Source organism: Pontibacillus sp. HN14 (assembly GCF_021129245.1).
Classification (GTDB): domain Bacteria; phylum Bacillota; class Bacilli; order Bacillales; family BH030062; genus Pontibacillus.
In genome coordinates this window covers 1-57,671 of sequence record NZ_JAJOLR010000006.1, presented here as the reverse complement: position 1 = coordinate 57,671, position 57,671 = coordinate 1, and the positions used below count along the sequence as shown (strand labels likewise).

Here is a 57,671-nt window from a genome sequence, read left to right as displayed (position 1 = left end):
TTGGTGTGTTTTAATTACACCCTCTTTTGTAGTTATCCCAAGAACTGATCTGATAAATTCTATGTATTTCATATTAGTAAAAGGGGAATCCACTAAGTTATTTGCAACACCATTACATTCTTTACAAACTCTAACTGTAGTTATATCAGAACCACAAGAATCTGGTATAGGATGTTCTCCTACTTTTGTTCTATGTTTCTGCTTTAGACAATAAACACACAAAATTTTCTTTTGCATAGCCATCTCCACTTCCCTTTAGCTATAACTCTTTCTGATACACCTAATTTTATACAGATTCGTAACTTTTCACTAACGCTTCTATTTTATGAACGCAGGGAAAGATACACTGTCCTACTTCACCAATAAGTTAAGAGTTCAGTTTAATTTACTTCGGCACTCTAAAGAAACAACTTTCCTCATTTAATGTTTCCTACTCAGGCACATACATCTTCTTCAACGGAAGTATAGCCCTTTTATCTGTCGGCATATTTTCGTACCACTTCACCACCAAGTCTACTAATTCCTCTAAATCTACTAATCTAACTGAGTTATGTTTAGCTACCACTTCAGCTTGTGAGGTAAATCCACCCGTTGATACAAATAAACAATTAGCATCAATAGGGTTAGCGCCTAGTAATTGTTGAATTTCAGGAGCACCTGCTGATGATTTTCTATGTTTTACTTGCACTTTGATAATAGGCTTTTCAAAACCAAAAGCATCTTTATATGCTAATACATCCACTCCTCCATCAGGCCCTTTAGGGCTTACCTGAACATTATAATCCATTGCTTGTAATAAACCACCCACTAACTCTTGCATTTGCCAGGGATCGAACTTATCTACTTTATCCTGAACCATCACTAATGCTTTATTAACCAGGTCTTGTATGATTTCACTTTCTTCTTCCTCATCTTCATTTATATCCTCAGGTTCTAAGAAAGGGGATTCCACTAACCTTTCAATTTCTTTTCCCCATTCATCAACACGAAATACCGTTAGTACTGAGCCTAAACTGTTTTTAGCTGCTTGTGACAAAAGATCCCGTTCTACCGTAACTTCTTCCCAGTCAACGTCTATATGATTAGGATAATTTGAATCTCCAATCGACTTATCAAAATAATGCTCGCCTCTCACTGTTCCTACCATGTACTCTCTAGTTTCTTTGTAGTAGGTTATTACCTTATCCCCTTTTTTGATGTCTCTACTAAAACGCCAAACTTGATTTACCCAACTGCTTCTGGATCTCGGTTTACTTTCTTCATATACTTCATCCGCCATATCAATCATTTCACTCTTTGATTGAAATTGTTTTGGATCTTCTAATTGCGGCCATCCAATAGATGCAATGCCCTGTTCTTCCCACACTGGAACTAATTCATTATTGTCCCCTGCTCGAACCATCCACCAACGCTTCATTTATGTATCCCCCTTTAATAAGTAAACATTAACCCTTGATCCAACTTATGCTCTTTAATTCCATGTGCTCTGACCTCATACACGAAAACCCGTTCTGTTATATCACTATAATCCTCCAACACCAGTTGTTGTTTAAACTGATATAAATCGTCAGTGACGACGATCAACCTATTTTCGCCCTCAACATCCTCACTAATAAAATCTACGAGTCCAAAAGCAGGTTGTAATTGAACATTCAACCTACCACTTTTCAATTCATACTCCTCAATTAGAGAGAGAAAGTCCTGAGGAATAACACGTCCATTTGATACACCATTGGATGAAACTTTAAATTGTGCTATCCGCTTTACTGGTTTTAGTTGGATGGAGCGTTCCCGATCAATTTCATTCAAACGCTCTTTACTGCGGTCTTCTATTTCATCTATCTGTGCATAAGTCTGGTTGATTAATGCACTATTTTTTCTTTCTACGTTTTCTCTCTGGTATTTTTCTAAACGTTGCTGTAATGTTTCAATCTGCTCTTCAAAAGACTTTCTTAAAAAGACTCTTTTTCTATTAGCATAATCCTCTCGCTTACGTTGAATTGTTTTTAAAAGGTTTCTTGCATGCTTAATGACGTACCGTTTAATGTCTTGGTCTTCTTGAACGAACGTACCCTCCACCTCTAATGTTTGGTGAAATAAGAAATAAGGAGAGACTTGGACAAAACCACCATTCTCGCGTTTCCCAGTCATCATTAACTGTTGTTCAAGCTCACGACCATTTCCATCCACAATCGTTACCTGATTCAACTCAATTTTCATATCTTCAGGAACGGAGGCTTGAACTTCATAAAATGGCAAAACAGCCTGCTGCATTTCTTTAGAGGTCAATTGCATTATTATGTTAAACACGGGGCTATCATTTTGTAACATTGAAAGTTGAGTACTTTCTGAATTCGTAGATAATGCAAAGCGAATAGATTCATCAAAATTGAACATTAACTTTCGTCCACGGGCAAAGTCACGGATCCGTTTAGGAAAACGATCAATACGAGCTGCTGATTTATCTCCCGAGACGCTCACACGTGTCCTCGTACTTTCTAAACCTTGTAAAACGAAGTGACCATAGAACCGCCGAGGAATGCTATGGATTGATACTTTATCAAAAGAGCGTTTAGCTCCTGGTAAATCAAAGTTTTCATTCAGCCGCTCATTCTTAGCTAACTCTAGCAAACGTTCATGTTCTTCGGATAAGGTTTTTTCCATACGCTCAATTACATTATCGAGGTTTTCCCTTCCGATAATGGATTGTTCCATAATAGAAGGTAAATCAGCCTGATGATCTTCTAATACTTCACCGATGAAATCATATACCAGTTCCTGACCAAGGTCTTCTCTCATCTGTTCCATCTTTGTAAGAAGACGTGAAAGCACATCCCCTTCACGAGTATTTGTAGCTACTAAATTAAAGACAAACACTTCGTTCTTTTGACCGATACGGTGAATACGCCCCATTCGCTGTTCCAATCGATTCGGATTCCATGGTATGTCGTAATTTACCATCTGATTACAGAACTGAAGGTTAATGGATTCTCCACCAGCATCCGTAGCAAGCATGATTTGCAAATCTTTGCGAAACTTCTCCACCTCTTCTTGACGCCTGTCCATGGAAAAACCACCCACAATTTTAGCAATATCCGGTACATAAGCCTTAAATTTCTTTTCTAAATAATTCAGTGTATCTTTTGATTCTGTGAAAATTAGTATTTTCTCCCCTTGAGCAAGAAGTCCGTCTGCTCCAAATAAGGTGCTTTCCAGTTCAAGAAATTTTCTCTCATTCTCCTGCTGCCGTACCACATTTGCTTTGCGGATCAAATGATCAAGCATTTCTATTTCCACCTGAAGTTCGTCCATATCAAGTTCTTCAAATTCACCTTCTGCATATTGCTCCATCAATTCCTGATCTTCAAAGGAGCTTTCTTCATATTCTTCTGTGTCTATTAATTGCTGCAACCTCTGTCCTGTCTCCAAAACTTTCTGCAGTCGTTCTTTTCTTCGTAATAGAGAGAGGTAGATTGCTTCCACAGAAGAGCTAAGCCTCCGTTGTAAAATCATCATAGCAAAAGCAACATTCGGTTTATCATTCTTTTTCGCACGGTTAAAGTAATGACGTACGTAGTCTGTCACAGCGTCGTATAGCTCTACTTCTGCAGAGCTTAACTCGAAACCAAGTGTCTTTGTCGTTCGTTTTGGAAACAAGGGTGTTCCGTCAAATTTAACCATCTTTTCTTTTAACCGACGGATTACGTATGGATTACTCTTTTCGAAAATAGAGTCACTTCGATTAAGATGAGAAAAAATGTCATGATCGATAAGGCTCATTAAGTACCTAAAGTTTTCTTTGTCTCCTTTATGCGGAGTAGCTGTTAGAAGCATGCAATGTTCTGAATGACGTAACAGGTTCTCCCCAAGTTGAAACATTTTCGTGCGTTTCACTTTTCTTTTTTTCTGTCCTACTGTGTAAGCTGCCATCTTATGAGCCTCATCTACAATCACTAAATCAAAGTGAGAATTTAGGATCATATTTTTAATATCCTCTCTAGAAGCCCAATACATGGATGCTATCACTTGCTGGTGCATTTCAAAGGGGTTGATTTCACCCGAAGCTTTCAAGTAATCACGAGTTATAATTAAGAAATCTTCATCGAATTTTTCTTTTAACTCTGCCTGCCACTGTTTTAATACTAGCGGAGGAACTAGAATTAACGTTTTGCGAACCATATTTCGTGCTTTCAATTCCCTGATCAGCATACCGGACATAATCGTTTTACCTGCTCCTGGATCATCAGCCAATAGATAACGTACTTGAGGTGCCTGAAGCATCTTACTATAAACCGCTTCAATTTGGTGAGGCAGAGGTATCATATTCTTATTCCCACGAGCCCGTGCTTGAGAGTATTCTTTTTCCGTTCGCAATACGTGATACTGTAAATAGTGTTGAAAGCGATTCTTCCATTGATCTGAAGTTTCATTCTCAGAATAATGTTCCACTTGTTCTAATTGAAATTCTTCTAAATAATTTTCGAAGAATTGATTGGATTCACGACCGACAGCTTCTACCAAAAACAACTCATCATCAATGCTTTCGACATGCTTAATTTGAACAGGCTCTGGCCAGAAAGATCCCCCAACTATTTCACCTTTCTTAAGCATAAAAACACCTCCATTTCCCTCTCAAGTTTAATACAAGGCTTCATATAGGCGTAAAACAAACTCTTCTTCGAGATATGTTTCCTTACCCTTTTTAGTTACTGTATCAATTCTCAGTTTACATTTTTCACCTATCTTATAATGCTTTTCAATTAAGCTAAACTCTACTTGCCTATTACGCTCTTTATTTTCCCCCTTTAGATCAAACACAAGTTCAACTTCATTGGATATTCGCTCATTGCCCTGGTAAAAAGCTGCTCGCACTTTCCGAGACGTGTATTCATCTGTGATGCTTTGTTCCTGATAAAAAGAAACAGGCACCTGATAGTTCGCAATGACTTTATTAATCATAGCTACCGCAATATCCACTGATTGAGCCTTTTCAATGCGACGGTAATCAATCAAAGGAACAACAGCTTCTTGGGGTAAGGCCCCGCCATGGATAAATTGAAGGCCGCCACCAGTTTTAAAACGGTTGAGGCTCTTCGCAAGAACGACTTCAGAATTTTTTAAAGGGGTTTGGTTCTCAGTTAATTTAATTGCTCCTTCTGGAACTGACAAATCATGTCCAATTGCAAAACGTCGGCTACCATCTAATACATTTCCGTCAACAGCTGGGATTTTTCCGTGCTCCTCAATTTGCTTAAATTGGAACAGAAATCCATGATCCGCTGTTATAAAAATTCGCTTTGCTTGAAGACGGGACAAACGATCAACAGCAAATTGTAAATCTTGAATTGCTTGTTGAACAGCCCCGTAGGTTTCACGCTCTGATTTAGCTGAATCCCCTAATGCATCAATGTGATCGTGGTATAGGTAAATCAACCGCTTTCCTCTTAATAATTGCTCGGCTTCACTTGTTTTCATATCTAGTAGTTGTTTCAACTTAAAAACTTCTGTTTGTGATTCAACCGTTTGCAGGATTTTACGGCGGTTATCCATTCCTTTAGTCGATTGGCCATCTGCTAATACACCGTTTTTTTCATCGACCTCTAGCTGCCTATGGGGTAGTAATGACGCCATTCCTAATTGTGTGTAAGTTGGATAACTTGCTGCCATTGGTTGGATACTAGACCTACCATTTTCACGCTTCGTTAAAAGGTCATGAAGTTCATAACCAGCTTCATAACGCAAAGCATCTGAAATGATAACGAATACTCTTGTTTGTTCTTTATCCAATATTGGTTGAATCTTTTCAGAAAAGAATGTTCGCTGCGGCATTATTTTTGGTGCATACCCATCTTCCAGTTTGAAATTCATTTCTCCTGATAGACGACCTAAATATTCATTTTCATACCAATTTGTCAAGCGATTAGTAACCTCTTCTAACATCTCTTTCGAATCAAGGCGTGTGAAATGATTCATGAAATGACGATAGGCTTGATCAATTTCGTACAAAGATTCCGCATAACTTTCATAAAAATCATTTTCTTGATGAATTCTATGTACAACAGTCTTTAGAGTCTCCATTCGAATAGCTTCGAAAATGGTTTTATACAAAGCTCTTAATTTACCTTTTGAGCCCCAATGGGTCTGCAAGCGTTGCGCAATTAAATATAAGCGTTCCTCCCCCTGAATTGTTTGATGAAGTAGCTCGTCGATGCATTTTTCTATTATCAGAGCATCAACAGCAGGGAAGGTATCTGTTAGAGAAAAATTAGAGATATCCTGTGTACCTAGTTTCTCCCTCACATAAAATGCCTTCTCCCATTCCTTAATGTGTTTTTCAAGAATATCTGCATCACTCTGCTGAAGCCACTCTTCAATGAAAAGCGCACAAACGTTAGGGGAAGAAGAAGTCCAACGATTTTCCCACTCTTCCACAATAAAACTTGCCTTTTGTTTAAAGTGTTGATAAATGAGTATATTTATCAGCTCTTTGAAAGGTTGATTTATATGATTTAAAGAAACACCAAAATAGCGACCAACAATCTCCAATGTGCGATCTAAGGAGAAGTTACGCTTAATCGACTTCACGAACTCATTATCTTCCAACTGTAAATCAGACGAGAGAATTTGACGTGAAATAACTCTGACGTCAGAAACCGAAGTTTTTGTTATAACGGCCATCATACTAATCTCAAACTGAGTTTCACTCGCTTGCTCAGGTAGTACTTTATGAAGTTTTCTTTTACGCTCTTTGCTATTGAAGAATGATGGATACTTTTCCATCATTGGACGTAAAACCTGATCAGATACGTGTAATGTTTCTGATAGCATAGCTGTTTCATCTGCTTTAAATTCTGTGCTGTAAGACAATATATCCAACATCAAATTATCTTTATCGTTGGGTCTTGGTACATCAGAATAGATTAAATAGGAGTCTGTGACTCTTTGAAGTTCAATCTCCACCTTTAGTTTAAAGAAGTTTTGAGCTGTCAAATACCTAACCTCAACACCCATTAATTGTTGGCGTAGTTCATCAATACTCACTTGAGCCTGCGGGTCATACCAAAACACTATTGCTCGACCTTTAGTTTCCTTTTCTTGTTGTATTTTTTCTTGTAGTTTTTCAATTACATTCACGTCTTCCACCTCTATATGTAAACAAAAAGAGGAGAAAATCCCCTCTTTTTGTTACTTAATCTTTGCTAGTACTTTATCAAATTTGGCGTAGTTCACTTTAACACCATCGTCTAAATCAATATCCATTTGTTCATTCGCATAAGTAGCTAAATGCTTATCAAACTCTTGTAGTTCTTCAATCTTTTTCTGAAATGATGTCTTAGATTTTTCTAAGTTGCGACGATCAGTCGTAGTTAAGCTTGGATTAGCCAAACGAGTATCAATCATATCTATTTCATTTTGATATTTCGATTGAATTTCCTGTAAGTGTTCAAAACGAATTGTTGCCATCGTATCTGGCTGATATCGATGCATATAAATAAGTGTTCGTAACCCTTTTTGTTTCCCTGAATCAACTAACCAATAAATTGGACGCTTCTGGTACATCTTACAATGATCCTTAAAGAATTCGTCTAAGAAATAACGTCGTAATCGCTCCTCTGGTGACTCATTATTTTTAATTTTTAGCGATTCAGCTAACCACCTCATATTTTCAACTACATTATCTGTGCTAAATGCTACTGATAAAAACTCTCTTAAACGTACTATAATATCATTGTCAAAATAATGTTCATCAGTGAACTGAATTAATCCATAAGTAGTTGGTTGAAATTTCTTGTATTTTGATACATCAAATTTACCACCTGCAAAAGAAACACCTTCATAATCTAACGAATAACGTCCTACAACACATCCTATAAAATATGATAAAAATGACTTTGCTTCAGCTTCTCTTTCTGCCACTGAGAAAGGCAAATCCTTAGTTTCTACTTCAGGTTGCATTTCACCTTGAAGTTGATACAGGTTAATAAAAATATGATTTAACTTTTCTTCATTTTCTTTTAATTTATAGAGATTTTTATATGTTTTAGCTTTCCAATCATTAAAAGCCTTATCAATGGCACAGCTTTCATCAAAATAGTTTATTAGTGGGTTACGAACGAAATCCCAAGATAACTCACTTCTATCCCAGTCATCTTTCGCAATATTTACATTTTCTCTACTTAATTCATTGATTTTCTGTTTTACATCTTCATTAACTTCTACAATAGGTATTCTTTTCAAATCCCCAACTTGTGTTGATAATGTTGGATTTAGTGTATCTATATATCTAGGTGTTAAAGAAGAATTTAATAATGCTAGTACATAATAAATATCTTCATAAGCAGGAAATCCACTAGACCCTTTCACATCAAACACAAAACCGTAATCACAATACCTAGCCGCAAATTTTCTCCCTGATATATCTGACCAAGTTATACTTTTCCGAAAATAATATTGCCTCGAAGGTAAATGATTACCCTGATTTTCAAGTAGCTTATAATGTTTTTTATCAAACTTTAATACAAACTCATTATTTCCATACCATTTTCTTTGTTTCCCTCCTTTATTGTATGGTACATACTTAGATTCCGTAGAGTGAAATTCACTAATATTCTCTTTTTGGAATCCAATTTCTTCATAATTCACTTCAGCCCAGAACCTAACAAATTTTTCATTATCCCCTGTAGTTATACCGGCTCTAGGATTTCCAATATCTTCAAAGGAACCGTATTCTAAAAAGGTCTTTTTCATGTTTTCACTCATCCAATATGATAACGGAAATCCTTTAACTTTTTTAAAATCTTCATTTACATATCTATTATAATGATTATTATCATTGTGCAAGTTTAATTGCTTTAAATCTCCCTTATAATCCACAAGTCTTACAAATTCCCCTCTATATCGCTTAATGTAAGTTTTTCTTAACACAAACATAGTAGTTTGAACAATTTCCCCATTTATTTCCGGAAAAGATCCCGTACCTAAATGAACTAATGATAGGAAGTGTGTGTTTTCCAACAGTTTTTTCCTCAGTTTTTTATAATCATCAGTAAACATAAAAGAATGTTGAGTTACTAGGGACGACATACCGTTTAACTTAGTGAATGTATTACACCTTTCAATAAAACAAGCGTATAAATCTGATTTTGACTCCGGGTAATACTTATTAACAAACTCTTTTAAATTTTTATTCATTGCCTTTCTACTACCCATATAAGGTGGATTTGTAATTGATACATCATACTTATTACCTACCACACTACATAAAGTAAGAATGTCCTCAAATTCCCTTAGTTGTTCAAATAATATATAATTTTCAAGTGTGACTTCACTTTCATAAGCCTTATTTATTAAATATAAATAATGTTTATAATCAAGATTAGTTGGAACAATTAATGAACCATAATTTTTCGCATCATAGAAGGAATTATAAATGTGACGTAAATCTCTTTCTTCTTGATTATTACATCCTAAGAAGTGAATAATCTCATTAATATCTAATGAGTTAGTTTCAAGTATTTCATATATATTTAATTGAGGATTCTGCTTAAATATGCGCCTTGATTTTTCTCTAGCTTTCATAATTAATGCAAAAGAGGATAATTGTACTGCGCGATAATCAATATCTATACCATATAAGTTATTTTCTAATATTAGTTTAGGGATTTCAGTGCGTAGATAGCCAGACTCTTCATACATTTTATAAAACAGATCAAATGCATATACAAGTAAGTGCCCAGAACCACAACAAGGATCGATTAATGTAATTTCTTCAATATTGATATTAGAATATCTAATTGTATTTAGTACCTTTTGTACATCTTTTTCTTGAGTTGATTGCTCAATATAGTAATTCATGTTTTCTTTTAGTTCAGAATCAGGGTTTGATTCTAACCATAATTGACCAAGTGAATTTTCGACCATATACTGACCAATCCATTTTGGAGTAAAGAGTTGTGTTGCTGCTGGTATTTCATTTTTCCCTATTTTCTTTTTCTTATTTAGATTACTAAAAACTTTATTTTTGGGTTCTGATATATAAAATTGGTAAACCCAACCAATAACCTCTACTTCTTTAAAACTTTCCGCCAATTCTTGGTTCTTCACTAACTCTATAATAATTGATTCACTGTCTAATAAAAATTCCGGTAATAACAATTCAGTGTAGTCATTTATTTCTTCAAATAAAAAAGGGAAGGACAAATGTAATGCATTACATTGTGCTATAAAAAGTTTACGAAAAGCTTGATTATTATACCCTTTTTGTATCCATTCATTTATTTTTTGATGATCTACGTTTAAATTCATAGTTTCATATTGATGTAGAATATCAGGTTCATTTTTCCCGGTACTACTAGATAATACATTGACTCTATCGGGTAAGTAATTATTCACCTCCATATAACGAATTGCAATAATTCGGTTAAACCAAGTATATGCTACTTCTTCAATTAACTGGTTATAACCAACAGCACTTAAGCGCTGTTGTAACAGATGAAAAGCATGTTTCATTTCTGATGGATATGGCTTACCGTTTACAAATATTTGCCCATAATTTTCTTCAAGCTTCAATTCTTGAATATCTTCTTGAATGCCATATTGTCCTGCTTTCAATGAAACTTTATTTATCAAATCACGTCTTGCTTCTACAGCAAATTTTTTCAATTCAACTTTATTCATTTTTTCACCTCTGTATGTAGAGGGGCGGACTATTAAACTGCCCCTTATTTTATGATTTAATAAAATAGTGTGTTTGTAATTCTTTTATTAAATTCCTTTTCAATGATTCAATTGCCCTTTCCAAATCTTCTTCAGAATTAATAGTATCAACTTGGCTAAAGAAAGAATTGTATAATTCCTGCTCGGTAATAACCTTTGGTTCTCTCTTAACAGTGTCTGATTCCTCTCTTAATTCTTTAATCATCTGCCGTACTTTGACTTTTATTGAATCAATGAGCTCGCTTAACTGTTGTTGATTAATACGCGCACTAGAAATACGTTCGCTTTCTTTTATTTTTTCATAAAGATAACTAGCTTGGTTAGTTCTTGATCGAAGGTATTCCGTAATAGGTTCATATTCGGAGTATTGCTCATGTAAGACTGCTAGTTCATTCAGAGATTTATCAGATTGTACAAGAACTGCCCGCTTTTGTTTATTCGTTTCTTCTTTAATAAGGTTCTTCAAATTAGCCTTTAACTTTGGTAATTGAATGATATCTTTAGTTGGTTCTTCTTGTAACAAAATTTGTTTCATCTGTTGTACGATTTCATCAAGCTTATCATTATGAATGACTTCTATTTCCTGATCATGTTCCATTAAAGTTTTAACTGCTTCATCAAACTTGACGATAGGATTCCCTTCATAAAAACCTTGAAGCTTCTCTAAAATGTCATACCACTCTTCAATATCATCTTCGTACTGTATAAACGTGCGACAAAATTGCTCTGGATCTCGGTTAGCTAATAACTTTTGTGTTCCATTAACGACTGTTCTTATATCACTTTCGCCAGGATACGGGTATTCACTAAAAGCACTTTGCTGGTGTCTTCTTTCCCGAACCTTTTCAATAGGTTGAACAAATTCTTCTTCAACTTTCTCTCTTATTATTTCGTTATAAGTATCATACGTGTCATATGATTGAGTAATTGAGAAGAAATCACGAACCAATGCAATTAATTCTTGTTTCACTTGCTTATCCATTTCTACAATCGGCATAACCACAATTCGATCACGTTCAGATACTTTCTCTAGTCGGTCATAGAACTGATTAGAGTTCGGTGTAAAAGGTTCTCCAGCATAAGTGAATCGTACTTTCCCAGCATTAATTAACCCCATCAAAACACCAATGGTATCCTGTTCTTCCCAGCCATAAGGAATTGTTTTATATTTTTGCACAACCTGCTTTAGGGTCCTTTGGTCATGGGATCGTTCAAGTTCTTCAACAAAATGTTTTATCTCATCCATAGCATTCTTATTTAAATCGCTGAATAAACGTTGCTGGCCTAAATCTTCAGCTACTTTCTCCCATTCTTTCTTGCTGTTTTTAAAAGAAATGGGCTCTTCTATATAATGGAACTTTGTAAATGTGTTACGGATCAACATATCCATAGCTTGATTTACTTTACTTTCGAATTTCCCACTGAGATCACGACGTTGTCCCTGAATATAAAATCCAGCATTTTCACATGCTTTACCTAACAATTCTTCAGCTTTTTGTGCGAATTCATCCACTTCAGCAAGCTTAGATTCATAAATACGCCTTTGTTGCTGAGAAGTTGTACTTGACTGCTTACGGCGTACATAGCTATCGACTTGTTGAATGTATGCAAGAGATCCCTCTGCTTCCGCAACGAGGTCTTTGTCTAAAAGAATAATTAAATGTCCAGAGTTTGCCTGTAAAGCCGCTTCTGAATCGGTCATTCCCTCAGAAAATACTTGCATGGTCAATTCGTGATTCATCTGTCCTTTTAAATAGTTGTCAAACCGCTTATTAAAATCAAAATGCTTAGTATGTTTGTTATACTTGTATTCATACTTCGGTTGACGATACATGACATTAAAAAAGAGATTACCTAATCGTTCTTTTACAGCAGAACCATTATAGTCTTCAACGCGTATTTCACGATTAATTTCTTGTTCTTCGTCTGACAAGAATGAGTATGAACCATCTGCATGCTGCTCAATGAACATGACATTTTGTAGTCGATTTAGTGATTCCTTTATTTTGTATTCTAATGGTTGGCGTTCATCGTACACCGTTTCTATCATAAGTGTGGCAATATTGCTTGGTGTAGATTTAATTTCATCGATCCCTTTGATTAGGTAGAGAACTTCCAACACTTTTACGTCGTATTCTTCTAACCCTTCGTGGTTTCGGGCACGGTCATGCGCTCTTGCAATTGTACCCGTGATCGATGATTCCAAATAATCACGAATAGAAGGATAAAATTCTGCCATGGTAACCATATTATCTACATTTTCTTCAGCATTTAACTGAGCCGCTTCCTGGAAAGCTTTAAGTAAGGAACGTTCACCGCGGGAGGTGTGCTGTCCACCTTCACCCAGGTTACGGATTTTGGTGAAGACTAGCTGGAGTAACTCAATTTGATAAGGAACAAATGGATAAAAGGAAACGAATTCTTCGATATTCCGGTACCCGGAACGCAATTGAGTATTATTTGTATCAAAAGCCAGACGATTATGAATCAGTTTTCCTTCTTGGTCATGAATAGTCTTTAGTGTATCTGCACCAACTGGTTCTTTCTCCAGAAGACGCTTTTTGATTACTTCATCTGTATTCGCACTGGACAAGTTAATTTTTGTCTCAAAGCGTCCTTGGATTTTAGAAAAGTCTTTCGTACTATCGAGATCAGAAACCGTGGATTCTAGTTTTTCCTGTGATGTCACAATTACCCATGCCTGCCCTTGGCATAAATCACCTAGTTTTTCTGTAATTGTTTGTAGATTAAGCATTAAGCTTGTGTTGTTTCCGATATACTGCCCGATTTCATCCGCAAGGAAAACAATACGATAATCTGGCCCCTGACTCTTACAATAATCTGCAACGAGCTCAGCAACTCGTTGAGCATCAATAGCAAACCATTCTCTATTCATATCAAAGAATGTTTCCGCCGTATCTTGGTCATAACCTACTGTTTCAAGAGCTTTTATAACTTTTCTTTTACGTAATAAAATCTTCAAACGGAGTTCTTCCCAAGACTTATCGTTTTGATCATAGATTGTTTGTTTGAATTCTTCGTATTTCCCATCACTATCTAGTTGGCGTTCCATCTCAGCAACCCATAAGGTATCTGAATATCCTAAATGATTATTAAACACTCTCAAAAACACTTCAATAATACGCTCTTTTTCTGAATCCTTAGAAGAAGATGTAGAACGTGAATCAATATTAAATAATAATGCATCCGACTTTTTCTCAGATACTTGCTGCATCATGTTTAAAAGATTCTGGTTTTCGGTCTTATTTTCAAAATAATCAGCAGGTGTTTTACCTGCAATTGTCTGATTATGTAATAAGTAAGATAGTATCTTTAAGAAATGTGATTTACCAGATCCAAAGAAACCTGAAATCCATACCCCCACTTTTGTTGATGGTTGATTATAGACAGCTAAATAATTCTTATAAAATCTCTCAAGATAATGCTCACTTTCTTCGGTCAGGACGTATTCATCCAATTCCGTTTCCACTACATCCTCTTCTACTTGTTCAGCCTGAACGACGTTATTAATTGGACGAAATATATCTTTTTCAAATATATCTTTAATCTGCATCATTTTCCCCTCCTCATGAAATTCGAGATAGTTGATAGTCATCTTCATAATCCAGAATACTGAATAACTTCAACCTTAATCCTGTAAATTCCCCTGGATAAAAAAGTACGATAGGCTTTTTGTACCCTTTACTTGAAATAGCTTTTAATAATTGGCTCGATCGAAGAAAAGGATGTGCTGTACCAACGCCAGTAATGAAAATCAACTCTGCTTTTTCTGTCATATCTTTGAATTGCTGAATCATTGTATTACCCTCGTTAAGAATTGGCTCGATTACATCATTTAACCCAGCTAGACCTTCCTCTTCAGCCACTTCATACAATTCTTCCATTTCATCCTCTTCAAAAAAGGAGAGTAAAAATTCAAATAAGTTCACTTCTTTAATATTCACTTTGGTACGTTTCAACATGTTTTTTAAATAGACACGTACTTGCAACTCATCTTGCGGGGGGTAATCCAGCACAAAATGAGGAATATCACTTCCAATGCCTTTAGGATTGGTAAAACCTTCCTGGTTGACCCTTTTTTCCATCTGCTCTAAACGTTCATAAGTCGATTTCATGATTTATTCACCTTCTCTAGGACTGTAAAAGAGTATAATAAAGGTTCATTCTTCTCAGAATACGTTCTTAAGGATTGAGTCATATGTATCGGATGTATTGAATATTTTGTTTGATCCACTTTTTCAATCATGTTGGCTTCTTTAAAGAACAAGTTTAATGACCTAATAAGACGCTTAACCGTTTCAGCTCTCCAGTTACGAACTTTTTCGTCTCTGTTAGCCTTTTCTTCAAAGAAATAATGAAAGTCATTAGCATACAACGACTCTTGAAGTTCATATTTATAGACGATTCTTTCCCAATAAAACTCTAAAGGGACGCGATATACCTGTAAAAAAGAATACAATGTCAAAGCTCTCCGGTCGTAATCTACTGCATTTAGAAAATGTTGCTGTAATTCATCACCTAAGACTGCTGCTCGTCTATAAACCATGTTAAATCTATTCTTTATACTGACTGGGCTTCGCAACTGGAATAGATTCTTCTCAGTTACTTCATCTAATATTTCAATCTTTGTTTTATTTTGCTTCATGAGTTCAATAACGATATACATCTCATGTTCTGACCATTTTTCTTTCGTAAAACCGGCCGAATATTGCATATTTTTCACCTACATTCTCTTTCCATCACATTTATCACGGTTGGAGAGAATTTTGTTTACGACTTCTAATCTTCGTTTACCGCATTGTTGCTTTAAGACTGTTGTAAAGTCCCCATTCTTTAAAAACTTAGTATCATTGTTGTTATAAAGAGTCTTTACTAGCCCCATCATTTGGTCTTCTTCAATCTCGTTATCCCAATATCGATCGATCACATGATTTATTGATGAAGCTAAGTCTCTTTGTGTTTTATGGAAGAGTTTAATCCCCACTCAATCCACCTCATTCGTCTTACTTTTTTTATACTTAGTTCTTATTTTATATATAGCCCTATCGTATTACAATAGATGTAAAAATAATTTGTTCATTACTAATATACTGTTTTCTCTTTTTTTATCCAAAACTTCCTCCCCTCTTAACTATCCACCGATAAAGAACGAAGGAAATCTCAAGTATTGGGAAAGTATAGCTACAGCGTTACAATTCAGAGCATAGAGGGATAATAATAAGTTAATCTAAATCATTTCATTTATCCCCTATACCTAACCGTAAGTCCCTTCAAAAAGCTCCGCGCAAACTTATCCCCACAATCCTTATAATGCTTATGCCCCTTCTTTCTTAATAAAGCACTCAGCTGCCCCTTTGTCACAGGAACTCCTGCTTTATCAAAGATATCAAGCATATCTTCACTCGTCAGCTTAAGAGCAATCTTCAACTTCTTTAACATAACATTGTTGATCCACTCATCCCCTGAAAGCGCTGGGCGCTCCGGTTGGCCTGGTTTCGGTTCTTGCTTGCCTCTTTTATAAATAATCAATCCATTTAAGAAGCGCTCTACCGTTTCATCATCGACCGTCTCTTCCGCTTCCTCCAGGTCACTATCATTTGGTTTAGTAAGCATTTCACCTACTTCTTCTTTTGTTACCGACATGTCACCGAGTTTAAAGATCTCGACCATTTCGTCATTCTTTAAGTCGAGCGCATATCGCAATCGGATTAATCGATCATTGTTTATCATTGTAAAGACCACCTTCATTTATAAAACAAATCCCGAGAATGGACAAACTCTCGGGACTCTTGTCTTTTGTATTATTTTCTTTTCAACCAAGCTACATTCTCAATATGACCGGTCTGTGGGAACATGTCCACTGGCTGTACTTCCTGGGTCTCAAATCCACCGTCTTCTAGAATGCGAAGGTCGCGGGCTAGTGTTGATGGGCTGCAAGATACATAAACGATTTTCTCTGGCTGCATCTCAATCATCGCCTTCAATAGCTCTTCATCGCAGCCTTTACGCGGTGGATCGACCACGATCACATCAGGATCAAGGCCCTGGCTCTTCCACCACGGGAATACTTTCTCGGCTTCACCTACGAAGAACTCAGCATTGTTCATCCCGTTCAGTTTTGCGTTTTTCTTCGCGTCCGTCACAGCTGGGGCAACGATTTCTACTCCGTATACCTTCTTCGCTTGTTGAGCTAGGAAGAGGGAAATCGTACCGATACCACTGTAGGCGTCGATGACCGTTTCATGGCCTTTTAGGTCCGCATAGGCTAGAGCCTGGTCATATAATTTCTTCGTCTGAACCGGGTTGACCTGGTAGAACGATTTTGGTGAAATCTTGAACTCGATATCGCCAATACGATCGACGATGTAGTCGTCTCCGTATAAGACAGTCGTTTTGTCGCCTAAAATGACGTTTGTTTTCTTCGAGTTGACGTTGTGGACAATTGATTTCACATTCGGATACGTCTCACGGATCTCTTCGACAATTTGTTCAGCGTATGGCAACTGCTTCGTACGAGTCACCATCACAACCATCACATCACCTGTTGTCTGGCCGGTGCGGACCATAATGTGACGCAGGACGCCGCGGTGCTTTTCTTCATTATACGCTTCAACGCCGTACTTCTCCGCAATGCGGCGGACAGCTTCGACCATCCGGTTATTGTGCTCGTCTTGAATCATGCATGTATCCATTTCAATGATTTCGTGGCTACGTTTACGGTAGAAACCGGCTTTCAGGCGCTCGCCGTCTTGTCCGACAGGGATCTGCACTTTGTTGCGGTAGTACCACGGATCTTCCATCCCGATCGTTGGGTGGACGGGGACGTCGCTTAAGTGCGCGATCTTATGCATGGCGTCTTTGACTTGCTTTTGTTTCATATCAAGCTGCAGCTGGTAGCTCATATGCTGAAGCTGACAGCCTCCGCACTGCACATAAACGGGACAAGGCGGGTCGACGCGGTCCTGGCTTGCTTCTGTTACGTCTAGTAGTTTACCGAATCCGAAGTTCTTCTTTACTTTAATCACTTTTACTTTTCCTGTTTCACCTGGTAGAGCATAAGGGACGAAGAGCGGGTAGCCGTCGATCTTGCCGACGCCATTTCCTTCGTGCGTTAAGTCCTCGAATGTCACTTCGATGGTGTCATTCTTCTGTACCGGTGGTGCTGGCTTAGACATTCACATCTTCCTTTGCCGTTCAGATTGCTGAATGGAATCAGCTTAATGTTCATTAGTTTTACCATTTCCGAAAGGAATCAAACAGAATAACAAACGACTCTGAATCTTGCCATTGTGACAAAATCCGAGCCGTTCCTTTTCCTTATTCCTCGTCCCATCGATCTCTTGGGAGAAAGAATTCCAAGTGGCGATATAAATTGACAAATTCCCCGGGCAATAATCCGCCATATTCCCCGTCAATATTTAACTGCATCTTCTCGTTCGTATGAACTTTAATGCGGTTTGCTTTTGTATAGATCACGTTCGGGTCACTGATGTGATTCCCTTTCATCGCAAGTGAAGCGAGACGAATCAGTTCAGCCAGATTGACGCGCTTAATGATCAGCAAATCAAACATGCCATCATCCATCTCCGCATCTGGTGCTAGCTTCTCTAATCCACCAACTGAATTCGTGTTCGACACGAGAAATACCATCACTTCGCCTTCGAAGTACTTCCCATCATATTCGATCTCAACAGACGTTGGACGAATGGAAGGGATCATTTCAACGCCCTTCAGATAATAAGCGAGTTGCCCCAGCATCGTTTTTAATTTACTTGGAACCTCATACGTCAGTTCCGTTAGTTTACCGCCACCTGCGATATTCATAAAGTACTGGTCGTTCACCCGGCCAATATCCAGCTCTTTTGAGAATCCATCCAGAATCACATCAACTGCTTTTTTTACATTACGCGGAACACAAAGCGCTCGCGCAAAGTCGTTCGTCGTTCCGACTGGAATAATCCCGACTTTCGGGCGGTGTTCATGTTCAGCGAGACCATTAATGACTTCATTAATCGTCCCATCTCCACCTGCTGCAACCACCACATCAAACTTACGCTCTACGGCGATTTTGGCTGCATTGGTTGCATCTCCAGCGCACGTCGTTGCGTGTGTCGACGTTTCATAACCTGCTTGCTCAAAGCGTTGCATGATATCAGGGAGCTCTTTTCTTACAGCTTCCCTGCCTGACGTGGGATTGTATATAATTCGAGCACGTTTCATAGGTCCTTCCCCCATCCAAGCCTGTTTTTCCTTACATCATCATAAACCTTTTTCATTCATTTGAAAAGTTTTTCCTATTAGGCTTATTTTCCTTTTTACAACCCACACAAAAGCACGCTGTAGCAGCGTGCTTTCATGCGATGTTTATCTTTTTTAGCGCTTATCCATTTCTTCAACGATAATCTTGTTCACCATTGGTGGATTCGCTTGTCCTTTAGTCGCTTTCATCGTTTGACCAACAAGGAAGCCTAGCGCACGGTCTTTTCCGTTCTTATAGTCTTCAATTGATTGCTGATTCTGATCAAGTATGCCTGTGATGATCTCACGTAGCTGTCCTTCGTCAGAAATCTGACCCATGCCTTGGTCTTTCACGTATTGTCCTGGCTCTGTTCCATTTTCTACAGTTTCAGCGAATACTTTCTTCGCGATCTTAGAAGAAATGGTGCCATCTTCAATTAGCTTAATGACCTTAGCAAGATTAGCAGGTGTTAACGCAACGTCTGATAGTTCTTTCTGTTGCTTGTTCAAGTAAGCTGATACTTCACCCATCATCCAGTTTGATGCTTGTTTCACATCTGCCCCAGCATCAATTGTTTCTTGGAAGAAGTCAGATAGCTCTTTATTGTTTGTAAGAACCATTGCGTCGTACTCAGGTAAGCCAAGTTCATTAATGTAACGAGCTTTACGAGCATCTGGAAGCTCTGGAATCTCAGCACGGACGCGCTCTTTCCAGTCTTCGCTCACGTAAAGAGGTACAAGGTCTGGCTCTGGGAAGTAACGGTAGTCATCCGAACCTTCTTTGACACGCATCAGGATCGTTTCTTTCGTCGCTTCATCGAAACGGCGCGTTTCTTGAAGGATCTCGCCACCTGATTCAAGTACTTTCTGCTGACGCTTTTCTTCAAACTCTAGTCCTTTTTGAACAAAGGAGAAGGAGTTTAAGTTCTTAAGCTCAGTTTTCGTACCGAATTCTTCCTGACCAATTGGACGGATCGAAATGTTCGCATCGGCACGAAGAGAACCTTCTTCCATCTTACAATCAGATACGCCAGTGTATTGAATGATGTTCTTCAGTTTCTCAAGGTATTTATAAGCTTCTTCAGGAGAAGCGATGTCTGGCTCAGAAACGATCTCAACAAGCGGTGTACCCTGACGGTTGTAGTCGACTAGGGAATAGCCGTCGTCACTGTGCGTTAATTTACCAGCATCTTCTTCGATATGAAGACGCGTAATTCCGATACGCTTTGTCTTGCCGTCTACTTCGATGTCGATATACCCATTCTCACCGATCGGCTGATCAAATTGAGAGATTTGATACGCTTTCGGGTTGTCCGGGTAGAAGTAGTTCTTCCGGTCAAACTTTGTATGAGTAGCGATGTCGCAATTTAATGCCATCGCAGCTTTCATTGCGTAATTGACAACCTCTTCGTTTAGGACAGGCAGAACACCTGGGTACCCTAAGTCGATTGGGTTCACGTTTGTATTCGGCTGGTCACCGAACATGTTCGGGCTCGGGCTAAAGATTTTAGAAGCTGTCTTTAGCTCAACGTGTACTTCAATACCAATAACTGTTTCAAAGTTCATTACTTCGCACCTCCCAGGCTTGGCTTTTGTGTATGGAAATCAGTCGCCTGTTCGTAAGCATGTGCTGCACGGTAAACCGTTGCTTCATCGAAGTGCTTACCAATAATCTGAAGACCAATTGGAAGTCCATCTTTAGAGAACCCACATGGTACAGAGATTCCTGGAACACCTGCAAGGTTTACAGGGATCGTTAGGATATCGTTCGCATACATCGTTAGTGGATCTTCTGTCTTCTCGCCTACTTTAAAGGCTGGTGTTGGCGTTGTTGGTCCAATGATGACATCGTAATCCGCTAGTACATCGTCAAAGTCTTTCTTGATGAGCGTACGAGCTTGTTGTGCTTTCTTATAATATGCATCGTAGTAACCAGAGCTTAGCGCAAATGTACCAAGCATAATACGACGCTTCACTTCGTCACCAAAGCCTTCACTACGGGATAGTTTGAACATATCAAGCATATTCTCAGCATTTGGAGAACGACGACCATAACGAACACCATCGAAGCGTGCAAGGTTAGCAGATGCTTCAGATGAAGCTAGTAGATAATACGTAGAAAGAGCATATTTAGAGTGAGGTAGTGTAACTTCCTCCCACGTCGCGCCCATATCTTCGTATACTTTTAGAGCTTTTTGAACGGCCTCTTTTACTTCCTCAGAAACACCTTCAGCAAGGTATTCTTTCGGTACACCGATCTTAAGGCCTTTTACATCACCTGTAAGAGCTTCTGTGTATTTTGGTACTTCAATGTCTGCAGAAGTAGAGTCCATCTGATCAAGGCCTGCAATCGTCTCTAGAATGTACGCATTATCCTCAACCGTACGAGTTAATGGACCAATTTGATCTAGAGAAGATGCGAAAGCAATTAGACCGAAACGAGACACACGGCCATACGTCGGTTTAAGACCTACAACACCACAATACGCTGCTGGTTGGCGGATGGAACCACCTGTGTCAGAGCCTAATGAGAACGGCACTTCACCTGCTGCGACCGCTGCTGCAGAACCACCACTAGAACCACCTGGTACATAGTCTGTATTCCAAGGGTTACGGGTTGCATAGTAGCTTGAGTTTTCATTGGAAGAACCCATTGCGAACTCGTCCATGTTTAACTTACCAACGTTAATCGCTTCAGCGGCATCAAGCTTTTGCACAACGGTTGCGTCATATAATGGATCTGTTAGGTTATCTAAAATTTGGCTGGCAGCTGTAGTACGAAGCCCTTTCGTTACGATGTTATCCTTTACACCAATTGGCATACCGAATAATAGGCCGCGTCCTTCTGGCGTACCTCTTAATTCATCTAATTCTTTCGCACGAGCACGAGCAGTTTCTTCATTTAACGTAATGAAGGCTTTCACGTCTCCGTCTACTTCGCTGATGCGATTATATGCTTCATCCAGAAGATCATTTACGCTGATCTCTTTCTTATGTAGCATTTCTTGAAGATCTGATAATTTATAATCAAAAAGAGACATTCGTCACCCTCCTATTCCAAAATAGATGGTACACGGATTTGACCATCTTGCGTTTCTGGCGCATTCTTAAGCGCTTCTTCTTGTGTAATCCACTTCTTCGGCTCGTCCTTACGCATTACATTCTTAAGGTCCTGAACGTGTGTCGTAGGCTCGACCCCTTCTGTATCCAACTCGTTTAATTGCTCCGCAAACGAAATAATATCATCCAACTGTTTCGTGAAACGCTCCGCTTCCTCTTCAGAAACGTGTAAACGCGCTAAATGAGCCACGTGTTTCACTTGCTCTTTACTAATTCTAGACATCCTTTAACCTCCATTCGTATCGAACATCACATAATAATGATAATACCAAAAACTAAGGGATATAATCAATCTTCCTGCTAAGAAAAGCAACCAGAAAAGCGCAGGCGGGGTGAGAATGAGGAAGTCCGACGTAGACCCCACACTATCTGGCGACAAAATGTTTATCCCTATACTATAACGGAAAGAGCTATAAAAAGAGCCCCTTCTTAAAAGAAGAGGCTCTCATCAAACAATTAGCTATTTGCTTTATCAAATTCAGCTTGAATTTCTTTAGATGGTCCGCCACCTGCTGCGCTAAAGATAATAGCAACAACTGTACAAAGGATAAATCCTGGTACAATTTCGTAAAGACCGAAGATATTTGTCCAGTCTTTACCTTCAACAGGGTTTAACCAATCTCCCCAAACAACGACTGTAGCAGCACCTACAAGGATACCAGCTACCGCACCGTTACGAGAAAGACCTTTCCAGAACAGGCTTAGGAGAATGATTGGACCAAATGCGGCACCAAATCCTGCCCAAGCGTAACTTACAAGCTCAAGTACAGAGCTTTGTGCACCGTATGCTAGAGCAATCGCTAATAGGGCGATCACGGCTACTGAAATACGACCAACCCATACAAGTTCACGCTCAGAAGCGTTCTTGCGTAAGATTGCTTTGTAGAAGTCCTCTGCTACTGCTGATGAAGACACAAGCAGCTGAGAGTCAATGGTACTCATAATCGCAGACAAGATCGCTGCTAGTAAGATACCTGCAATAATAGGGTGGAACAAGATCTGTGAGAACGCAATGAAGATCTTCTCAGCTTCAGTTGAGTCCGGGATCATGCTTAATCCATCTTGTTGAACGATTTTAACACCTAAGTCAGCAAGCTCTCCTGCTGTACCGCCATTGGCTACATAAGCGATACCTACAAGACCTGTGAAGATTGCGCCGTAAAGACCAAGAATCATCCAAGTCATACCGATGAAACGAGCTTTTGGCACGTCTTTAGGAGAACGTAACGCCATAAAACGAGTTAAGATGTGCGGCTGTCCGAAGTAACCAAGTCCCCAGGCAAGGGATGAGATAACACTTAAGACTCCAACACCTTTAACCATATCAAGACGCGTTGCATCAATCTCACTTACCATGGTTACAACTTCATTCCATCCACCAAGTTCGCTGATTGCAACGATTGGTACAGCAAGTAAAGCAACAAACATCAGAATTCCCTGGAAGAAGTCTGTCCAACTTACCGCAAGGAAACCACCTAAGAAGGTATACGAGATAATAACAATCGCACCAATCCAAAGGGCTTGGTTATACCCCATGTCAAAGGATGCAGCAAATAATTTAGCTCCACCTACCATACCTGAGGATGTGTAGAAGGTGAAGAAGAATAAGATTACAAGTGCGGAGATCACACGTAAAATATGTGATGTATCATGGAAGCGATTTTCTAAGAAGTCCGGTACTGTAATGGAATCGTTCGCAACTTCTGTGTAGACACGAAGGCGACGTGCAACAAACTGCCAGTTTAAATAAGCACCAATGGCTAGTCCAATCCCAATCCATGCAGCAGATAGACCTGAAGCATAAACAGCACCTGGTAAACCAAGCAATAGCCAACCACTCATATCAGAAGCCCCTGCACTTAACGCAGCAACACCTGGTCCTAAGCGTCGACCACCTAACACATAATCGGATAGGTCATTTGTCATTCTTGATGCAATAACACCAATTAAAAGCATTCCTAATAAATAAACGATAAACGTAATTAACGTAGCTATATTCATTAAGTTCTATTCTCTCCTTCCAGTAAATAAAGTAATGGTTGATAGGATAATTAATAACGGCATGGGAATAAAGAGCCACATCCATGTTGCAGTTGTTAACATTCGACGCCCCCTCCTTTTCAATGCATTTTATATACAATACCATACATTTTTCTTATAATTCTGACAAGTAATGTATGGTAAGCATAAAGAATTCGCAATTGATATACAACAAGTACTATAACATAAAGAAATTATCAGAACATTGTGATTAATAAGTTCTTCGTATTATTTTGTATTATTATACATCATTTTGTTGCATATGTAATAATATAAATAGAATTGCCTATATGTATTCATCATAATTTATAAAATTAAATCTAGAACTTTTGTCATTTTTATCTTTTTTTAGAAAAAAATCCTAATAGCGACATTTGTATTTCTTACAGCTATTTTAATTACCCTTTCTCATGAGAAATAAAACATCTTTTTTTAAATTATAAAAGAAGCCCAGATCAATCTCTGAGCTTCTTATTCTAGTTATTCACCTTTCAATGCCTGCACAAAATCCTCTTTTAAATCTTCTATATCTTCAAGTCCAATAGATACCCGAACAAGTCCGTCCGTAATTCCTAATTCAGCCCTGCGCTCACTCGGAATAGAAGCGTGAGTCATTTTTGCCGGAACAGAGATCAAGCTCTCTACAGCGCCTAAACTTTCTGCTAGTGTAAAGTACTTTAAGTTCTGTAACAGCTTCTCCGCATTCTCATCACTTCCGACATCAAAGGAAATCATGCCGCCTGCTCCTCTAGCCTGGAGGGCATGGATGTCGTGCCCAGTATGGTCTTTTAAACCAGGGTAATAGATCGTTGTCACTTCCGGGTGTTCTTGAAGGAACGATACAAACGCGTGGGTATTCGATTCGATTTCTTCCATACGAATGCCTAACGTTTTAATTCCTCTCATTAGTAACCAGGAATCTTGCGGTCCTAATACCGCGCCTGCTGAGTTCTGTACGTAATGCAATTCCTCTGCTAGCTGTTCGGAGTTCACGACAACAAGGCCTGCTACCACATCACTATGGCCACCCAGATACTTTGTTGCGCTATGAAGCACAATGTCCGCACCCTTCTCAATTGGGTTCTGCCAATAAGGAGTACTGAATGTATTATCAACGATAAAAGTAAACCCTTTTTCTTTCGTGAGACGAGATACTGCTTCAAGATCTGTAATCTTAAGCAAAGGGTTCGTTGGCGTTTCTACATACACCGCCTTCGTATTTGGACGAATGGCCTCTTCAATCTGATCAACATCAGAAGTATCTACAAATGTCACATCAAGGTTAAAACGACTAAGCACACCAGAAAGAAGGCGATAAGTTCCTCCGTACACATCATCCGTTATGATAAGGTGGTCTCCACTCTTATACATCATAAGAATAGACGTAATAGCAGCCATTCCAGACCCAAATGCAAATCCGGCATGCCCACCTTCTAAGTCTTTAATCAGCTCTTCTAGTGCATGTCGCGTTGGATTTCCTGTTCTCGAGTACTCGTATCCTTTGTGTTTCCCGACGCCGTCTTGTTTGTACGTACTTACCTGATAGATCGGAACAGAAACGGCCCCTGTTTGGTCATCACCTGTAATACCACCATGTATTAGTTGTGTTTTCCTTCTCATATGCTCACTCCTCATAAATTCCTTGGCTTAAATAACGTTCACTGCTGTCTGGAAATACCGTTACAATATGCGTGCCTGGCTTCGCTTGCTCCGCTTCTTTCATTGCCGCTACAAAAGCCGCCCCAGAAGAACTCGCCACGAGCAATCCTTCTTTCTCCGCTAGCACCTTCACCGCGCGGAAAGCATCAAGATCAGAAATCGTATGGATGCTGTCAAAGTAGTCCGTGTCCATATACCTTGGCAGAAACTCCATTCCAATTCCTTCTGTACGATGGGACCCCGCTTCTCCCCCGTTTAGAATAGAACCTTCTGGCTCCACGATCGCGGTTTTAATAGAAGGATTCTGCTCTTTCAAAAAACGTGCCGTTCCCATAAATGTTCCGCCAGTACCGCCACCTGCTACGAATACATCTACTTTGCCATCAAGAGAATCATAGATTTCAGGACCCAGCGTTTCATAATAGGTTTCTGGATTTGCTTCATTATCAAACTGTTGCGGACAAAAGGCATTTAACTCTTGAGCCAGTTCTTGCGCCTTTTCAATCGCGCCTTTCATGCCATCTTCCGTTGGAGTATTAATAATTTCTGCCCCTAACGCCTTCATAAGAGTCTGCTTTTCCATACTAAATTTCTGCGGGACAACGAACATCACTCGAAACCCTCGACCTATAGCGGCGAGAGCTAATCCTATTCCTGTATTACCAGCTGTAGGTTCAATAATGGTGCCTCCCGGCTTTAATTCACCTGACATTAGAGCATGATCGAGCAATTTCTGACCGAGCCGATCTTTAATGCTCCCCCCTGGATTGAAATACTCTAACTTTGCAAAGAGGCGCACACCCTCAGGAACTCCTACATTTCGGAGTTCCATAAGAGGGGTGTGACCAATGAGTTGTTGAATGCTTGTAACGTACTGCATATTGTTCGCTCCTTATTGTTGTTCAGCGAAAACCTCTGTCCATTCATCTCGTTTTTCTAGCAGTTCCTGAGCCAGCTGCTTCGCTCCTTCTAGGCTGTGACTAGCAGCAAATCCACACTGCACTTCGTTACAAGCCGGCACTTCAGTAGCTTCTAGGATATCTTTTAATGCATTTTCAATAACTGTTAGAACATTTTCGTAACTTCCGTCATTTAATACGGCAATATAGAAACCAGTCTGGCATCCCATTGGACCAATATCTAAGATATGATCATGGTGGTTACGACTGAACTCAGCCAGCATGTGCTCTAACGAATGGAGAGCAGGCATGTTCATATGGTCTTTGTTCGGTTGCTTAACGCGAAGATCGTATTTGTATACCTTATCTCCCTTTGGTCCTTCTGTAATTCCAACTAAGCGTACATATGGTGCTTTGACTTTTGTGTGATCTAAGTTAAAACTTTCTACGTTCATTGGCATGGATAAACCTCTCCCTTTTTTATTGAATTTATTTTTTCTCTGCTACCATTACCCAAACATATTTATTCTTCTGCTCAAACAGTACTTCAAAGTCATATTTCTTACAGATTCTTTGCAGTGTCGGAATGTCCGTATAATACTCAGCGGACAGATCATCAGCGAGATTGTTATAGTGCGATGCAATAGCTGTTTCAATGGCTCTCCTTTTTGAAGCTTGCGTTTCGAAAACCGTATCAGCGAAAACAATCCGCGCCCCTTTCTTTAATAAATGGCTGTACTTACTAATCGCCATTTCCTTTTCCTCATCTGTGAGGTGGTGAAATGCGTAACTGCTAACAATAGAGTCGACCTGAACCTCAGGTTTTGGGAACTCAATAAAGTCTCCGTCATACACCTTTGCATCTGGTACTTTAATCTGTGCAATCTTCAACATCTCCGAAGACGGCTCTATTCCAATTACAGAATGCCCCCGGTTAATCAACTTCTTCGTTAAATTGCCAGTGCCGACGCCAAATTCCATAACATTTGGACCCTTTGTATGATCAACGACAGCGTCCAGGATCCCATCGTAATCTGCAAATACTTCTTTATATTCAACGTCCTCCCCAGACACGGTCTGATCATAAGACGCAGCCCAACCATCAAACAAATCAATAAACTCTCTTCCCATACCCTTCACCTCATTGGGGTAAATTTATACAATCCTTATAAGTTTACTCGGTTTTAATCTTATAAAAAATTCTAACATATTCTAAAAGAAAAAGTAAATAGGCATGCGCCTATATTCAAAAGCGCAAGCGTCCGGGTAGCAACGTATAGACTGAACCGTCGTGAGATAAAGGAATCACTGCAACAGAGTAAAGCGTGCCAGACACTCTATGTATCTGCACAGTACTAAAGGGTGTCAGACACCCAGCGGTCCTCTACAGCATAAAAGAAAAGGACAGCGCTTTAGGCGGTGTCCTTTTCTTGTTATTTGTCGTAGATGTGGACGAAGGGTTTGTCTTCGCCTTGTTTTCGGACGATGAGACTTTCCTGTCCTTCATGTGATTCGATTTTCACTTCAATTCCGAAGTAGTTCGGGAAGTTCTCCATAATGAGAGAATAGACGTATTGGGTGAGTGAGACAATTTCGGCTTTTCCTTTAAATTCAATCGGGATCGTGACTTCCATATTGACCAGTTCCCCGTTCTTATAGAAGCCTTTCCCTACTACTCCGATATAGTTCGGGAAGTAGTTGGCGACATCGTTTTGGAAATCCACCATGTCCTCGTATTCTTTCTTGTAGTTTTGCTCCGCTTCATCAGAAGGGAATAAAACGTATTTCTCATCCACCGTCTCCCATTTACTAATCTTCATGTCACTTCCTTCAACTGTCGTTTTCGCCACGAAGTTTCCTGGCACCACAGATGACTTCGCCTCTTGCTGATAAATTGTAATCATAATCGGTACATCTTGAAGGTCTTCCATTTTCCGAAGACGTTCTAACACCTTCTGAGCCATCTTCTTCCCTTGGGTAAGCAACTCATCTCGTGGGATTTCCTCATAATAAGATGCGCCCCACTTCTCTACCTGAAATTCATACTGAGATTTCATCGCAAGTCCGATTGAGATCCCTTTTAGGTCGACCACATTCTCTTCCGTCTTCTTAAAGAAATCTTGTTCTAAGATATGAGACAAGTAGACAGGATTATCGCGATACTGCTCTTCAGATGCGCCCAATTTAAGGGAAGGGTTTAAGCCGTTCGGCGTTCCATTTTTCCCGTCTGAGTTCTCTTTTCTGTCGAGCCAGTCATCTAATATATCCGTGGTTAAGTACTGACCATCCTGAAAGAAGTATTCACCAGGATCATACACTGCTTTCGAATGACGTCTTAGTCCGGTTTCCATCTCTTCAATATCTAATCGATTATCGATTTGACGTACGATAATTCCCCTGGCCTTACTAGGTACATACTCGTCTTCACGCACAAGAGGAAGATAGTACTCATCAGATATACTATACTTCGGCACAATCGCTTTTTCCCTCTGACTGTTCTCCTGCGTTTCCTGCATTAATTTCTCTTCCTGTTTATCATAGGTCGGAGCGCACCCTGCCATTAAAATGACAAGGCTCAATATCCATGCGATCCGTTTCATCCGTCTCCACTCTCCCTATTCCTGTAACGCAGATTGGAAGCGAGCTTCATCCCAGATATCAACACCTAGCTTCTCTGCTTTCTCATACTTCGATCCAGCGTCCTCACCAGCTATGAGCATATCCGTATTCTTGCTCACACTTCCTGTCACTTTACCACCTAATGCTTCAACGTGGGCTTTCACGTCATTTCGGCTGTAATTCTCCATCTTACCAGTAATAACAATGGTTTTCCCCGAAAATGGAGAATCCAAAGCGTCGTCACTTTTCTTACGACCTTTATACTCCATATTCAAACCGAGCTCTTTCAATTCATCAATTAACTCGATAACCGGTTCTTTTTCAAAGTAACGCACAACGGAATCGGCCATCTTCTCCCCGATATCTTGAATCGCAACCAGTTCCTCATACGTCGCTTCACGTAAACGGTCCATCGTTTCAAACTCTTCGGCTAGCATCTGGGCACCTTTCGATCCGACAAAACGAATACCAAGACCAAATAGCAAACGCTCTAATGAGTTCTCTTTCGAAACGGAAATGGATGAAAGAAGGTTATCTGCAGACTTCTCCCCCATTCGCTCAAGCTGTAAAAGTTCATCTTTATCAAGCTTATACAAATCAGCAATGGTATGAACAAGATTCTCACGGAACAATTGGGCAATTACTTTCTCACCAAGCCCGTCAATGTTCATCGCATTGCGGGATACAAAGTGAATCAGTCCCTCACGGAGCTGCGCCGGGCAGTTTGGATTGATGCAGCGCAAGGCTACCTCTTCCTCCAGACGTTCTAAATCACTCCCGCATTCCGGACATACGTCAGGCATAGAGAACGGTTCTTCTTCCCCGGTACGCTGTTCTGTAATGACACGCACCACTTCCGGGATAATGTCCCCCGCTTTTTTAATAACGACGGTGTCCCCAATTCGAATATCTTTCTCACGAATTAAGTCTTCATTATGAAGAGACGCGCGCCCTACCGTTGTGCCCGCTACCTGGACAGGGTCTAAAATAGCGGTAGGTGTGACGGCACCTGTACGACCGACACTTAACTCGATATCCGTAAGCTTTGTAATGGCTTCTTCTGCTGGGAATTTAAAAGCAGTTGCCCAGCGCGGGCTCTTTGCAGTAAACCCTAGCGTTTCCTGTTGCTCAAGGTTGTCTACCTTAATGACAATCCCATCAATTTCATAATTTAAGTTCGGACGTTCCTCTGTCCACTTATGAACATAGTCGATCACTTCATCAATATCGTTACACTTTTTCCATTCTGGATTTGTTTTAAATCCAAGAGACTTCATATACTCGAGGCGCTCACTGTGGGATTCAAGCTCGCCTGCTTCCCACTGGCCAACGCCATATAAAAATATATCTAAATTCCGCTTCGCTGCAATCTTTGGATCAAGCTGGCGAAGAGAACCTGCAGCCGCATTACGCGGGTTTGCAAATGGCTCTTCTCCGTTCGCTTCACGAGCTTCATTCATCGCTAAGAAAGAACGGTGTGGCATAAACGCTTCACCGCGCACCTCGATCGGCTCCTGCTGCTCAATACGAAGAGGTATGCTTTTAATGGTCTTTAAGTTCTGGGTAATATCTTCACCCGTTGTCCCGTCACCTCGCGTGGCACCACGAACAAGTAAACCATCTTCATATTTTAAGGAAATCGCCAGTCCATCAATTTTCAGTTCGCAAACGTAACTGACGTCTTCTCCGTCGACTCCTTCACGCACGCGGCGATCAAAGTCACGGAGTTCCTGATCGTCAAAGGCATTCCCCAGGCTGAGCATCGGAATTTCGTGCTGAACCTTTTGGAAAGCATCAAGAGGCTTGCCGCCTACCCGCTGAGAAGGAGAATCAGGGGTGACCAGATCGGGATGTTCTTCTTCTAAATCAATGAGCTCACGTGTTAACTTATCATATTCATGGTCCGAAACAGAGGGCTGATCAAGTGTATGATACTCATAATTGTATTGCTCTAACTGACGTCGCAGTTCATCAATTCTCTTCTTCGCTTCTTCTTTATTCATACGTTCACCTCAAAGCTATTGCTTAGTAATCGGGGCAAATTTAGCCAATACGCGCTTAATGCCATTTGGTGCAGGGAAGGCAATATCTAATTCTTTAGAGTCCCCTTCTCCCTGTACTTTCACAACCGTTCCTACTCCCCACTTCTTATGAGAGACTTTATCACCGACTGCAAAATCACCACTCTCAGCACCGGATGCTGCTGATTTTTTCATCGTAGTCGCCTTTCGCTTCGGTGGTTTCGGTTGACCTGTATTGAAGCCTGATGGAGCAGGGTCCTGGAAACCTCCACCAAACGGTGAAGATTGCTGTTGGTTTCTGCCTTCAATTAATTCAGCCGGGATCTCAGAGATGAAACGGCTCTCTGGATTCATATTTGTACGACCGAATAACGTACGCATCTTTGCATTAGTCAGGAATAACTGCTGCTCAGCACGAGTAATCCCCACATAGGCAAGACGGCGCTCTTCTTCCATCTCTTCTTCATCCTGCAAGGAACGACTGTGAGGGAATACACTTTCTTCCATGCCAATCAGGAAGACAACAGGGAACTCCAGCCCCTTCGCAGAGTGAAGCGTCATAAGGGTTACCTTATCATCAGCGAATGGATCCTCATCAGCTGAATTGATATCCGCTACCAGAGCAAGATCTGTTAAAAAGGCAATCAGACTCTTGTCTTCATTCTGCTCTTCAAAGTTCTTTGTAACCGATAAGAACTCATTGATGTTCTCAAGGCGGCTCTGCGCTTCTAAGCTATTTTCATTCTTTAACATATCTTCGTATCCTGTGATCTTAAGCACATCTTCTACAAGATCTGTCGCTGATAAGAAATCCTGTTGCTGCGTCCAATTACGGATCATTTTGTGGAAATCACGAATCGCATTCGTCGCCCGTTTACTAAGTCCGACCTGTTCCACTTCACCAGCCGCTTCATATAACGAAAGGTCGTGGCGCGCTGCATACATTTGTAAGTTATCAAGAGACGTACGACCAACACCGCGCTTAGGTTCGTTTACAATTCGTCCGAAACTAATATCATCATCAGGATTGGCAACAAGACGAAGATAGGCAAGCAAGTCCTTAATTTCTTTACGATCGTAGAACTTCGTACCTCCAACGATCTGATAAGGAATATTTGCTTTCACAAACGTTTCCTCAATCGTACGGGACTGGGCATTTGTCCGATACAAGACGGCACAGTCTTTATATTTAAACTTCGTCGCACGGACCATGTCTTCAATTTTGTTCGTAACGAAAAGCCCTTCGTCACGCTCTGTAGGAGCCTGGTAATAAAAGATCGACTCCCCATCATCGTTATCGGTCCATAAGTTCTTTGGCTTACGACCAGAGTTATTCTGAATGACTTCGTTTGCCGCATCTAAAATACGTTTTGTGGAACGGTAGTTCTGCTCAAGCATAATCACTTTGGACGTAGGATAGTCTTTCTCAAAGGACATGATGTTTGCAATATCCGCCCCGCGCCAACGATAAATCGACTGGTCGGAGTCTCCTACAACACATAAATTCTGAAAGCGACTAGCAAGCATCTTCACCAGCTGATACTGAGCATGGTTCGTATCCTGGTACTCATCGACGTGGATATATTGGAACCGGCGCTGATAATACTCCAACACTTCAGGAAGACGATCGAAAAGCGTAAGCGTCTGCATAATTAAATCGTCAAAATCAAGAGACTGATTCTTACGTAGTGTCTTCTGGTACTTCTCATAAACCGCGGCTGTTTGCTGCTCATAATAATTTCCCGTCGTTTTACTGAAATCTTCTGGGGTTTTCAGTTCGTTCTTCGCAGTACTAATCGCACCAAGCATCGCACGAGGATCAAATTTCTTCGGATCTAAGTTTAAATCTTTTAATACTTGTTTAATAACTGAGAGCTGATCGGTTGTATCAAGAATGGAGAAGTTACGGTTAATCCCAATTCGGTCAATATCTCTTCGCAGAATACGCACACACATAGAGTGGAACGTCGAAATCCACATGTCTCGTGCTTCTGGTCCAACAAGATCACCAACACGATCCTTCATCTCACGTGCAGCTTTATTCGTAAACGTAATCGCAAGCACGTTGCGCGGGGCAACTTCTTTCTCCCCTAATAAATAAGCGATACGGTGGGTCAACACTCGGGTTTTCCCACTTCCGGCTCCGGCCATAAGAAGTAACGGACCATCTGTCGTTTTTACGGCTTCACGCTGTTGTTCGTTTAATCCTTTTAGCAAGTCGTTTGTTAACGGGCTCAAGAGAGCGACACTCCTTTATTCTCGTTCTTTTACGGCTGCTACCGTTTGTAAAGCTTGTTTCATATTATCGTAAATGACATTTCCAACAACAATGACATCAGCATAAGCTTTCATTTCCTTCGCTTGTTCAGGGGTCGTGATGCCACCTCCGTAGAACAGCAAGGTTTGATCAAGCGTTTGACCAACTTTCTCAACTAACCCTGGGTCCCCGTAAGTCCCACTATATTCAAGGTAAAAGATCGGCAAGCGGAACAAGTGCTCAGACATTCTGGCATAGGCAATCACATCTTCCTCATCAGGCATGACGCTATTCGTTGCCTGAAACGCCTTCGATTCAGGATTTAATATACAATACCCTTCAGCAATCATCTCATCCCAATCGGTAATATCTCCATATTCTTTCACAGCTTCGTGGTGGACATCCATCATCCAGCGTTTTTCTGAACTATTTAACACCATTGGAATAAAATAATAGTCATACCCCGGTGTAATAGCTTCTAGATTGGATATTTCTAATATACAAGGAACCGAATACCGTCGTATGCCAGCTAGCAAAGACAACACTTGATCGAGCGTCACATCGTCTGTGCCGCCGACAATGACCGCATCTGTTCCCGATTCACATATTTTCTCTAAATCTTCATCTGAAATCTCTTTATTGGGATCAAGTTTAAACACGTGCTCCCACTTTTTCATATCGTACATGGCACTAGCCTCCGTTTACCATATTCCATTCATCCATTATAGCAAAAATCCCCCCTCAAAACGAAAGGGAGTTCGGCTTTTTCCGGGTAGACTTGTGAATGAAAAAAAGCTATGCTACTATTAGAAAACAAAAAAGTTTATATCATATGATGACGGAAACATAGTATTTAAACCCCCTTCCCCTAGCGATCTGAGGACGGTGCGAGCTCAGAGAACGGTTTAAAGAAACGGCATTCCTGAGTATGCACGCATAAAGTGGATGCTTGCTAACCGAGCAAGTCATCAATCAGGGTGGAACCGCGGGTTTAATCTCGTCCCTGGGCATTGTCCCAGTGACGAGATTTTTTTATTTGTTATGGGACGACATCTTGAAGTGATAAAGGAGGACATACAAATGTCTAAGAAAACTACAATGGATCAATTAGTATCACACTCAAAGCATCGCGGCTTTATCTTCCAAGGTTCTGAAATCTACGGCGGCCTTGCGAACACATGGGACTACGGTCCACTTGGCGTTGAATTAAAGAACAACTTAAAGCGTGCCTGGTGGCAAAAGTTCATCCAAGAGAACCCGCTTAACGTAGGTCTTGATGCAGCGATCCTAATGAACCCAAAAACGTGGGAAGCATCTGGTCACTTAGGTAACTTCAACGACCCAATGATCGACTGTAAAGAATGTAAGTCTCGTCACCGCGCAGACAAACTGATCGAGAACAAACTAGAAGCTGAAGGAAAAGAAATGGTCGTAGATGGCCTTCCATTTGAAGAAATGGAAAAGCTAATCGACGAGCATGACATCGCTTGTCCAACATGTGGCGAGAAGAACTTCACAGGAATCCGTCAGTTCAACCTTATGTTCCAAACGCAACAAGGTGTTACAGAAGGCGCAACGGATGACATCTACCTTCGCCCTGAAACAGCGCAAGGAATCTTCGTGAACTTCAAAAACGTTCAGCGTTCTATGCGTAAGAAACTTCCATTCGGTATTGGCCAAATCGGTAAGAGCTTCCGTAACGAAATCACTCCAGGTAACTTCATTTTCCGTACGCGTGAATTCGAACAAATGGAAATGGAATTCTTCTGTAAGCCTGGTGAAGAGTTAGAATGGTACGATTACTGGAAGAACTTCTGTCACAACTGGTTGAAGTCTCTTGGCATTGAAGGCGAAAACCTTCGCCTGCGCGAACATGGTGAAGATGAGTTATCTCACTACAGTAACGCCACAACAGACATCGAGTACCAGTTCCCAATGGGCTGGGGCGAATTATGGGGCATTGCTTCCCGTACAGACTTCGACCTAACTCAGCACGCTGAGCACTCCGGCGAAGACTTCAAATACATCGACCAGGAAACAAACGAGCGTTACATTCCATATGTGATCGAGCCTGCCCTTGGTGCAGACCGCTTAGCTCTTGCCTTCCTTGCTGATGCTTACGAAGAAGAAGAATTAGAAGACGGCTCTTCCCGTACTGTTATGAAGTTCCACCCAGCAGTGGCTCCATACAAAGCAGCCGTGTTCCCACTTTCTAAGAAACTAGGCGACGAAGCGAAAGAAGTATTCGCTGACCTTTCTAAGCACTTCATGGTCGACTACGACGACGCTGGTTCAATCGGTAAACGTTACCGCCGTCACGACGAGATCGGTACACCATTCTGTATCACGTACGACTTCGATTCCAAAGAAGACGGTCAAGTTACTGTACGTAACCGTGACACAATGGAACAGACTCGCCTGAACATCAGCGACCTTCGCAGCTTCCTTGAAGATCAATTAACGTACTAAAATGCATTCAAAACCCCGCATGCCGACGAACCACGTCGATATGCGGGGTTCTTTTGTGTTTAGAATCGAAATCAATCATTTGTTAACTATTTTTGTCTATTTGTATTAGATCTCTTTTGTTTTCTAATTATTTGATTGTTAAAAAAGTTACACGTGAAACAATTTCCAGAGATAGGGAAGGTGCGGCCCATGTTTTTGGGGGGGAATAGCTCGAGTTTGGGTGGAGCGGCTCAAGTTCGGGGGGAGTAGCTCAAGTTCGGGGGGAGCGGCTCAAGTTTGAGGGGAGCGGCTCAAGTTCGGGGGCAACGGCTCAAGTCAGAGATAAGCGACTCATACGCGGGTGATTCTGGCTCTACTTTTTCTATTTCTGGCTCAAGCGCCCGATGTAGCGGCTCATATTTTCTAAAGGCGGCTCTTCCTCTTGATTTGTGACTCTTGTTTTCCATTTCTGGCTCGAGTTCAAGATAAAACGGCTCCAGTTCCCCCGCTTAGTGCGGAGCGGCTCAAGTTCGGGGGCAGTGGCTCAAGTCAGAGATAAGTGACTCATACTCAGGTGGTTTTGGCTCTACTTTTTCTCTTTCTGGCTCAAGCGACCGATATAGCGGCTCATATTTTCTAAAGGCGGCTCTTCCTCTTGATTTGTGACTCTTGTTTTCCATTTCTGGCTCGAGTTCAAGAAAAACTGGCTCCAGTTCCCCCGCTCAGTGCGGAGGCGACTCAAGTGCGGGGGCAGTGGCTCAAGTCAGAGATAAGCGACTCATACGAAAGTGGTTCTGGCTCTACTTTTTCTCGTTCTGGCTCAAGCGCCCGAAATAGCGGCTCATATATCCTAAAGCCGGCTCTTCCTCTCGATTTGTGACTCTTGTTTTCCATTTCTGGCTCGAGTTCAAGAAAAACCGGCTCCAGTTCCCCCGCGTAATGTGGGGCGACTCAAGTTCGGGGGCAACGGCTCAAGTCAGAGATAAGTGACTCATACTCAGGTGGTTCTGGCTCTACTTTTTCTCTTTCTGGCTCAAGCGCCCGAAATAGCGGCTCATATATCCTAAAGCCGGCTCTTCCTCTTGATTTGTGACTCTTGTTTTCCATTTCTGGCTCTAGTTCAAGAAAAACCGGCTCCAGTCCACCCCCCGCGTAATGCGGAGCGGCTCAAGTTTGCCAAGCATGGCTCAAGCTCCCCGTGAGAGGCTCTAGCGGAATGCAAACCGACTCTAGCCCCCGCGAAAATTCTCCCATCTCTACATAAAAAAAGACTACCCACAAAGGGTAGTCTTCCTACTCATTATTCGTTTTCTTTTTCAGATTCTTGAACGCGATCGAGAGCCATTGCGTAGGCGTCGTTGCCATAGTTTAGGCTGCGTTTGACGCGGGAGATGGTTGCAGTAGATGCGCCTGTGTCGTTTTCGATTTTGTGATACGTGAATCCTTCACGAAGCATGCGAGCTACTTCTAGACGTTGAGCAAGGGATTGTACCTCGTTCATTGTCGCTAGGTCATCAAATAGTTGATAGCATTCTTCTACTGATTCCATTGTTAGAATCGCTTTAAATAATTGGTCTAATTCCTTGCCTCTTAATTTATCAATTTGCATGTGTGACACTCCTTTAGTTATTGCGAGGTGATTGAGACGGATTGGCTTAAGCCTGGTTGTTCAGGTACGATATTGACCCACGTTTTGCCTGGGACGAACCCTAGCTTTTTGCCGTCTTTAAAAGGGTACAGTCTGCCATTTTCGTTTTTCCATGTGACTTGCTGCACTTGTCCTTTTTGGATTAGATATCCGTTCCCACCCGATTGTAAGTCAATGGCGCGGCGCAATTTGCTATCAATTACCCGATGGCCCGTTTCTACAATAAAAATGTTATCCACCGTAGTGGCTTCTTTTGTTTGATAATCTACCGTTGCTTCTCCGTCATTGAACCGTGCGTATGTTTCTTCTTCAGGATTATACTTGAACGTGACTGTTTCTTGAGGTGTGTTTGAATACGTAATCTTTACGTTCGATGCTCGCTGTCCATCAAGCGACTGAATCTCTTCTTCTGTTAAGAACGGAAGAGGCTCATGATTCATCGTTACGCTATAGCCTTTTTGTTTAGCTACATCATAGACAGCATCTAGAAGAATATACGAATTGTGTGGAGCTTTGCGGAAATTCTCTCGTTTAAATAAATTCCGATCATTATCATAGTACATCCCATTCAAATGATCAATTGCGCCTGCTCTTAGCTTGTTCTCAATATACTCAGCCGCCCCGTGGTACAAGTAGATCGCATTGTACCCCTTTGCTATGTTAAAGTAATACTCGCGAGCACTCCGGACAGGACCGACCACTTCAGGCTGCTTGCTATGATAAAACGCTACAAATCTTGTAATACTTCCTTCAGCCAATACTTCATATACGAGATCCGCATCGTTCAACCCTGTTTGAGGTCTGGCGTAGGAATGATTATTAACCATAACAGCCATAATTCGATGACTCACATCGTCATTCGTTTTCTCACCTGTTAAAGGATACATATTGTCAAACTCGGGCTCTTGCTCTTTTACAGGCGTTTCTTTCTCCGTTTGTTCCACTTGTTTCGTTGAGTGTTCTTCGACGTCGCCTTCTGCAGGCTTTTCTGCGCTCGCTTTGTTCGCCATTTGATCGACCGAGCAGGCCGTCACGATAAGGAGCATGAGTAAAAACACCCAGCCTAACGACTTACGCATGTCCATACACACCTTTTCCTTAAGAATACTTTACTGCTTTACCATAGTTATATTTTAACGCATTATTGCAGGAAAGAGTACCTCTTTCTTCTTTACATCCATAATTCCTTTAGGTGTAATCCGTATAAAAGGAAGATGCGTAGATGAAAGGAACAATAACGTATAAACAGGATCCTGAAATGGATATCCATGCTTTCCTAATATGCGCTTTAATTCCTGCTCTTCTGAAATGATGGTTTCCATTTCTTTATCAGACATCATACCAGCCACAGGTAATGGAAGCTCATACACAATCTCACCTTCGTGGGCCAGTACAATCCCGCCTCCGATTTCTTTCATTCGATCGAAAGCCATCTTCATATCAGACTTATTCTTCCCAATGAAGATAAAGTCGCCTGTATTTGAATAAGAACTGACAAGACCACCAAGTGAATGCGTAAACCCTTTAATCATTGAATTCACTTTCCACTTCCCATCTCGGTCGATCAGCATTAAGAAGGCCTCATTATCTGTACCTACAGAATCCCCGGATAATTCAGTTTGCACAGCATAGGGTCTAAGAATGACTTCATTCGCCATTTCCAATCCAAGAGGAATAGAAAATTGCAAATCACGTTCGGTTAACTCCCAGTCAATTTGCAATGGACTTAAATCATGCTTATCCCAATCAAAAGTAGTCATACCATCAACCGCTTGCCCTTCTTGTTTCACCCATTTCCCTTTTGCCAACACCGATACCGGAGTTGGATGCTCGAGGTCCTTTAGAAAGTTAATATGAGCGACGCAACCAGGGGCGATACTCCCAATTCGGTGATCGATTCCAAAGTGTTTTGCAGCATTGTACGAGGCCATGCTGTACGCTTCATAATCCGGTACTCCATTCTCTAATGCAATCTCAATACAACGATCCATAATGCCTTGCTCATAAAAGGATGGCGTCGCTCCATCTGTTGTCATCATCAAACGATCATACACCTTGATATTCCAATCCTTCATTTCCTGCAATAACTTCGGAAGGTCCGGTCGAATCGATGAGTACCTGAGCGCTGTCATATACCCAAGCCGAATTCGATTCCACACTTCTTCCCCTGTCATCGATTCATGATCGGAATCGGTCCCAAGAAGCTTCATTTTCGTTAATGTCTTCTCAGATGCTCCCGGGAAGTGTCCTTCTACCGGTTTTCGCTTCCGCTTTGTTTCTTGCATCCAGTGCAACACACGATCATCATCTTTCAGTACACTCGGCCATGAAGTTAGTTCTCCACCTTGAATAACGGCGTCATGCTCGAGCCAGGATTGAACATCTTCATCACTCAGAAAATGATCTTCTTGCTGAAGTGCTGATTGAGAGTCAAACCGGCTCCACCAGTACATCGAAGCTGGTACATCATTCAAGTTTTCCAATAAAGAAAACGCTTTCTTTTTGTGTAATAAAAAAAGCAACACTAAGTTGTCGTTGATTAACGTGGTTGTTCCGGTTTGCAATGCATATTGAGCTAATCGATGGGGATTATATAACTGAAACGGATGGGCATGTGGTTCGATGTAGCCCGGTACAAGATATTGTCCAGTGCAGTCAACGACCTCAGTCGATTCATTCGAATCCGGCAAGGCATCTCCCACATAGACAATGCGATCGTCGTAAATCCATATATTTGCTTCTATCCATTGTTTTAAGTAAACGTTTAAGTACGTGGCATTCGTTAATACGATCGACGGAGCATGTGCACCATCTACTACTGCTACATGTTCTCGAAGTTGTCGATTGCGCCATCGGTAACGGTGTTCATTCATCGTCCATCACTCCATCTATTGAATGTAAAAGCTTGTCATCTTTTTACTATCGTAACACACGCAAACATTTACTGCATTAACGTTTTGAAGGGAATGAGTAAAAAAATGGTACGTCCAAACATCGGTATTATCAACGCAATGATCCGCATCACACTCGGCTTAACCATGCTCTGTTTCTCCACAGCTAAAATGGTAAGAAAACCATGGAGAGACGGCAACTGGATGATGATCATGCTCGCATCCATGAAAGTAGCCGAAGGCATCGTCCGCTACTGCCCAGTCGTAGCAATGATGGAACAGAACAAACACAACCAAGAAACAAGAGAAGAAGAAGAAAGCACATTTAATCCTTCATGAAAAGCGTAGGCGGGGGCCGTACGTCTAGATTCCAGATTGAGACGAAGAGTTAAGCCCGCTAACGTCCAGATTCCAGAACGCGACAACAAGATTGCGCTCTCTAACGTCTAAATCCCGCCCCTAACGGCGAGATCACGACAGTTTCCGATCGCCCTAATCAACCAGAACACAACAAAAAAACTGGCCCTAGCGCTACAACGCTTGGGCCAGCCCCTCTTATAAAGGAGTGAAGCTATCATGAATATTATGGAATACTTAACCGATATGACGTTTGTAATTGCTACAATTGTTGGCAGTATTGTGGCCATTTTGTTTATTTATATTCAGAAGAAAAAGACGTAGATCGCTGACGTGCAATATCTGTACGGAAGAAGAAATTCGGATTTGGCGCAGCGTGAAGGGCTCTATATACGTCTTCAATTGCCTCGTCCACTCCCGAACCGATTGCTCCAACGAACAACACACGACCTCCGGCTGAGACTAAGTAATCTTGATCCTTTTTCACCCCTGCATAAACTGAAAACGTACGAGCGTTTTCTTCCATACTAGGCAAAGGATGCCCTTTTTCATAAGGTCCGGGATATCCTTTTGAGGCGACAACGACTCCTGCACAAGAAGCTTGCTTCCATTTTAACTGAGGGTCACGACCGTCTGCTATGTCCTCGATGACTTGCATCAAGTCATTTTCTAACAAAGGAAGCACCACTTGAGTTTCAGGATCCCCGAATCTGGCGTTAAACTCAATCACTTTAGCGCCTTCGTTTGTAAGAATGCAACCAGCGTACAGAATCCCAGTAAACGGACGCCCCGCTTGGTCCAAGGCTTCCGCTGTTGGCTTTAAGATCGTTTCAACCGCACGGTCTACTTCACTTCTAGGAATATTCTCAGAGGGAGCGTAGGCGCCCATTCCTCCTGTGTTCGGGCCTTGGTCGTCATCGAAAGCACGCTTGTAGTCTTGAGCTGGCAGCAAAGGATAAACGTTTGTTCCATGAACAAACGCCATCAATGAAAATTCGTCACCTTCCAAGAATTCTTCCACTACAATAGTCTCTCCAGCTTCTCCAAACCGTTCCCCGCCTAGCATCTCACGAATGGCTTGATCAGCTTCCTGTTGATCTTGAGCGATCACCACGCCTTTTCCAGCAGCAAGTCCATTTGCCTTAATCACGATTGGAAATTCGGCTCTTTCTATAAAACGCAGGGCTTCTTCCATCGAGGAGAATACCTGGTGATCACCAGTTGGTATTCCATTTGCAGCCATTACTTCTTTTGCATAGGCTTTACTTCCTTCAATAAGGGCAGCTTCTTTTGTCGGTCCAAATATGTTCAATCCCTCTTCCCTAAAGGAATTCACCACACCTTCAAGCAAAGGAACTTCAGGTCCCACAATCGTCCAGCCGATATTAGCTTCCTTCACAAAAGCAATCAGGGAATCATGATCAGTTTCTGAGATTGACACAAGCTCAGCCTCTGTCATCCCACCATTCCCAGGCGCTGCGAAGATCGTTTCGACTTGGCTACTCAGAGCAAGCTTCTGAACAATACTATGCTCCCTGCCACCTTGGCCTATTACCAATACATTCATGACTTCACCCCTTATTAGTGTTTGAAATGACGCATGCCTGTTAAGACCATGGTAATCCCATGCTCATTACACGCATCAATGGAATCCTGATCGCGTTTTGATCCACCTGGTTGGATAATCGCGGTTACACCCGCTTTGGCTGCTGCTTCTACGGTATCAGGCATCGGGAAGAATGCATCACTCCCCATAGCAGCTCCATAACAGTGGTCACCCGCTTGTTCAATCGCAATGTTAGCTGCCCCAACCCGGTTCATCTGGCCGGCTCCTACACCAACTGTACGATGATTCTTAGCAAGGACAATCGCGTTTGATTTCACGTGTTTCACCACTTTCCACGCCAGCTGTAAGTCTTCCCATTCTTGATCGGTTGGACGGCGATCTGTCGGGATTGTAATAGACACATCATTAAGCGTCCCTTCATCCGTATCCTGGACGAGTACACCGCCACGAACACTTGTCACGAGTTTGGATGCACCATTTTCTTGACTAAGATCAAGTTCTAACAAGCGCAAGTTCTTCTTCTCTTTCAGCACTTCTAAGGCTTCTTCAGAGAAGGAAGGTGCGATCACGATTTCTAGGAAGATTTCTTTCATACGAAGAGCGGTCTCGCGGTCTACTTCTCGATTCACCGCAATAATACCACCGAAAATGGAGATCGGATCTGCTTCATAGGCACGCTCGAATGCCTCATTAACCGTCTCGCCTTCTCCTACTCCGCACGGATTCATATGCTTCACTGCAATCGCTGCTGGTTCGTTAAAATCAAGAACCATCGAGAGGGCTGCGTTCGCATCCTGGATATTGTTATAGGAAAGCTCTTTTCCATTCAATTGCGTTGCGTTCGCAATAGATGCTCCTTTGTAAAGAGGATCTCTATAGAAAGAGGCCTTTTGGTGAGGATTCTCCCCGTATCGGAGCGACTGCACAAGCTCATACGTATTGGATTGCTGCGCTGGTGTGTCTTCTTCTAACAGGCTGTTAAAATAGTTTGCAATGTAGGTGTCATAACTCGCTGTGTGGTTAAACACCTTGGCTGCCAATTGCTTACGAACCCCGTAAGGAACGGTCTCTTCTTTTAAATACGTAAGGACATCCACATAGTCGTTCGGATCCACAATAACCGTCACACCTTCGAAGTTCTTTGCCGCAGCGCGTAGCATTGTAGGTCCGCCGATATCGATATTCTCAATGGCCTCTTCTTCTGTGATCTGTTCTTTCGATATCGTTTCTTTGAAGGGATAAAGGTTTACGACTACAAGATCAATTAATTCAATATGTAATTCGTCCAGCTGTTCAAGATGCTCTTTTTGATCCCGCTTCGCCAGGAGACCCGCATGGACGTTTGGATGAAGGGTTTTAACTCTTCCATCCATTATTTCAGGGAAATCAGTGATTTCCGATATAGATCGAACAGAAAGCCCCGCTTCTTCTAGCGCACGCTTTGTGCCGCCTGTCGATACAAGTTCATAGCCAATCGATTCGAGTTGAGTTGCGAACTCAACAATTCCCTCTTTATTTGAAACACTTAGTAATGCACGCTTTTTCTCTGCCATGTTGCTTTCTCCCCTTTAATACATTGTTTGACGACGGCCGGATACAACTCGTGTTCCACCTGTTGAATCGCTCGTTGAAGATTCGCTCGGTCTCCTTCTACCTTTACCGGTGCTTGTTCCACAATCGGTCCTGTATCCATTCCTTCATCGACGAAGTGTACAGTAACTCCTGTTACCCGCACATTCGCCTCAAGAGCTTGCCCGATGGCATCCTTACCCGGAAAGGCAGGAAGCAACGAGGGATGAATGTTTAAGATTTTCCCCTCATACGCTTTTAAGAGTGTCGGTCCTACCAGCCTCATATACCCGGCTAGCACGCACCACTTGATGGATTTGGCATGAAGTTTCTGCAGAATAGCAGCTTCAAACGTTGCTTTATTAGGATAATCTTTCGCCCGAAATGCGAAAACCTCTATACCGAGTCGCTTCGCTTTATCCACAACAGAAGCTTCAGGTTGATCGCAGACTAACAGCTCCACATGGTAGACCTCATCTTCTCGGGCCTTTTGAACAAGCGTTTCAAAGTTCGAACCGCTCCCAGAAGCAAATACAGCAATTGAAACAGGAGCACTGTTCATTCGTAAGCCACTCCTTCTGTACCTGTGACGCTTCCGATTACCCAAGCCTCTTCCAAAGCTTCTTCTAAGAGACTAAGCGCCATTTCCACATCGGATTCGCGAACCACAATAGCCATGCCAATGCCCATGTTGAAGATACTGTACATCTCTTTAGAGGAAACAGAGGACCTTTCCATCAGAAAATCATAAATAGGTGGAATCGCCCACGAATTCCTTTGAATTGTAACCCCTAAGCCGTCCGGTAACATCCTCGGAATGTTCTCCTCAAATCCGCCACCCGTAATATGAGCCATGCCTTGAATGGCAACTTTTCCTTTTATCGATTGAACAGCTTGCGCATAGATCTTTGTCGGCGTAAGAAGCGTGTCTCCTAACGACACGGGAAAGAGATCATAATCGTGGGATAGGTTCAGGTCATAGGCTTCGATCCACTTCCTAACAAGAGAATATCCATTCGAATGAATGCCACTTGAAGAAAGTCCGATGATTTGGTCTCCCTCTTGAATGGCTTCTCCTGTAATGAGCTCATCCTTCTCGACAGCCCCAACTACAAACCCTGCTACATCATAATCTTCATCGTTATACATCCCTGGCATCTCCGCTGTCTCTCCACCAATAAGCGCACAACCGGCTTGTTCACAACCATCGGCAATCCCCTTCACAATGGCCTCAATTCGCGCGGGAACATTTCGGCCGCAGGCAATATAATCTAAAAAGAATAGTGGTTCAGCCCCTTGGACGAGGATATCGTTTACACACATTGCCACCGCGTCTATCCCTATCGTATCATGCTGATCTAAATCTATCGCTAGTTTCAGCTTCGTTCCAACACCATCTGTACCTGAAACAAGAACAGGATTTTGATAAGAGGTTTTTGCTAGATCAAACAGGCCTCCAAAACCACCTAAGCTCCCCATCACACCAGGACGTTTTGTACGATCAACATGCTTCTTGATCCCTTCTACCGCTTCATAGCCTGCTTCCACATTAACGCCAGCTTCTTTGTATAACTCTCTCATGTCATCACCTCGTTATACTTTCTCATATGGATGAACCGTATTTGGGAAAATTTCTGTAGGATAGTTGCCCGTAAAGCACGCCTGGCACTGGCCGTGACGCAAGGTATCCTCAGGCAATCCAATCGCGTCCTGCAGTCCTTCAACAGATAAAAAGGCAAGACTATCCGCTCCAATCATCTCACGGATCTCCTCAACGCCATGATGTCCGGCGATTAATTCTGCTTTTGTTGACGTATCAATTCCATAGTAGCAAGGGTTCTTAAGAGGAGGTGCGCCAATTCGTACGTGTACTTCTTTCGCTCCCGCATCTTTCAGCATTTGAATAATACGCCGGCTCGTTGTTCCCCTTACAATCGAATCATCCACCATCACTACGCGTTTCCCTTCTACAATGCCGCGAACAGGAGATAACTTCATCTTGACCCCTTGTTCTCTAAGCTCTTGTGAGGGCTGGATAAATGTCCGACCAACATAACGATTCTTTATCAGACCTAATTCGTAAGGAATACCAGATTGCTCTGCAAACCCAATTGCTGCTGAGATACTTGAATCCGGCACTCCTGTCACAACATCAGCATCCACGAAAGCCTCTTTGGCCAGTTCTTTCCCCATACGTTTTCTTGCCGAGTGGACATTTACGCCGTCTAAATTACTATCGGGACGAGAGAAGTAGACATATTCCATAGAACAAAGCGTTCGTTTAAGAGGTTCTGAGAAGCGATCAGAATGAAGTCCTTCCTCATCAATTGTAACCAATTCACCAGGCTCCACTTCCCTGATATACTCTGCTCCGACTACATCAAGTGCACACGTTTCAGAAGAGACAATATAAGCATCTCCTAGTTTCCCAATCGACAGAGGGCGTAACCCTTTTGGATCTAAAGCAACAAACAGCTGCTCTTCTGTCATCATGACGAAAGCATAGGCTCCCTTTAACATCGCAAGTGCCTGCATGATGCGCTCTTTGATTGGTAAATAGCCGCTTCTCTTTATAAGGTGAGCCACCACCTCAGTATCCGATGTTGTTTGCAGAATACTCCCCTGGGCCTCAAGCTGATGCTTTAACGCATGAGCGTTCACAAGATTTCCATTGTGCGCTAAGGCAAGGCTTCCCGTTTGTGAGCGGAAGACAAGAGGCTGAACATTCTCGTACCCGCCTCCTCCTTGGGTCGCATATCGAACATGACCAATCGCCCCATGTCCTTCGAGTCGGTCGAACTGCTTCTCCTGAAACACTTCAGTAATCAGACCAAGCCCTTTCTCTAAGCGGAGCTGCTCTCCATCTGTCGCAATAATCCCGGCGCCCTCTTGGCCCCGATGTTGAAGGCTGTGAAGACCATAATAGGTTAGGTGAGCCGCATCTTCATGCCCCCATACACCGAATACTCCACATTCTTCGTTTAACCCTTTGATTTCAGCTGGCACGGAATAGCCTCCTTCCAATTTCTTTTAAGATCAGGCGTGAAGAGAGAGATGACATCTTCTCCTTCATGTTTCACACAATAATGCTGATGATCGGTGACGACACCGAGATAAGAAGCATCGCTGACTGTCGCTTCGAATGCTTCCTGGTACTGGCCAGGAACAGAGAGAACGTAGCGAGACTGGGTTTCGCTGAACAGTTCTGTAAGCGGATCTCCTTCAATCGAAATGTCACAACCAAGATCGTGTTCAAATAATGACTCGGCAAGCGCTACACCTAAGCCTCCCTCTGAGAGGTCATGGGCGGAACGGACGAATCCTTTTTGAATCGCCGAAAGCACTTGCTCTTGTCTCCGCTTTTCCACCTCCAGGTTAAGATGAGGGCAAGGACCAAAATAATTGCCCTCAAGCACCTTCTGTAATTCACTACCGCTGAATTCAGGTAAGGCTTCACCCACAACGTAGATCAGATCTCCGCGCTCTTGAAAACTTTGGCGCGTAATGTGAGAAAGGTCTTCAATTAAGCCGACCATCCCCACCACGGGAGTCGGATAAACGGATATGCCCTTTGATTCGTTGTATAACGAAACATTTCCACTAATTACAGGAGTCGAGAGAGTCGTACATGCTTCACTCATCCCAAGCACCGCTTGCTTCATCTTCCAATACGTTTCTGGTACTTCAGGACTTCCAAAATTTAAACAATCTGTCAGAGCGAGCGGCCTGCCTCCGGAACAGATGATATTCCGAGCGGCTTCTGCTACTGCAATTTGCCCACCTTGATAAGGGTTAAGATGAAGATAGCGAGAGTTACAGTCCGTGGTCATCGCTAATGCCTTATTCGTACCTTTCACCCTTACAACAGCAGCATCAGAACCTGGAGCTACCACAGTATTCGTTTGCACCATATGGTCGTATTGTTCATACACCCACTCTTTACTTGCAATGGTAGATTGCTTTAGTAACGTTACAAGCGTTTCTTCCATGTTCTCCACTTCAGGGCGATACATAATCTGCTTGTATTCTTCGATATACGCAGGTTCTTGTTCCTCTTGTTCATAAACAGGCGCTTCTTCAGCTAGTGCATCAACAGGCACATCCGCTACGATCTTGCCATCATGCTCTAATCTGAGCACCCTTTCTTCAATCACTTCACCAATGACACTTGCATGCAATCCGTATGGTTCAAAGACCTCAGTAATCTCGTCTTCGCGCCCTTTTTCCACGACAAGAAGCATTCGCTCCTGGGATTCAGAAAGCATCATTTCATAAGCTGTCATATTCTCCTCACGTTGCGGAACGTGATCTAGATTCATGTGAATGCCTGTTCCTGCTTTACTAGCCATTTCACTAGCTGATGAAGTGAGTCCGGCCGCCCCCATATCCTGAATACCTACAAGAGCATCACAGTGGATGACATCGAGACAAGCTTCAATCAGGAGCTTCTCCATGAAGGGATCTCCCACTTGAACAGAAGGACGTTTGCTAGCCGACGCATCTGAGAGTTCCTCTGAAGCAAATGTAGCTCCGTGAATTCCATCACGCCCCGTCGGCGCCCCGACGTACATAACCGTATTGCCAACTCCAGCCGCAATCCCTTTCTGAAGATCTTTTTGATCAATTAATCCGACACACATCGCATTAACTAGGGGATTCCCTTCGTAACAACGGTCGAACTGGATCTCTCCACCAACAGTCGGCACACCGACACAGTTCCCATATCCTGCTATGCCATGAACGACTTCTTTGAACAAATAGTTCATTCGTTCAGAACTCAATTCTCCAAAGCGAAGAGAGTTCAGTAAAGCGATAGGACGGGCTCCCATAGAGAACACATCTCGCAGAATGCCCCCTACACCGGTAGCAGCTCCTTGATAAGGTTCAATGGCAGAAGGGTGGTTGTGACTTTCCATTTTAAAAACAACCGCCTGGCCGTCACCAATATCAACAACGCCCGCCCCTTCACCTGGACCTTGCAGGACGCGAGGTCCTTTGGTAGGGAAATGTTTTAACAACGGCTTTGAATTCTTATAGCTACAGTGCTCTGACCACATAACAGAGAAAAGACCCGTTTCTGTGTAGTTAGGAACACGGCCAAGTACCTCTTTCATCAAAGCGAACTCCGAATCACTCAGTCCCATTTCTTTATATAGTTGCTCTTCTTCAATGCGTGACGGGCTTAATTCAAGCGTGTTGTACATGAGATCCCCTCCAATTTGCTACCATTGACTGAAATAACTTCAACCCATCTTCTGAACCTAGCAAGGATTCTACTGCACGTTCAGGATGTGGCATCATTCCCAGTACATTTCCTTCTTCATTACAAATACCAGCTATATCATTAACAGAACCGTTTGGATTCTTTTCATAAGTAAATAGAATTTGATTGTGCATAACGAGATTCTGATAAGTAACTTCATCGCAATAGTAGTTTCCCTCACCGTGTGCGATAGGAAGATTCAACATTTGTTCTTCATGATATAAATTCGTAAAAGCCGTTTTCTGGTTCACAACGCGCACGCGGTCTGTCTTACAGATAAATGAAAGATTCCGGTTCGGAAGCATTGCACCAGGAAGAAGTCCAGCCTCTAAAAGAATCTGAAATCCGTTGCATACCCCAAGAATAAGCTTCCCTTTCCCCGCCTCTTCTTTAACCGCCTGAAGCACTGGTGCGACACTCGCCATGGCTCCTGAACGCAAATAATCTCCGTGCGAGAAACCACCTGGTAGAAGAATAGCATCATAGCCTGACAAGTCTGTAGCAGAAGAAGGCACCATCTCTACCTCTTCTTGTACATGGGTGTGTATCGCTTCAAACATATCTCGATCACAGTTTGAACCTGGGAATACGATCACAGCGAACTTCAATTTGGAACGACCTCCTCAATGGTATAGCGATATTCTTCAATAACAGGATTGGCAAGCAACTTGTCACACAGTTCGTTGACACGCTGATTCACATCTTCAGTGTTTTCGATCGTCAGTTCAAAGTACTTTCCTACCCGCACTCGTTCTACTTCATCGTAAGCTAATGAATGCATAGACTCTTGTATCGCTGTTCCTTGAGGATCAAGCACTCCTTCTTTCAACGTTACGTAAACATATACCTTATACATGAACAATCGCCTCCAGCCGTTTTAAAATAATCTCATAGATTTCTACAAGATCTTCTATATCATTGCGGAACACATCTTTATCCATCTTCCGATTCGTATCCTGATCCCATAAACGACATGTATCAGGGGAAATCTCATCCGACAATACGATGGAGCCATCGTACAGACGTCCAAATTCTAATTTGAAATCAATCAACCGAAGCTCAATTTCTGAGAACATCACCTGTAGATGGCGGTTAATTTTAAGTGCAGACGCTTTAATCTTCTCTAAATCACTCTGGTCTACTTTTGCCAGCAGGCGAGCATGTTCATCATTTAAGAAGGGATCATCCAGTTCATCACTCTTGTAATAGAATTCAACAACAGGCTGAGGCAGTACAGTCCCCTCTTCTAAGCCAAGACGACGAGTCATGCTCCCTGCCGCTACATTCCGCACAACAACTTCGAGAGGGATAATCTGAGATTGCTTTACAAGTTGTTCTGTATCCGAAAGGGTCTGAATGAAGTGCGTAGGAATTCCAGCTAATTTCAAATAGGAAAAAACATGGGCTGAAATTAAATTGTTAAGGCGACCTTTTCCTCGAAATGTCTGATGCTTCTTTCCATTAAACGCTGTTGCTTCATCTTTATACTCAAGAATTAATTCGTACTCTTCACCAACTAACGAATATACTTTCTTCGCTTTTCCTTCATATAGTAAGGAACCTTTCATGTCGCTACCCCCTATTGACCAGAAACAACTTGGTCTTGATCGATTTTCGCTCGTGCCTCTTCTACCGTTTTACCTAATGCCGTCACATGCCCCATCTTCCTCATCGGCTTGATAAGATCTTTACCGTATAAGTGAACATGGCAATCCATAAACCGGTACGGATTCATGCTATACGCTTCTGCTTCCTCACCAATAATATTCCTCATCACTGCCGCATAAGGGGTGTCTACCTTCATTAAAGGCAGCCCACAAATGGCTCGAATATGTTGGTCAAACTGAGAGACATTACAAGCCTCAATCGTATAATGACCCGTATTGTGCGGACGAGGCGCCATTTCATTCACGAATACGTCCTCTCCAACGACAAACATTTCAATCGCAAACGTTCCTACAACTTTTAAATTAGCGGCTATTCGCACTGCATAGGTCTCAGCCTTCTCCAAAACCTCTTCTGAAACCGGAGCAGGGACTATACTTTCACGAAGCATATGATGTTCATGGTGATTAGCAGGTACAGGGAAGACAGTCGTTTCTCCGTCTATTCCTCTCGTAATAATGACGGAGATTTCCTGGTCGAATGGCAGCCAACTCTCTATAACACAGCTTCCAACACCTTCAATGAACGTCTGCGCCTCTGTGAGCTCATTCATGCTTCCTAACCGCATTTGCCCCTTTCCATCGTAACCTCCTTCGATCGTTTTGATTACGCAAGGAAAGCCAATCGCATTAACGGCTCCTAGTGCTTCATCCGCGTGTTCGAGGACTTGATAAGGAGCCACTGGGATACCGATTTGATCGAGACGTTTCTTCTCCCGCTCACGATTTTGAGTGACTTCTAAGCCTTCCGTTCCTTGAGGAAGCTTTCCTTTTCCAACTAAATACTTGGCTACTGATAAATCTACATTCTCAAATTCATACGTAATCACATCACTTACTTCCGCCAGTCGCTCTGCTCCTTCAATACTATCTAAAGCATACGGAATGTGGATATCAGCAATTTGAGCGCAAGGGCCATTCTCAGCGGGATCCTGTACTGCAATCCGATACCCCATTTGCTTTGCCGAGAGAGCCATCATGCGTCCAAGCTGGCCACCACCAAGTATTCCAATCGTAGAATTAGGTAAGATTTGATTCATGAAGTTCCCCCCTCATTTGTTCAACAGATTCTTTCAGTTCCATTCGATAGTCTTGTAAACGGTTCGCTAGTTCCCTGTCTGATACAGCCAATATTTCAGCAGCAAGGATTCCGGCATTCTTAGCCCCCGCTGCCCCGACTGCTACAGTTGCTACAGGTATTCCACCAGGCATTTGGACAATGGATAGCAAAGAGTCCCAACCATCTAACTTGGATTGAACCGGTACTCCGATCACAGGGAGTGTTGTTTTAGAAGCGACCATTCCTGGTAAGTGTGCCGCTCCACCTGCACCTGCAATGACGACCTTAAGCCCTTTCTCACGGGCACCTTCCGCATATTCGAACATATCTTCCGGAGTACGGTGAGCTGATAAAATTCCTTTCTCATAAGACACTCCTAATTGCTCTAACATCGTACATGCATGTTTCATCGTTTCCCAGTCTGATAGACTGCCCATGACGACACCTACATCAGCCATCTCAATCTTCCTCTCTGCTTAATAGTCACTGTTCTCCCCAAGTTTCTTCCTATTAAAAAAGCGCCTATGAACAACTCTCTAATGAGAGAAGATCATAGGCGCACGTATGTAAGTTCCATTCACGATCATCGCAAAGGGTACACTTGTGTCCAGTCTTCCCTCATAGTCCGACCATTTACGGTGGTCAGGTAGAAACTTACGGGCCTTATCCCCGAGATTATATGAGGTACGCTTTTTTAGTAATTTTTATACTTATACTCTAACAAGAACCATAAGATAAATCAACAATACACGAACATTTTAAAATAAATATACATTTTTGTTCGCCAACAATTGACTACTTTCTTCCTTTTTAATAGATCTTATCATATTAAATATTTTTGCTAGATGGTTTACTTTCGAAGAGGGAGGGTATGTTTAACATACAGATGGCTTCCCACTACCCCTTTTACCAATTATTTGAATATTTATTAATGGCATACCAGTTAAGTAATTATTTATTGACGATTCATAAAAAAATGTTACACTTATATTCGGAACAAAACGTTTATACCAAATGTACAGTTTAAACTAAACAAATTATTACATTTGTATCAGGAAGGGGATTCGATGAATAAGGTAACTCCTGTTTTTTGGATATCACTCGCTATTTCAGCCGTCTTTGTCCTTTGGGGAACGATTGCACCAGGTAACTTAGAAACGGTATCCGGCGAAATCCAAGGATTTCTTACCGACAAATTCGGTTGGTTTTACTTACTAACTGTAGCTATATTTCTTATCTTCTCAATTTACTTAGTGGTTAGTCCATACGGAAAACTTAAATTAGGACAACCAAATGAAAAGCCAGAATATAATACGATTACATGGTTCGCTATGTTATTCAGTGCTGGTATGGGAATCGGCCTTGTATTCTGGGGGTCAGCTGAACCATTAGCACACTTTGCAACCCCACCTACAGGAGATGCAGAAACAACAGAAGCAGCTAAGAAAGCTCTTCGTTACGCATTCTTCCACTGGGGCTTCCACGTATGGGCCATCTATACAGTCATAGCGCTTGCGATCGGTTATTTCAAATTCCGTCGTAAAGCACCAGGTGTCATCAGTGCCACATTCGAACCACTATTAGGCGAAAAAGCTACAAAAGGCGCACTTGGTACAGTCATTGATGTTATCGCTGTATTTGCAACAATTTTCGGTGTTGCAACATCCCTTGGACTTGGCGCAACGCAAATCGCAGGTGGACTTGCTTACATTACACCAATTGAAAACAACAAATTAACTCAGTTTGTGATCATTGCGATCGTAACTGTTCTCTTTATGATTTCAGCTTGGAGTGGCTTAAGTAAAGGTATTAAATACTTAAGTAACACGAACATTGTCTTAGCAATTGGTCTTATTGCAATGACGCTTATATTAGGACCTACCGTATTCATTATGAATACATTCACAACAACATTAGGTTCTTATATTCAGAACCTACCAATGATGACCTTCCAAATGGCACCACTCAGTTCTGATCAGAACGACTGGATCCAAGGTTGGACCGTCTTCTACTGGGCTTGGTTTATCTCCTGGTCTCCATTCGTAGGTACATTTATTGCCCGCGTATCAAAAGGACGTACAATCCGTGAATTTATCATGGGTGTATTACTTGGACCAAGTATCTTCAGTGCATTTTGGTTCGCTGTATTCGGTGGAACAAGCCTTAAACAAGCATTAGATGGAAACACAAGTCTAATCGACTTACCAACCGAACAAGCTCTATTTGGTACATTTGAAGGTTTACCAATGGGGATCATCTTAACGATTATTGGTATTTTACTAATCAGTACATTCTTTATCACGTCTGCTGACTCTGCTACTTTCGTTCTTGGAATGCAAACGACAAATGGTAGCTTAAACCCACCTAACGTAGTCAAGTTAAGCTGGGGTGTCATTCAAGCAGCTACGGCAGCAGTACTACTAGGTGCAGGAGGCCTAAATGCGCTACAAACCGCCGCAATCGTATCCGCCTTCCCGTTCGCCTTTATACTCCTGTTTATGTGCTGGTCCTTACTCATCGCACTTAATCAGGATGCCAAAGCAGCCAATATAAAGAAGAATAAATAATAAAAAAGCTATGGCCTAAGCCATAGCTTTTTTGTGTGCTCTTTTCTATCTACTTGTGATTCGTTTAGCTCAATCCGATACGCTCAAATACGTGATCAACATTCTTCAAATGATAAGTCGCATCAAAGCATCCATCAAGCTGTTCCTCACTTAAAGCATTCGTTATCCGCTCGTCTCCTTCAACAAGTTCACGGAACTGAACCCCTCTTTCCCATGCATCCATCGCTTTTGGCTGCACAAGATCATAAGCGTCCTCTCTCGACATACCTGTATCAATAAGGGATAACAAGACACGCTGCGAGAAGATTAATCCGTACGTCTTGTCCATATTCTTCTTCATATTATCTTCATAGACGGTTAAATTCTTCACAATCTTACCAAAGCGATTCAACATATAGTTTAAAGCAATTGTAGAATCAGGTAAGATGATCCGTTCGGCAGAAGAATGAGAGATATCTCTTTCATGCCATAGAGGAACGTTCTCATAAGCTGTAACCATATGCCCTCTGATAACCCTAGCAAGTCCTGTCATATTCTCAGAACCTATCGGATTGCGTTTGTGAGGCATGGCTGAAGATCCCTTCTGACCTTTAGCAAAGAATTCTTCCACTTCTCTGGTTTCTGACTTTTGTAAACCACGAATTTCTACAGCAAACTTCTCAATAGAAGTCGCAATTAACGAAAGAGTTGATAGGTAGTGGGCATGACGATCCCTTTGTAAGGTTTGCGTTGAGACAGGCGCAGGCGTTAATCCGAGCTCCTTACACACGTATTCCTCAACAAATGGATCAATATTGGCATAGGTCCCAACAGCCCCTGATAGCTTCCCAAATTCAATATTATGAGCTGCCATTTCAAAGCGCTCTAAATTTCGTCTCATTTCTTCATACCATAATGCAAGCTTTAACCCAAATGTAGTTGGTTCTGCATGGACGCCGTGGGTACGCCCCATCATGACCGTATATTTATGTTCTTTCGCTTTGTCAGCTAGAATATCAATGAAATTCTGAAGATCCCGACGGATGAGTTCGTTGGCTTGCTTCAATAGATAAGATAAAGCTGTATCAACAACATCCGTAGAGGTCAAACCATAGTGAACCCATTTACGCTCTTCTCCAAGGGTTTCGGATACAGCACGTGTGAAAGCTACAACATCGTGACGAGTTTCCTGCTCAATTTCTAAAATGCGGTTAATGTCAAAAGAAGCATGCTGTCGGAGTTTTTTCACATCTTCCGCTGGTATGTATCCTAATTCACTCCAAGCTTCACACGCCAACAGTTCAACTTCTAACCAGGCCTTATATTTATTCTCATCTGTCCAAATTGCACCCATCTCAGGTCGTGTATAACGTTCTATCACTATCATCATCCTCCCGTTAAATAAAAGCGCCTATTATCTATAGGTAAAGATAATAGGCTCACTTGTCACGTTCGAAGCTTGTCCAAGTTATGGACAAAGCATGACTGTCTACTGGTATAGTACCAATTGTAGCGGGAAAAAGCAACGTTTTCCGAACGTTTTATTTGTTTATTATTATATTGTTCGTATCAGTTCGTCTTTACGGCATCAAAGATAATTTTACTTCCTATCGGCTCAACTTTCTTCTCCCCATTTTCAACGCGTTCTTGAAAGATCGGTTCTTCGACTCTCCGAATAGGCATATATCCTTCTTCTTTCATCGTATCGAGAACAGAATCAATGGAATCCCCATCTTCAACTATAAATCGTTTTTTCTGTTTACCCATTTTTGTTCAGCTTTCCTTTCCGTACTTGTTTAACCCAGAAACCACCTCGAATTTGTTTCGGTTCATAAGCTACAATAAAAGCCTTCGAGTCAATATTCTTGATGGTTTCATATAAGGATAGTTCATATTTTCTTGGTGTAAGGATTTGCATCGCCAAACGGTCACCTTCCATACCATATGCAAACCAGCTTGTTACCCCGTATCCTTTATCTCTTAGCTGCTTTGTAAATTCGATATCAGGATTAGAGGAAATTACGTTTACAGTTATATAACCAAGAGCCAGTTTCTCTTCAATTTTCATCCCCACAATAACCCCTAAACCGAAGCCTAGCGCATAGGCAACAACATTTTGGATTTGATCGAGGTTATCCAATACGAGACCAAGACCTACAATGTACACCGTAATTTCAAAAACACTAATAAAGGCTGCCCAATAACGTTGACCTTTTAACGTAAAGATCGTTCGAATGGTTAAAAACGATACATACACAATGTTAACCACTAAAATAATCAACACCATGGCCCAGCTATTCTCTAATAAATTTTCCATAAAAACAAAACCGACTCCCCTCTTTAAACGTAATATAGATTTATTCCCCAAAAACGGGACATTCACCCACTTTACAGCTTATGCATACACTATAGCGCAATCCATTATTGATTCTCAATTAATTTCTACATTCTTCTTAAGAATAAATCGAAAAAAATAAGGAGAAAGACTCAAATTATAATTAGTATATCCAAAAGGAGTGAGTTAGGATGGACCCATTTCAAAATATGAACAATTGGCGTCAGAACATGGATCGATTCTTCGGGGAAGATTTCTGGGGTGAATTTGACGGTATTCTGAAACCAACGATTCCTCAAATTAATATGTACAAATCTGATAATGAGCTGCTCTTACTCGTTAACGTACCTGGCCTTGAGAACCTGGATGATTTAGATATCTTCGTTGATTACTCCATCTTAGAAATCAAAGGAATCATCTCTCTTCAATCCTCACAAAAACAATGTATACAAGAAGAAATCCTCCAGGGGACGTTTGAAAGGAAAGTAGAACTCCCTTACCCTGTTCGTGGAGATCGCATGCAGGCGACCTATCGCAATGGAATTGTCGTCATTCAATTGCACCGTATGATTCAAGAAGAAGGCAAACGTAACAAAATTAAGATTAAGTCCTTAGACGAAAAATAAACCCAGAAGATTTTTATCTTCTGGGTTTATTTTAAGTGCATGGCGGCGTCCTACTCTTGCGGGGGTGAAACCCCGACTACCATCGGCGCTGAAGAGCTTAACTTCTG

The 57,671-nt window shown here is 41.7% G+C and carries 46 protein-coding genes and 1 riboswitch (1 of these 47 running past the window's edge); of the genes, 5 read left to right on the top strand and 41 right to left on the bottom strand.

All coding sequences use genetic code 11. The annotated features are described in order from the left end of the window. The 24 genes from LQ226_RS16665 to pcrB all read right to left on the bottom strand — a co-directional run. On the bottom strand, nt 1–243 hold the 5' portion of the coding sequence (locus LQ226_RS16665) for an HNH endonuclease (RefSeq protein WP_231419122.1). It extends 678 nt beyond the left edge of the window; the window shows 243 of its 921 coding nt (coding positions 1–243); it begins with the start codon at nt 241–243; the stop codon falls past the left edge of the window. Between the two features lie 187 nt (nt 244–430). Beyond that, nucleotides 431–1,417 carry a restriction endonuclease gene (locus LQ226_RS16660; protein ID WP_231419120.1) on the bottom strand — a complete coding sequence of 329 codons (987 nt, stop codon included), beginning with the start codon at nt 1,415–1,417 and terminating at the stop codon, nt 431–433. Nucleotides 1,418–1,431: 14 nt separating this feature from the next. Continuing rightward, nucleotides 1,432–4,611 (bottom strand): DEAD/DEAH box helicase, encoded by a 3,180-nt coding sequence (locus tag LQ226_RS16655; RefSeq protein WP_231419118.1) that lies wholly within the window; start codon nt 4,609–4,611, stop codon nt 1,432–1,434. A gap of 27 nt (nt 4,612–4,638) precedes the next feature. Further along, nucleotides 4,639–7,134: a BREX-1 system phosphatase PglZ type A gene (gene pglZ / locus LQ226_RS16650; protein ID WP_231419117.1), complete on the bottom strand. Its 2,496-nt coding sequence runs from the start codon at nt 7,132–7,134 to the stop codon at nt 4,639–4,641. Between the two features lie 51 nt (nt 7,135–7,185). Then, nucleotides 7,186–10,677: a BREX-1 system adenine-specific DNA-methyltransferase PglX gene (gene pglX, locus LQ226_RS16645; protein ID WP_231419116.1), complete on the bottom strand. Its 3,492-nt coding sequence runs from the start codon at nt 10,675–10,677 to the stop codon at nt 7,186–7,188. A 49-nt stretch (nt 10,678–10,726) separates the two neighbouring features. Continuing rightward, complete coding sequence (gene brxC, locus LQ226_RS16640) at nt 10,727–14,293, bottom strand: BREX system P-loop protein BrxC (RefSeq protein ID WP_231419114.1); 3,567 nt, start codon at nt 14,291–14,293, stop codon at nt 10,727–10,729. A 10-nt stretch (nt 14,294–14,303) separates the two neighbouring features. Continuing rightward, nucleotides 14,304–14,852 carry a BREX protein BrxB domain-containing protein gene (locus tag LQ226_RS16635; RefSeq protein WP_231419113.1) on the bottom strand — a complete coding sequence of 183 codons (549 nt, stop codon included), beginning with the start codon at nt 14,850–14,852 and terminating at the stop codon, nt 14,304–14,306. After that, a complete protein-coding gene (locus tag LQ226_RS16630) occupies nt 14,849–15,451 on the bottom strand; it encodes a DUF1819 family protein (protein WP_231419112.1) in 603 nt (200 codons plus the stop codon). The genes LQ226_RS16635 and LQ226_RS16630 overlap by 4 nt, the downstream gene beginning before the upstream one ends. 9 nt (nt 15,452–15,460) lie before the next feature. After that, nucleotides 15,461–15,721 (bottom strand): TIGR04540 family protein, encoded by a 261-nt coding sequence (locus tag LQ226_RS16625; RefSeq protein WP_231419111.1) that lies wholly within the window; start codon nt 15,719–15,721, stop codon nt 15,461–15,463. 257 nt (nt 15,722–15,978) lie between these two features. Next, complete coding sequence (locus LQ226_RS16620) at nt 15,979–16,467, bottom strand: YehS family protein (RefSeq protein WP_231419109.1); 489 nt, start codon at nt 16,465–16,467, stop codon at nt 15,979–15,981. A gap of 71 nt (nt 16,468–16,538) precedes the next feature. Then, a complete protein-coding gene (gene rlmD / locus LQ226_RS16615; RefSeq protein WP_231419107.1) occupies nt 16,539–17,912 on the bottom strand; it encodes a 23S rRNA (uracil(1939)-C(5))-methyltransferase RlmD in 1,374 nt (457 codons plus the stop codon). Nucleotides 17,913–18,054: 142 nt separating this feature from the next. Then, nucleotides 18,055–18,957: a diacylglycerol kinase gene (locus tag LQ226_RS16610; protein WP_231419105.1), complete on the bottom strand. Its 903-nt coding sequence runs from the start codon at nt 18,955–18,957 to the stop codon at nt 18,055–18,057. Nucleotides 18,958–19,110: 153 nt separating this feature from the next. Next, on the bottom strand, nt 19,111–20,541 hold the full coding sequence (gatB, locus tag LQ226_RS16605) for an Asp-tRNA(Asn)/Glu-tRNA(Gln) amidotransferase subunit GatB (protein WP_231419104.1): 1,431 nt from the start codon (nt 20,539–20,541) through the stop codon (nt 19,111–19,113). Next, nucleotides 20,541–22,016 carry an Asp-tRNA(Asn)/Glu-tRNA(Gln) amidotransferase subunit GatA gene (gene gatA, locus LQ226_RS16600; protein ID WP_231419102.1) on the bottom strand — a complete coding sequence of 492 codons (1,476 nt, stop codon included), beginning with the start codon at nt 22,014–22,016 and terminating at the stop codon, nt 20,541–20,543. The genes gatB and gatA overlap by 1 nt, the downstream gene beginning before the upstream one ends. An 11-nt stretch (nt 22,017–22,027) precedes the next feature. Continuing rightward, complete coding sequence (gatC, locus tag LQ226_RS16595; protein WP_231419096.1) at nt 22,028–22,318, bottom strand: Asp-tRNA(Asn)/Glu-tRNA(Gln) amidotransferase subunit GatC; 291 nt, start codon at nt 22,316–22,318, stop codon at nt 22,028–22,030. Between the two features lie 233 nt (nt 22,319–22,551). Beyond that, nucleotides 22,552–24,096 (bottom strand): sodium/proline symporter PutP, encoded by a 1,545-nt coding sequence (gene putP, locus LQ226_RS16590; protein ID WP_231419095.1) that lies wholly within the window; start codon nt 24,094–24,096, stop codon nt 22,552–22,554. Nucleotides 24,097–24,615: 519 nt separating this feature from the next. Next, on the bottom strand, nt 24,616–25,755 hold the full coding sequence (locus LQ226_RS16585; RefSeq protein WP_231419093.1) for a bifunctional cystathionine gamma-lyase/homocysteine desulfhydrase: 1,140 nt from the start codon (nt 25,753–25,755) through the stop codon (nt 24,616–24,618). 4 nt (nt 25,756–25,759) lie between these two features. Beyond that, nucleotides 25,760–26,674: a PLP-dependent cysteine synthase family protein gene (locus LQ226_RS16580; RefSeq protein WP_231419092.1), complete on the bottom strand. Its 915-nt coding sequence runs from the start codon at nt 26,672–26,674 to the stop codon at nt 25,760–25,762. Between the two features lie 12 nt (nt 26,675–26,686). After that, nucleotides 26,687–27,154: an S-ribosylhomocysteine lyase gene (locus LQ226_RS16575; RefSeq protein ID WP_231419090.1), complete on the bottom strand. Its 468-nt coding sequence runs from the start codon at nt 27,152–27,154 to the stop codon at nt 26,687–26,689. Between the two features lie 28 nt (nt 27,155–27,182). After that, the gene (locus tag LQ226_RS16570; protein WP_231419089.1) at nt 27,183–27,824 is read right to left on the bottom strand and encodes a class I SAM-dependent DNA methyltransferase; all 642 of its coding nucleotides are present in this window, start codon (nt 27,822–27,824) and stop codon (nt 27,183–27,185) included. A 302-nt stretch (nt 27,825–28,126) separates the two neighbouring features. Next, on the bottom strand, nt 28,127–29,293 hold the full coding sequence (locus LQ226_RS16565) for a CamS family sex pheromone protein (protein WP_231419088.1): 1,167 nt from the start codon (nt 29,291–29,293) through the stop codon (nt 28,127–28,129). Between the two features lie 15 nt (nt 29,294–29,308). After that, complete coding sequence (ligA, locus tag LQ226_RS16560; protein WP_231419087.1) at nt 29,309–31,315, bottom strand: NAD-dependent DNA ligase LigA; 2,007 nt, start codon at nt 31,313–31,315, stop codon at nt 29,309–29,311. Between the two features lie 15 nt (nt 31,316–31,330). Then, nucleotides 31,331–33,571, bottom strand: a complete 2,241-nt coding sequence (gene pcrA / locus LQ226_RS16555) for a DNA helicase PcrA (RefSeq protein WP_231419086.1) — start codon at nt 33,569–33,571, stop codon at nt 31,331–31,333. Nucleotides 33,572–33,586: 15 nt separating this feature from the next. After that, complete coding sequence (gene pcrB, locus LQ226_RS16550) at nt 33,587–34,276, bottom strand: heptaprenylglyceryl phosphate synthase (RefSeq protein WP_231419085.1); 690 nt, start codon at nt 34,274–34,276, stop codon at nt 33,587–33,589. Between the two features lie 394 nt (nt 34,277–34,670). Between pcrB and LQ226_RS16545 the strand changes: the two genes are divergently transcribed. Next, complete coding sequence (locus tag LQ226_RS16545) at nt 34,671–36,059, top strand: glycine--tRNA ligase (RefSeq protein ID WP_231419084.1); 1,389 nt, start codon at nt 34,671–34,673, stop codon at nt 36,057–36,059. 1,279 nt (nt 36,060–37,338) lie between these two features. Here the strand turns inward: LQ226_RS16545 and LQ226_RS16540 are convergent. The 3 genes from LQ226_RS16540 to LQ226_RS16530 are packed head-to-tail and all read right to left on the bottom strand — an operon-like array spanning nt 37,339 to nt 40,559. Beyond that, on the bottom strand, nt 37,339–37,647 hold the full coding sequence (locus LQ226_RS16540) for a YerC/YecD family TrpR-related protein (protein ID WP_231419083.1): 309 nt from the start codon (nt 37,645–37,647) through the stop codon (nt 37,339–37,341). Nucleotides 37,648–37,664: 17 nt separating this feature from the next. Next, nucleotides 37,665–38,765: a DUF3048 domain-containing protein gene (locus LQ226_RS16535; protein WP_231419081.1), complete on the bottom strand. Its 1,101-nt coding sequence runs from the start codon at nt 38,763–38,765 to the stop codon at nt 37,665–37,667. 54 nt (nt 38,766–38,819) lie between these two features. Beyond that, nucleotides 38,820–40,559, bottom strand: coding sequence for an adenine deaminase C-terminal domain-containing protein (locus tag LQ226_RS16530; RefSeq protein ID WP_231419079.1), 1,740 nt, complete (start codon nt 40,557–40,559; stop codon nt 38,820–38,822). 93 nt (nt 40,560–40,652) lie between these two features. Between LQ226_RS16530 and LQ226_RS16525 the strand changes: the two genes are divergently transcribed. Together LQ226_RS16525 and LQ226_RS21210 are read left to right on the top strand one after the other, a co-directional pair. Next, nucleotides 40,653–40,916, top strand: a complete 264-nt coding sequence (locus LQ226_RS16525) for a YgaP family membrane protein (protein WP_231419078.1) — start codon at nt 40,653–40,655, stop codon at nt 40,914–40,916. A 237-nt stretch (nt 40,917–41,153) separates the two neighbouring features. Further along, a complete protein-coding gene (locus tag LQ226_RS21210; RefSeq protein ID WP_354665921.1) occupies nt 41,154–41,258 on the top strand; it encodes an EYxxD motif small membrane protein in 105 nt (34 codons plus the stop codon). Here the strand turns inward: LQ226_RS21210 and purD are convergent. Genes purD through purE form a run of 11 tightly spaced genes read right to left on the bottom strand, consistent with a single transcriptional unit; the run spans nt 41,230 to nt 52,515 of the window. Continuing rightward, nucleotides 41,230–42,501, bottom strand: coding sequence for a phosphoribosylamine--glycine ligase (gene purD, locus LQ226_RS16520; protein ID WP_231419076.1), 1,272 nt, complete (start codon nt 42,499–42,501; stop codon nt 41,230–41,232). The genes LQ226_RS21210 and purD overlap by 29 nt on opposite strands. Before the next feature lie 14 nt (nt 42,502–42,515). Then, complete coding sequence (gene purH, locus LQ226_RS16515; protein WP_231419074.1) at nt 42,516–44,054, bottom strand: bifunctional phosphoribosylaminoimidazolecarboxamide formyltransferase/IMP cyclohydrolase; 1,539 nt, start codon at nt 44,052–44,054, stop codon at nt 42,516–42,518. Next, nucleotides 44,027–44,632 carry a phosphoribosylglycinamide formyltransferase gene (gene purN / locus LQ226_RS16510; protein ID WP_231419073.1) on the bottom strand — a complete coding sequence of 202 codons (606 nt, stop codon included), beginning with the start codon at nt 44,630–44,632 and terminating at the stop codon, nt 44,027–44,029. Before purN ends, purH begins: the two co-directional genes overlap by 28 nt. Further along, nucleotides 44,629–45,651, bottom strand: coding sequence for a phosphoribosylformylglycinamidine cyclo-ligase (purM, locus tag LQ226_RS16505; protein WP_231419071.1), 1,023 nt, complete (start codon nt 45,649–45,651; stop codon nt 44,629–44,631). The genes purN and purM overlap by 4 nt, the downstream gene beginning before the upstream one ends. A 12-nt stretch (nt 45,652–45,663) precedes the next feature. Then, nucleotides 45,664–47,076, bottom strand: a complete 1,413-nt coding sequence (gene purF, locus LQ226_RS16500; protein ID WP_231419070.1) for an amidophosphoribosyltransferase — start codon at nt 47,074–47,076, stop codon at nt 45,664–45,666. Beyond that, complete coding sequence (gene purL, locus LQ226_RS16495; protein ID WP_231419068.1) at nt 47,052–49,274, bottom strand: phosphoribosylformylglycinamidine synthase subunit PurL; 2,223 nt, start codon at nt 49,272–49,274, stop codon at nt 47,052–47,054. The genes purF and purL overlap by 25 nt, the downstream gene beginning before the upstream one ends. Beyond that, nucleotides 49,258–49,941: a phosphoribosylformylglycinamidine synthase subunit PurQ gene (gene purQ, locus LQ226_RS16490; RefSeq protein ID WP_231419067.1), complete on the bottom strand. Its 684-nt coding sequence runs from the start codon at nt 49,939–49,941 to the stop codon at nt 49,258–49,260. Before purQ ends, purL begins: the two co-directional genes overlap by 17 nt. Then, on the bottom strand, nt 49,938–50,189 hold the full coding sequence (gene purS / locus LQ226_RS16485) for a phosphoribosylformylglycinamidine synthase subunit PurS (RefSeq protein ID WP_231419066.1): 252 nt from the start codon (nt 50,187–50,189) through the stop codon (nt 49,938–49,940). Before purS ends, purQ begins: the two co-directional genes overlap by 4 nt. Continuing rightward, entirely contained in the window at nt 50,182–50,901 is a 720-nt protein-coding gene (gene purC / locus LQ226_RS16480) for a phosphoribosylaminoimidazolesuccinocarboxamide synthase (protein ID WP_231419065.1), read from the bottom strand. Before purC ends, purS begins: the two co-directional genes overlap by 8 nt. A gap of 11 nt (nt 50,902–50,912) precedes the next feature. Further along, nucleotides 50,913–52,037 carry a 5-(carboxyamino)imidazole ribonucleotide synthase gene (purK, locus tag LQ226_RS16475; RefSeq protein WP_231419064.1) on the bottom strand — a complete coding sequence of 375 codons (1,125 nt, stop codon included), beginning with the start codon at nt 52,035–52,037 and terminating at the stop codon, nt 50,913–50,915. Further along, complete coding sequence (purE, locus tag LQ226_RS16470) at nt 52,018–52,515, bottom strand: 5-(carboxyamino)imidazole ribonucleotide mutase (protein ID WP_231419063.1); 498 nt, start codon at nt 52,513–52,515, stop codon at nt 52,018–52,020. Before purE ends, purK begins: the two co-directional genes overlap by 20 nt. Nucleotides 52,516–52,658: 143 nt before the next feature. Beyond that, nucleotides 52,659–52,760, bottom strand: a riboswitch (purine riboswitch). Between the two features lie 364 nt (nt 52,761–53,124). On the opposite strand from purE, the gene LQ226_RS16465 reads away from it, so the two are divergent. Beyond that, nucleotides 53,125–54,624 carry a glycine betaine uptake BCCT transporter gene (locus tag LQ226_RS16465; RefSeq protein WP_231419062.1) on the top strand — a complete coding sequence of 500 codons (1,500 nt, stop codon included), beginning with the start codon at nt 53,125–53,127 and terminating at the stop codon, nt 54,622–54,624. 64 nt (nt 54,625–54,688) lie between these two features. On the opposite strand, the gene purB is transcribed toward LQ226_RS16465, so the two are convergent. The 3 genes from purB to LQ226_RS16450 form a co-directional block, all read right to left on the bottom strand. Beyond that, nucleotides 54,689–55,984 (bottom strand): adenylosuccinate lyase, encoded by a 1,296-nt coding sequence (gene purB, locus LQ226_RS16460; RefSeq protein WP_231419368.1) that lies wholly within the window; start codon nt 55,982–55,984, stop codon nt 54,689–54,691. 188 nt (nt 55,985–56,172) lie between these two features. Further along, nucleotides 56,173–56,370, bottom strand: coding sequence for an NETI motif-containing protein (locus tag LQ226_RS16455; protein WP_231419061.1), 198 nt, complete (start codon nt 56,368–56,370; stop codon nt 56,173–56,175). Beyond that, a complete protein-coding gene (locus tag LQ226_RS16450; protein ID WP_231419060.1) occupies nt 56,363–56,920 on the bottom strand; it encodes a DUF2179 domain-containing protein in 558 nt (185 codons plus the stop codon). The genes LQ226_RS16455 and LQ226_RS16450 overlap by 8 nt, the downstream gene beginning before the upstream one ends. A 209-nt stretch (nt 56,921–57,129) precedes the next feature. On the opposite strand from LQ226_RS16450, the gene LQ226_RS16445 reads away from it, so the two are divergent. Continuing rightward, complete coding sequence (locus LQ226_RS16445; RefSeq protein ID WP_231419059.1) at nt 57,130–57,564, top strand: Hsp20/alpha crystallin family protein; 435 nt, start codon at nt 57,130–57,132, stop codon at nt 57,562–57,564. Nucleotides 57,565–57,671 lie beyond the last annotated feature (107 nt).

Bases quoted from the DNA above. Each gene is read 5' to 3' on its own strand.
- LQ226_RS16660 (WP_231419120.1), bottom strand. From the start codon at position 1,417: ATGAAGCGTTGGTGGATGGTTCGAGCAGGGGACAATAATGAATTAGTT.
- LQ226_RS16655 (WP_231419118.1), bottom strand. From the start codon at position 4,611: ATGCTTAAGAAAGGTGAAATAGTTGGGGGATCTTTCTGGCCAGAGCCT.
- pglX (WP_231419116.1), bottom strand. From the start codon at position 10,677: ATGAATAAAGTTGAATTGAAAAAATTTGCTGTAGAAGCAAGACGTGAT.
- brxC (WP_231419114.1), bottom strand. From the start codon at position 14,293: ATGATGCAGATTAAAGATATATTTGAAAAAGATATATTTCGTCCAATT.
- LQ226_RS16635 (WP_231419113.1), bottom strand. From the start codon at position 14,852: ATGAAATCGACTTATGAACGTTTAGAGCAGATGGAAAAAAGGGTCAAC.
- LQ226_RS16630 (WP_231419112.1), bottom strand. From the start codon at position 15,451: ATGCAATATTCGGCCGGTTTTACGAAAGAAAAATGGTCAGAACATGAG.
- LQ226_RS16620 (WP_231419109.1), bottom strand. From the start codon at position 16,467: ATGATAAACAATGATCGATTAATCCGATTGCGATATGCGCTCGACTTA.
- rlmD (WP_231419107.1), bottom strand. From the start codon at position 17,912: ATGTCTAAGCCAGCACCACCGGTACAGAAGAATGACACCATCGAAGTG.
- LQ226_RS16610 (WP_231419105.1), bottom strand. From the start codon at position 18,957: ATGAAACGTGCTCGAATTATATACAATCCCACGTCAGGCAGGGAAGCT.
- gatB (WP_231419104.1), bottom strand. From the start codon at position 20,541: ATGAACTTTGAAACAGTTATTGGTATTGAAGTACACGTTGAGCTAAAG.
- gatA (WP_231419102.1), bottom strand. From the start codon at position 22,016: ATGTCTCTTTTTGATTATAAATTATCAGATCTTCAAGAAATGCTACAT.
- gatC (WP_231419096.1), bottom strand. From the start codon at position 22,318: ATGTCTAGAATTAGTAAAGAGCAAGTGAAACACGTGGCTCATTTAGCG.
- putP (WP_231419095.1), bottom strand. From the start codon at position 24,096: ATGAATATAGCTACGTTAATTACGTTTATCGTTTATTTATTAGGAATG.
- LQ226_RS16585 (WP_231419093.1), bottom strand. From the start codon at position 25,755: ATGAGAAGGAAAACACAACTAATACATGGTGGTATTACAGGTGATGAC.
- LQ226_RS16580 (WP_231419092.1), bottom strand. From the start codon at position 26,674: ATGCAGTACGTTACAAGCATTCAACAACTCATTGGTCACACCCCTCTT.
- LQ226_RS16575 (WP_231419090.1), bottom strand. From the start codon at position 27,154: ATGCCAATGAACGTAGAAAGTTTTAACTTAGATCACACAAAAGTCAAA.
- LQ226_RS16570 (WP_231419089.1), bottom strand. From the start codon at position 27,824: ATGGGAAGAGAGTTTATTGATTTGTTTGATGGTTGGGCTGCGTCTTAT.
- LQ226_RS16565 (WP_231419088.1), bottom strand. From the start codon at position 29,293: ATGAAACGGATCGCATGGATATTGAGCCTTGTCATTTTAATGGCAGGG.
- ligA (WP_231419087.1), bottom strand. From the start codon at position 31,315: ATGAATAAAGAAGAAGCGAAGAAGAGAATTGATGAACTGCGACGTCAG.
- pcrB (WP_231419085.1), bottom strand. From the start codon at position 34,276: ATGTACGATATGAAAAAGTGGGAGCACGTGTTTAAACTTGATCCCAAT.
- LQ226_RS16545 (WP_231419084.1), top strand. From the start codon at position 34,671: ATGTCTAAGAAAACTACAATGGATCAATTAGTATCACACTCAAAGCAT.
- LQ226_RS16540 (WP_231419083.1), bottom strand. From the start codon at position 37,647: ATGCAAATTGATAAATTAAGAGGCAAGGAATTAGACCAATTATTTAAA.
- LQ226_RS16535 (WP_231419081.1), bottom strand. From the start codon at position 38,765: ATGCGTAAGTCGTTAGGCTGGGTGTTTTTACTCATGCTCCTTATCGTG.
- LQ226_RS16530 (WP_231419079.1), bottom strand. From the start codon at position 40,559: ATGAATGAACACCGTTACCGATGGCGCAATCGACAACTTCGAGAACAT.
- LQ226_RS16525 (WP_231419078.1), top strand. From the start codon at position 40,653: ATGAGTAAAAAAATGGTACGTCCAAACATCGGTATTATCAACGCAATG.
- LQ226_RS21210 (WP_354665921.1), top strand. From the start codon at position 41,154: ATGAATATTATGGAATACTTAACCGATATGACGTTTGTAATTGCTACA.
- purD (WP_231419076.1), bottom strand. From the start codon at position 42,501: ATGAATGTATTGGTAATAGGCCAAGGTGGCAGGGAGCATAGTATTGTT.
- purH (WP_231419074.1), bottom strand. From the start codon at position 44,054: ATGGCAGAGAAAAAGCGTGCATTACTAAGTGTTTCAAATAAAGAGGGA.
- purN (WP_231419073.1), bottom strand. From the start codon at position 44,632: ATGAACAGTGCTCCTGTTTCAATTGCTGTATTTGCTTCTGGGAGCGGT.
- purM (WP_231419071.1), bottom strand. From the start codon at position 45,651: ATGAGAGAGTTATACAAAGAAGCTGGCGTTAATGTGGAAGCAGGCTAT.
- purL (WP_231419068.1), bottom strand. From the start codon at position 49,274: ATGTACAACACGCTTGAATTAAGCCCGTCACGCATTGAAGAAGAGCAA.
- purS (WP_231419066.1), bottom strand. From the start codon at position 50,189: ATGTATAAGGTATATGTTTACGTAACGTTGAAAGAAGGAGTGCTTGAT.
- purC (WP_231419065.1), bottom strand. From the start codon at position 50,901: ATGAAAGGTTCCTTACTATATGAAGGAAAAGCGAAGAAAGTATATTCG.
- purK (WP_231419064.1), bottom strand. From the start codon at position 52,037: ATGAATCAAATCTTACCTAATTCTACGATTGGAATACTTGGTGGTGGC.
- purE (WP_231419063.1), bottom strand. From the start codon at position 52,515: ATGGCTGATGTAGGTGTCGTCATGGGCAGTCTATCAGACTGGGAAACG.
- LQ226_RS16465 (WP_231419062.1), top strand. From the start codon at position 53,125: ATGAATAAGGTAACTCCTGTTTTTTGGATATCACTCGCTATTTCAGCC.
- LQ226_RS16455 (WP_231419061.1), bottom strand. From the start codon at position 56,370: ATGGGTAAACAGAAAAAACGATTTATAGTTGAAGATGGGGATTCCATT.
- LQ226_RS16450 (WP_231419060.1), bottom strand. From the start codon at position 56,920: ATGGAAAATTTATTAGAGAATAGCTGGGCCATGGTGTTGATTATTTTA.
- LQ226_RS16445 (WP_231419059.1), top strand. From the start codon at position 57,130: ATGGACCCATTTCAAAATATGAACAATTGGCGTCAGAACATGGATCGA.